This is a genomic window from Bacillus zhangzhouensis (assembly GCF_000715205.1).
GTDB classification, from domain to species: Bacteria; Bacillota; Bacilli; order Bacillales; family Bacillaceae; genus Bacillus; species Bacillus zhangzhouensis.
Genome location: NZ_JOTP01000013.1, coordinates 1 through 57,671, shown reverse-complemented (window position 1 = coordinate 57,671; position 57,671 = coordinate 1). Strand labels below are relative to the sequence as shown.

At 42.5% G+C, this 57,671-nt stretch carries 59 protein-coding genes, 1 pseudogene and 1 other annotated feature (1 of these 61 running past the window's edge); of the genes and pseudogenes, 43 read left to right on the top strand and 17 right to left on the bottom strand.

All coding sequences use genetic code 11. From position 1 onward, the window contains the following. From BA70_RS12110 to BA70_RS12095, 4 genes are all read left to right on the top strand, one after another. On the top strand, positions 1 to 573 hold the 3' portion of the coding sequence (locus BA70_RS12110; protein ID WP_034322537.1) for an alpha/beta hydrolase family protein. The gene continues 330 nt to the left of window position 1, outside the view; the window shows 573 of its 903 coding nt (coding positions 331-903); the start codon falls outside the window, past its left edge; it ends in the stop codon at positions 571 to 573. A 47-nt stretch (positions 574 to 620) separates the two neighbouring features. Next, positions 621 to 1,373, top strand: coding sequence for an NAD-dependent epimerase/dehydratase family protein (locus BA70_RS12105; protein WP_034322534.1), 753 nt, complete (start codon positions 621 to 623; stop codon positions 1,371 to 1,373). A gap of 219 nt (positions 1,374 to 1,592) precedes the next feature. Next, positions 1,593 to 2,453: a carbohydrate ABC transporter permease gene (locus BA70_RS12100; protein ID WP_105928365.1), complete on the top strand. Its 861-nt coding sequence runs from the start codon at positions 1,593 to 1,595 to the stop codon at positions 2,451 to 2,453. Between the two features lie 25 nt (positions 2,454 to 2,478). Continuing rightward, positions 2,479 to 3,975, top strand: a complete 1,497-nt coding sequence (locus tag BA70_RS12095) for an extracellular solute-binding protein (RefSeq protein ID WP_034322529.1) — start codon at positions 2,479 to 2,481, stop codon at positions 3,973 to 3,975. A gap of 42 nt (positions 3,976 to 4,017) precedes the next feature. Here BA70_RS12095 and BA70_RS12090 read toward each other — a convergent pair whose 3' ends face one another. Next, on the bottom strand, positions 4,018 to 4,857 hold the full coding sequence (locus BA70_RS12090; RefSeq protein WP_034322526.1) for an aldo/keto reductase: 840 nt from the start codon (positions 4,855 to 4,857) through the stop codon (positions 4,018 to 4,020). After that, the gene (locus BA70_RS12085; protein ID WP_034322523.1) at positions 4,854 to 6,056 is read right to left on the bottom strand and encodes an MFS transporter; all 1,203 of its coding nucleotides are present in this window, start codon (positions 6,054 to 6,056) and stop codon (positions 4,854 to 4,856) included. Before BA70_RS12085 ends, BA70_RS12090 begins: the two co-directional genes overlap by 4 nt. Positions 6,057 to 6,211: 155 nt before the next feature. Between BA70_RS12085 and BA70_RS12080 the strand changes: the two genes are divergently transcribed. Beyond that, complete coding sequence (locus BA70_RS12080) at positions 6,212 to 6,583, top strand: winged helix-turn-helix transcriptional regulator (protein ID WP_034322520.1); 372 nt, start codon at positions 6,212 to 6,214, stop codon at positions 6,581 to 6,583. Between the two features lie 38 nt (positions 6,584 to 6,621). Here BA70_RS12080 and BA70_RS12075 read toward each other — a convergent pair whose 3' ends face one another. Beyond that, positions 6,622 to 8,922, bottom strand: a complete 2,301-nt coding sequence (locus tag BA70_RS12075; RefSeq protein WP_034322518.1) for a helix-turn-helix domain-containing protein — start codon at positions 8,920 to 8,922, stop codon at positions 6,622 to 6,624. Between the two features lie 231 nt (positions 8,923 to 9,153). Here BA70_RS12075 and BA70_RS12070 point away from each other — a divergent pair, with 231 nt between their 5' ends. From BA70_RS12070 to BA70_RS12040, 7 genes are all read left to right on the top strand, one after another. After that, positions 9,154 to 10,119, top strand: coding sequence for an ABC transporter permease (locus BA70_RS12070; protein ID WP_034322515.1), 966 nt, complete (start codon positions 9,154 to 9,156; stop codon positions 10,117 to 10,119). A gap of 17 nt (positions 10,120 to 10,136) precedes the next feature. Next, positions 10,137 to 11,249, top strand: a complete 1,113-nt coding sequence (locus tag BA70_RS12065; RefSeq protein WP_034322514.1) for a glycoside hydrolase family 88/105 protein — start codon at positions 10,137 to 10,139, stop codon at positions 11,247 to 11,249. Then, positions 11,246 to 11,770 carry a hypothetical protein gene (locus tag BA70_RS12060; RefSeq protein ID WP_034322512.1) on the top strand — a complete coding sequence of 175 codons (525 nt, stop codon included), beginning with the start codon at positions 11,246 to 11,248 and terminating at the stop codon, positions 11,768 to 11,770. Before BA70_RS12065 ends, BA70_RS12060 begins: the two co-directional genes overlap by 4 nt. 17 nt (positions 11,771 to 11,787) lie before the next feature. Further along, positions 11,788 to 13,077, top strand: coding sequence for a Gfo/Idh/MocA family protein (locus tag BA70_RS12055; protein ID WP_034322509.1), 1,290 nt, complete (start codon positions 11,788 to 11,790; stop codon positions 13,075 to 13,077). Between the two features lie 24 nt (positions 13,078 to 13,101). Further along, a complete protein-coding gene (locus BA70_RS12050; protein ID WP_034322506.1) occupies positions 13,102 to 13,785 on the top strand; it encodes a YesL family protein in 684 nt (227 codons plus the stop codon). A gap of 54 nt (positions 13,786 to 13,839) precedes the next feature. Then, complete coding sequence (locus BA70_RS12045) at positions 13,840 to 14,151, top strand: rhodanese-like domain-containing protein (RefSeq protein WP_034322503.1); 312 nt, start codon at positions 13,840 to 13,842, stop codon at positions 14,149 to 14,151. Positions 14,152 to 14,252: 101 nt separating this feature from the next. Then, complete coding sequence (locus BA70_RS12040; RefSeq protein WP_003217582.1) at positions 14,253 to 14,435, top strand: sporulation protein Cse60; 183 nt, start codon at positions 14,253 to 14,255, stop codon at positions 14,433 to 14,435. A 40-nt stretch (positions 14,436 to 14,475) separates the two neighbouring features. On the opposite strand, the gene BA70_RS12035 is transcribed toward BA70_RS12040, so the two are convergent. The 4 genes from BA70_RS12035 to BA70_RS12020 form a co-directional block, all read right to left on the bottom strand. Further along, positions 14,476 to 15,000, bottom strand: coding sequence for a CbrC family protein (locus BA70_RS12035; RefSeq protein WP_034322500.1), 525 nt, complete (start codon positions 14,998 to 15,000; stop codon positions 14,476 to 14,478). Between the two features lie 127 nt (positions 15,001 to 15,127). Further along, positions 15,128 to 16,660, bottom strand: a complete 1,533-nt coding sequence (gene opuD, locus BA70_RS12030; protein ID WP_034322497.1) for a glycine betaine transporter OpuD — start codon at positions 16,658 to 16,660, stop codon at positions 15,128 to 15,130. A 140-nt stretch (positions 16,661 to 16,800) separates the two neighbouring features. Next, positions 16,801 to 16,998: a hypothetical protein gene (locus BA70_RS12025; RefSeq protein ID WP_034322495.1), complete on the bottom strand. Its 198-nt coding sequence runs from the start codon at positions 16,996 to 16,998 to the stop codon at positions 16,801 to 16,803. Continuing rightward, positions 16,995 to 18,266, bottom strand: a complete 1,272-nt coding sequence (locus BA70_RS12020; RefSeq protein ID WP_034322492.1) for a BaiN/RdsA family NAD(P)/FAD-dependent oxidoreductase — start codon at positions 18,264 to 18,266, stop codon at positions 16,995 to 16,997. Before BA70_RS12020 ends, BA70_RS12025 begins: the two co-directional genes overlap by 4 nt. Before the next feature lie 175 nt (positions 18,267 to 18,441). Between BA70_RS12020 and BA70_RS12015 the strand changes: the two genes are divergently transcribed. After that, the gene (locus tag BA70_RS12015) at positions 18,442 to 20,064 is read left to right on the top strand and encodes a putative polysaccharide biosynthesis protein (RefSeq protein ID WP_034322489.1); all 1,623 of its coding nucleotides are present in this window, start codon (positions 18,442 to 18,444) and stop codon (positions 20,062 to 20,064) included. 15 nt (positions 20,065 to 20,079) lie between these two features. Next, positions 20,080 to 20,796, top strand: coding sequence for a pseudouridine synthase (locus tag BA70_RS12010; RefSeq protein ID WP_034322487.1), 717 nt, complete (start codon positions 20,080 to 20,082; stop codon positions 20,794 to 20,796). Positions 20,797 to 20,850: 54 nt separating this feature from the next. On the opposite strand, the gene BA70_RS12005 is transcribed toward BA70_RS12010, so the two are convergent. Beyond that, on the bottom strand, positions 20,851 to 21,072 hold the full coding sequence (locus BA70_RS12005; RefSeq protein ID WP_008356419.1) for a DeoR family transcriptional regulator: 222 nt from the start codon (positions 21,070 to 21,072) through the stop codon (positions 20,851 to 20,853). Between the two features lie 369 nt (positions 21,073 to 21,441). Then, positions 21,442 to 22,740, bottom strand: coding sequence for an NCS2 family permease (locus BA70_RS12000; protein ID WP_034322484.1), 1,299 nt, complete (start codon positions 22,738 to 22,740; stop codon positions 21,442 to 21,444). 94 nt (positions 22,741 to 22,834) lie between these two features. On the opposite strand from BA70_RS12000, the gene pepV reads away from it, so the two are divergent. Continuing rightward, positions 22,835 to 24,235, top strand: coding sequence for a dipeptidase PepV (gene pepV, locus BA70_RS11995; RefSeq protein ID WP_034322482.1), 1,401 nt, complete (start codon positions 22,835 to 22,837; stop codon positions 24,233 to 24,235). A gap of 29 nt (positions 24,236 to 24,264) precedes the next feature. After that, complete coding sequence (locus tag BA70_RS11990; RefSeq protein WP_034322480.1) at positions 24,265 to 24,885, top strand: Type 1 glutamine amidotransferase-like domain-containing protein; 621 nt, start codon at positions 24,265 to 24,267, stop codon at positions 24,883 to 24,885. A 53-nt stretch (positions 24,886 to 24,938) separates the two neighbouring features. Here the strand turns inward: BA70_RS11990 and cysK are convergent, their stop codons facing one another. After that, positions 24,939 to 25,868 carry a cysteine synthase A gene (gene cysK, locus BA70_RS11985; protein ID WP_034322477.1) on the bottom strand — a complete coding sequence of 310 codons (930 nt, stop codon included), beginning with the start codon at positions 25,866 to 25,868 and terminating at the stop codon, positions 24,939 to 24,941. Between the two features lie 94 nt (positions 25,869 to 25,962). On the opposite strand from cysK, the gene thpR reads away from it, so the two are divergent. The 4 genes from thpR (at position 25,963) to BA70_RS11960 (ending at position 29,543) form a co-directional block, all read left to right on the top strand. Continuing rightward, entirely contained in the window at positions 25,963 to 26,514 is a 552-nt protein-coding gene (gene thpR / locus BA70_RS11980) for an RNA 2',3'-cyclic phosphodiesterase (protein WP_034322639.1), read from the top strand. Between the two features lie 29 nt (positions 26,515 to 26,543). Continuing rightward, positions 26,544 to 27,479, top strand: a complete 936-nt coding sequence (locus BA70_RS11975) for a hypothetical protein (protein ID WP_034322474.1) — start codon at positions 26,544 to 26,546, stop codon at positions 27,477 to 27,479. Between the two features lie 48 nt (positions 27,480 to 27,527). Next, positions 27,528 to 28,457, top strand: coding sequence for a YegS/Rv2252/BmrU family lipid kinase (locus BA70_RS11970; RefSeq protein WP_034322471.1), 930 nt, complete (start codon positions 27,528 to 27,530; stop codon positions 28,455 to 28,457). Positions 28,458 to 28,742: 285 nt separating this feature from the next. Then, positions 28,743 to 29,543 carry a phosphotransferase family protein gene (locus BA70_RS11960; protein ID WP_034322638.1) on the top strand — a complete coding sequence of 267 codons (801 nt, stop codon included), beginning with the start codon at positions 28,743 to 28,745 and terminating at the stop codon, positions 29,541 to 29,543. Here the strand turns inward: BA70_RS11960 and BA70_RS11955 are convergent. Further along, positions 29,540 to 29,815, bottom strand: coding sequence for a YtzH-like family protein (locus BA70_RS11955; protein ID WP_034322465.1), 276 nt, complete (start codon positions 29,813 to 29,815; stop codon positions 29,540 to 29,542). The two genes, BA70_RS11960 and BA70_RS11955, sit on opposite strands and share 4 nt — an antisense overlap. Before the next feature lie 188 nt (positions 29,816 to 30,003). Between BA70_RS11955 and trmB the strand changes: the two genes are divergently transcribed. The 3 genes from trmB to BA70_RS11940 all read left to right on the top strand — a co-directional run bounded on the left by trmB (position 30,004) and on the right by BA70_RS11940 (position 33,383). Continuing rightward, positions 30,004 to 30,645, top strand: a complete 642-nt coding sequence (trmB, locus tag BA70_RS11950) for a tRNA (guanosine(46)-N7)-methyltransferase TrmB (protein ID WP_034322462.1) — start codon at positions 30,004 to 30,006, stop codon at positions 30,643 to 30,645. 116 nt (positions 30,646 to 30,761) lie between these two features. Continuing rightward, complete coding sequence (locus tag BA70_RS11945) at positions 30,762 to 31,610, top strand: YtnP family quorum-quenching lactonase (RefSeq protein ID WP_034322460.1); 849 nt, start codon at positions 30,762 to 30,764, stop codon at positions 31,608 to 31,610. A gap of 75 nt (positions 31,611 to 31,685) precedes the next feature. Then, on the top strand, positions 31,686 to 33,383 hold the full coding sequence (locus BA70_RS11940) for an NAD-dependent malic enzyme (RefSeq protein WP_034322458.1): 1,698 nt from the start codon (positions 31,686 to 31,688) through the stop codon (positions 33,381 to 33,383). Positions 33,384 to 33,431: 48 nt separating this feature from the next. Here the strand turns inward: BA70_RS11940 and BA70_RS11935 are convergent, their stop codons facing one another. Beyond that, positions 33,432 to 33,746 (bottom strand): PepSY domain-containing protein, encoded by a 315-nt coding sequence (locus BA70_RS11935; RefSeq protein ID WP_034322455.1) that lies wholly within the window; start codon positions 33,744 to 33,746, stop codon positions 33,432 to 33,434. Between the two features lie 199 nt (positions 33,747 to 33,945). Here BA70_RS11935 and BA70_RS11930 point away from each other — a divergent pair, with 199 nt between their 5' ends. Further along, positions 33,946 to 35,019, top strand: a complete 1,074-nt coding sequence (locus BA70_RS11930; protein WP_034322452.1) for a M42 family metallopeptidase — start codon at positions 33,946 to 33,948, stop codon at positions 35,017 to 35,019. A 365-nt stretch (positions 35,020 to 35,384) separates the two neighbouring features. On the opposite strand, the gene BA70_RS11925 is transcribed toward BA70_RS11930, so the two are convergent. Then, entirely contained in the window at positions 35,385 to 35,831 is a 447-nt protein-coding gene (locus tag BA70_RS11925) for a YtoQ family protein (RefSeq protein WP_034322451.1), read from the bottom strand. A gap of 200 nt (positions 35,832 to 36,031) precedes the next feature. Here BA70_RS11925 and BA70_RS11920 point away from each other — a divergent pair, with 200 nt between their 5' ends. The 12 genes from BA70_RS11920 to BA70_RS11865 all read left to right on the top strand — a co-directional run bounded on the left by BA70_RS11920 (position 36,032) and on the right by BA70_RS11865 (position 47,902). Continuing rightward, positions 36,032 to 37,060 (top strand): PTS sugar transporter subunit IIC, encoded by a 1,029-nt coding sequence (locus BA70_RS11920; RefSeq protein ID WP_034322449.1) that lies wholly within the window; start codon positions 36,032 to 36,034, stop codon positions 37,058 to 37,060. Further along, positions 37,047 to 37,367, top strand: a complete 321-nt coding sequence (locus BA70_RS11915; RefSeq protein WP_034322446.1) for a thioredoxin family protein — start codon at positions 37,047 to 37,049, stop codon at positions 37,365 to 37,367. Before BA70_RS11920 ends, BA70_RS11915 begins: the two co-directional genes overlap by 14 nt. Positions 37,368 to 37,386: 19 nt before the next feature. Further along, complete coding sequence (locus BA70_RS11910; protein WP_034322443.1) at positions 37,387 to 38,196, top strand: DUF1444 domain-containing protein; 810 nt, start codon at positions 37,387 to 37,389, stop codon at positions 38,194 to 38,196. Positions 38,197 to 38,215: 19 nt separating this feature from the next. After that, positions 38,216 to 38,821: a YtpR family tRNA-binding protein gene (gene ytpR, locus BA70_RS11905; protein WP_034322440.1), complete on the top strand. Its 606-nt coding sequence runs from the start codon at positions 38,216 to 38,218 to the stop codon at positions 38,819 to 38,821. Between the two features lie 198 nt (positions 38,822 to 39,019). After that, positions 39,020 to 41,764, top strand: a complete 2,745-nt coding sequence (locus BA70_RS11900) for a DNA translocase FtsK (RefSeq protein WP_034322435.1) — start codon at positions 39,020 to 39,022, stop codon at positions 41,762 to 41,764. 301 nt (positions 41,765 to 42,065) lie between these two features. After that, positions 42,066 to 43,364 carry a UDP-N-acetylmuramate--L-alanine ligase gene (murC, locus tag BA70_RS11895; RefSeq protein WP_034322432.1) on the top strand — a complete coding sequence of 433 codons (1,299 nt, stop codon included), beginning with the start codon at positions 42,066 to 42,068 and terminating at the stop codon, positions 43,362 to 43,364. A gap of 227 nt (positions 43,365 to 43,591) precedes the next feature. Then, on the top strand, positions 43,592 to 44,011 hold the full coding sequence (locus BA70_RS11890) for a DUF948 domain-containing protein (RefSeq protein ID WP_024424855.1): 420 nt from the start codon (positions 43,592 to 43,594) through the stop codon (positions 44,009 to 44,011). A 26-nt stretch (positions 44,012 to 44,037) separates the two neighbouring features. Continuing rightward, positions 44,038 to 44,508: a YtxH domain-containing protein gene (locus BA70_RS11885; protein ID WP_034322429.1), complete on the top strand. Its 471-nt coding sequence runs from the start codon at positions 44,038 to 44,040 to the stop codon at positions 44,506 to 44,508. A 30-nt stretch (positions 44,509 to 44,538) separates the two neighbouring features. Continuing rightward, positions 44,539 to 44,862, top strand: coding sequence for a bacillithiol system redox-active protein YtxJ (gene ytxJ / locus BA70_RS11880; RefSeq protein ID WP_034322426.1), 324 nt, complete (start codon positions 44,539 to 44,541; stop codon positions 44,860 to 44,862). Positions 44,863 to 45,080: 218 nt separating this feature from the next. After that, a complete protein-coding gene (locus BA70_RS11875) occupies positions 45,081 to 46,157 on the top strand; it encodes a bifunctional 3-deoxy-7-phosphoheptulonate synthase/chorismate mutase (protein WP_034322634.1) in 1,077 nt (358 codons plus the stop codon). A gap of 454 nt (positions 46,158 to 46,611) precedes the next feature. Further along, entirely contained in the window at positions 46,612 to 47,616 is a 1,005-nt protein-coding gene (ccpA, locus tag BA70_RS11870) for a catabolite control protein A (RefSeq protein ID WP_034322424.1), read from the top strand. Positions 47,617 to 47,680: 64 nt separating this feature from the next. After that, the gene (locus BA70_RS11865) at positions 47,681 to 47,902 is read left to right on the top strand and encodes a hypothetical protein (protein WP_051691145.1); all 222 of its coding nucleotides are present in this window, start codon (positions 47,681 to 47,683) and stop codon (positions 47,900 to 47,902) included. Positions 47,903 to 47,918: 16 nt separating this feature from the next. On the opposite strand, the gene BA70_RS11860 is transcribed toward BA70_RS11865, so the two are convergent. From BA70_RS11860 to BA70_RS11850, 3 genes are read right to left on the bottom strand one after another with little or no spacing between them, the layout of a single operon-like run. Then, complete coding sequence (locus tag BA70_RS11860; protein ID WP_034322421.1) at positions 47,919 to 49,091, bottom strand: acetoin utilization protein AcuC; 1,173 nt, start codon at positions 49,089 to 49,091, stop codon at positions 47,919 to 47,921. Beyond that, positions 49,088 to 49,729 (bottom strand): CBS and ACT domain-containing protein, encoded by a 642-nt coding sequence (locus BA70_RS11855; protein ID WP_034322418.1) that lies wholly within the window; start codon positions 49,727 to 49,729, stop codon positions 49,088 to 49,090. The genes BA70_RS11860 and BA70_RS11855 overlap by 4 nt, the downstream gene beginning before the upstream one ends. A gap of 40 nt (positions 49,730 to 49,769) precedes the next feature. Further along, a complete protein-coding gene (locus BA70_RS11850; RefSeq protein WP_034322415.1) occupies positions 49,770 to 50,402 on the bottom strand; it encodes a GNAT family N-acetyltransferase in 633 nt (210 codons plus the stop codon). A 155-nt stretch (positions 50,403 to 50,557) separates the two neighbouring features. Here BA70_RS11850 and acsA point away from each other — a divergent pair, with 155 nt between their 5' ends. The 7 genes and pseudogenes from acsA to BA70_RS19990 form a co-directional block, all read left to right on the top strand. Beyond that, positions 50,558 to 52,282 (top strand): acetate--CoA ligase, encoded by a 1,725-nt coding sequence (acsA, locus tag BA70_RS11845; RefSeq protein ID WP_034322413.1) that lies wholly within the window; start codon positions 50,558 to 50,560, stop codon positions 52,280 to 52,282. A 59-nt stretch (positions 52,283 to 52,341) separates the two neighbouring features. Next, positions 52,342 to 52,579: a binding site (T-box leader), on the top strand. Between the two features lie 54 nt (positions 52,580 to 52,633). Then, entirely contained in the window at positions 52,634 to 53,902 is a 1,269-nt protein-coding gene (gene tyrS, locus BA70_RS11840; protein ID WP_034322410.1) for a tyrosine--tRNA ligase, read from the top strand. Positions 53,903 to 54,215: 313 nt separating this feature from the next. Beyond that, on the top strand, positions 54,216 to 54,794 hold the full coding sequence (locus tag BA70_RS11835) for an esterase/lipase family protein (protein ID WP_239646667.1): 579 nt from the start codon (positions 54,216 to 54,218) through the stop codon (positions 54,792 to 54,794). Positions 54,795 to 54,892: 98 nt separating this feature from the next. Next, positions 54,893 to 55,120: a hypothetical protein gene (locus tag BA70_RS11830; protein ID WP_034322406.1), complete on the top strand. Its 228-nt coding sequence runs from the start codon at positions 54,893 to 54,895 to the stop codon at positions 55,118 to 55,120. A 71-nt stretch (positions 55,121 to 55,191) separates the two neighbouring features. Beyond that, complete coding sequence (locus BA70_RS11825) at positions 55,192 to 55,755, top strand: cysteine hydrolase family protein (RefSeq protein ID WP_034322404.1); 564 nt, start codon at positions 55,192 to 55,194, stop codon at positions 55,753 to 55,755. Positions 55,756 to 56,044: 289 nt separating this feature from the next. Further along, complete coding sequence (locus tag BA70_RS19995) at positions 56,045 to 56,575, top strand: hypothetical protein (protein WP_051691144.1); 531 nt, start codon at positions 56,045 to 56,047, stop codon at positions 56,573 to 56,575. Further along, positions 56,569 to 56,760 (top strand): annotated as a pseudogene (locus BA70_RS19990) (S4 domain-containing protein); the annotation flags it as partial. The gene BA70_RS19995 and the pseudogene BA70_RS19990, both read left to right, overlap by 7 nt. Here BA70_RS19990 and BA70_RS20590 read toward each other — a convergent pair. Beyond that, positions 56,734 to 57,513: a hypothetical protein gene (locus BA70_RS20590; RefSeq protein ID WP_239646665.1), complete on the bottom strand. Its 780-nt coding sequence runs from the start codon at positions 57,511 to 57,513 to the stop codon at positions 56,734 to 56,736. The pseudogene BA70_RS19990 and the gene BA70_RS20590 sit on opposite strands and share 27 nt — an antisense overlap. Between the last annotated feature and the right edge of the window lie 158 nt (positions 57,514 to 57,671).

Sequence of the window (57,671 nt, the reverse complement as noted above, 5' to 3'; positions counted from 1 at the left end):
ATTGACCATGCAGGTTTTGGTGAAAGAAGAGGGAGAACGGAAAGTGAAATTTTCAAGGAAATGCTTTTAACAGGAAAAGTGATGTGGGGCATGATGCTGTATGAAAGCATGTGTGCGATCGATTATTTGGTGTCTCGATCCGATGTGCTGCCAGACCGGTTAGCCGTTTTTGGGATGTCAATGGGTGGTCTTCTTTCATGGTGGACGGCTGCGCTTGATGAACGGATCAGTGTGTGTATCGATCTTTGCGCACAGGTAGATCATCATACATTGATTGAAACGAACAATTTAGACCGGCATGGCTTTTACTACTATGTACCGAGCTTAGCCAAGCATTTTACAGCAGCGGATATCCAGGAAATGATTTTTCCAAGACCCCATTTAAGCTTGGTTGGAAAACTCGATCAACTGACTCCCGCTGAAGGTGTTGGACGAATTCAAAAGGTATTGAGTCAAACCTATCAAGCTGCTTCATTGAAAGAACGGTATCAGCTTGTGGGTCTTCATGCAGGTCATTTTGAAACAGCCGCGATGCGTCACGAAGCAACACGATTTTTGAAAAAGTGGCTCTAATCAATAAAAGGCTTGGACATACTACGCCAAAAGGAAGGAGGAGACATATGAAAAAAATCACCATCATTGGCGGGTGCGGTGTGATCGGCCGTCTTTTAACAAAAGGGCTCTCTTCAGAGTACAACATCAACATCATTGATCAAACAAGCTGTGTAGAAAAAGTCATTTTAGCAGATGCAACGAATGAACAGGAATTATATCAGGCGATTCCGCGAGATACAGATGTCATCATTCACCTTCTGAACATGGACATGACGCATGATGTGATGAATGCAGAGGAATTCGCAAAAATGAATGATGTTTTTTGGCGGAGCACTTATCATATGTTTCGTTCAGCGGCTCGGTTAAGCATACGAAAAGTCATTTTTGCAAGCAGCAACCATGTGACCGATCGTTATGAAAAGGATGGTCATTCTTTACTAAGGCGAAATATTACGACTGACGATGTGCCTGCGACAAAAAATGTGTATGGCATTTTAAAATTTGCCTCCGAACAGCTAGGACGTTTATTCCACGATCAAACGGAGATGTCTGTCATCAATTTGCGCATTGGAACCGTTGTGACAGATGAAATGGAGGAATTACACAAGAAAAAAAGAACGAAAAGAACGCTGCTTTCACATGAAGATCTTGTTGGGATCACAAAAGCGGCGATTGAAACGGAAGTTCCCTTTGGGACATATTATGCCGTATCAGAAAACGAAGAAAAGCCTTGGTCCACTGAGAAAACGAAGCAGGAGTTAGGCTATAGACCAGATGTCAATACGACGGAAATTCTTGAAGAAAATGATCAGGCATAGGGCATAATCATGTCATTAGCTCATGATCTTATTCTTTTGTTTCATGAGCATAAAAGCACGACCGGCATGAAGATCTGTTTGGTCTGTCAAGATGATTATAGACGCTTTCTTCCCCCGTTTGTTACATTTTAATCACGATATCGTCACAGGCTGCAGCTTATTTTCAGACGAAATGATAACGCTTACAAAAGAAAGGGCGTGATGAACATAGATCGTTCTATGAAAGGCCGATTGTTCAATTTATTTAATTACTCTTTTCTACTCATGTTCGCATTAATATGTGTGCTCCCGTTCATCCATGTCATTGCCGCCTCTTTTGCAACGGTAGAAGAGGTCATCTCAAAGAAGTTTATTTTGTTTCCGACGACGTTTTCTCTCGAGGCTTATCGCTATATTTTTTCTACAGATATTGTGTATCGCAGCCTCATTGTATCCATTCTCGTGACGCTCGTTGGAACAGCTGTCAGCATGTTTTTGTCCTCACTGATGGCATATGGGCTGTCTCGCCGGGAGTTAAAAGGCCGGAGAACACTCATGTTTCTCGTCGTCTTCACGATGCTGTTTAGCGGAGGGATGATCCCGACGTTTATTGTGGTGAAAACACTTGGGCTGCTTGATACCTATTGGTCACTCATTCTGCCGGTCGCCATCAATGCATTCAATTTGATCATTTTGAAAAACTTCTTTCAAAACATTCCGGCAAGCCTTGAGGAATCAGCTAAAATGGATGGCTGTAACGATTTAGGGATCTTTTTTAAAATTGTGCTTCCTCTTTCTTTACCAGCCATTGCGACCATTTCACTTTTTTATGCCGTGACGTATTGGAATACGTACATGACCGCCATCCTGTATTTAAATGATTCGGTGAAATGGCCGATTCAGGTACTACTAAGGCAGATTGTGATTGTATCGAGCGGAATGCAGGGAGATATGTCGGATATGGGCTCATCGACACCACCGCCAGATCAAACGATTAAAATGGCTGTCATTGTCGTGGCGACCATTCCGGTTCTGCTTGTCTATCCATTTATTCAAAAGCATTTCAACAAAGGGGCATTACTAGGTTCTGTAAAGGGTTAAAAAGATGGAACAACGGAGGGATCTTATGGGGAGAAAGAAATTATGGTTGATAGCGTTTGTTCTGCTGTTTGCAGCAAGTGGCATTCTGTCAGCGTGCTCAAGTAAAGGAGCCAGCTCATCAGATGAGAAGGTTGATTTAGACAAAAAAGTGAAGCTGACTTGGATGGCCATTTTGTATCATCAGCAGCCGCCGAAGGATTCAGTATTAAAAGAGATTGAGAAGCTTACAAATACAGAGCTTGATATTACGTGGGTGCCTGATGCTGTGAAAGAAGACCGTTTAAATTCAGCACTTGCCGCAGGGAATCTCCCGCAAATTGTCACGATCCAAGACATTAAGAATTCGTCTGCTATTAATGCGTTCAGATCAGGCATGTTTTGGGAAATCGGTCCGTATTTAAAGGATTATCCAAATTTAAGTAAGATGAACGAACTGATTAATAAAAACGCCTCTATAGACGGTAAGCTTTATGGAATTTATAGAGAGAGACCACTTTCAAGACAAGGGATTGTCATTCGAAAGGATTGGCTTGAAAATTTAAATTTGGATACACCAAAAACATTAGATGATCTTTATGAAGTAGCCAAAGCATTTACTGAAAAAGATCCGAATCAAAATGGAAAAGCCGATACGATTGGCTTTACGGATCGAAATGATTTGATTTATGGGGCATTTAAGACACTTGGTTCATATGAAGGAATGCCAACAGACTGGAAAGAAGAAAACGGCAAATTCACGCCAGACTTTATGACAAATGAGTATATGAATACAATGAAATACATGAAAAAGCTGCGTGACAATGGCTATATAAACAAAGACTTCCCAGTCACAAGTAAAACACAGCAGCAAGAATTATTCTCACAAGGAAAAGCAGGCATCTATGTTGGAAATATGGTAGATGCGGTGAACCTAAGAGATGATGCGACAGATAAAAACATGGAAGTGGATATTATCAACCGAATCAAAGGCCCAGATGGCAAAGAACGTGTATGGGCATCTGGTGGTCATAATGGCATCTTCGCATTCCCTAAAACAAGCGTGAAATCTGAGGCGGAGTTAAAGCGGATTTTGGCCTTCTTTGATCGCATTGCAGAAGAAGATGTGTATGGTTTAATGACTTACGGTATAGATGGTCAGCATTATAAGAAAGAAGAAGGAAATACATTTGTCCGGGAAGAAAGCCAAGTGAAAAGCTGGCAGACAGATGTACAGCCGCTTGTCAGTCTTGTAGGCATTGATAAACGCTACTTAAAAAATAAAGGGGATGCGGTTCGTACAAAATATGAAGAGCTGGAAGAAGATAATAAGAATATGATTATCGCCAATCCTGCTGAAAGCCTGTATTCAGAAACGGCCTCAGAGCGAGGAAACGAATTGAAGAAAATCATCGATGATGCGACCTATAAGTTCATTCTTGGAGATATAAGCGAAGAGCAATTTAAGAAAGATATCGAGAAGTGGAAATCAAATGGTGGAAATAAAATCATTGAGGAATATGAAGCTTCCTTTAAAAAATCATAAACAGAACACCCCCGCTTAGCAGAAAAAGCGGGGGTGTTTTCATTAAAAGTCGAAGTTATCTGGATCAGGGCCAATACGTTTGTTCTCATTTAAATCAGAAAGACGCTTCATATCCTCATCCGAAAGAACAAAATCGAAAATATCGGCATTTTCTTTTAAACGATGTGCTTTCGTTGATTTTGGGATGGTGATGACACCCTTTTGCACATCCCAGCGCAAGATAATTTGTGCAGGTGTTTTGCTGTATGTGTCTGCGAGCTCCGTAATGAGCGGGTGATGCAGCAGCTCTCCCTGCATAAGTGGTGACCAGGCTTCCATTTGTATACCGCGTGTGTTCAAATACGTATAAAGTGTTTCCTGCGTGAGTTTTGGATGAAATTCCACTTGATTGATAGCTGGTATGATGTGCGCATCTTTTAACAGTTCGTCTAGATGATGCGGCTGGAAGTTGCTCACACCGATGGCTCTCACCTTTCCTTCACGATATAAGGTTTCTAGCGCACGCCAAGCTTCCTTATATTTTCCTTCAACCGGCCAATGGATTAGATACAGATCAAGGTAGTCAAGCTGAAGTTTTTTCAAGCTTTCTTCGTATGCTTGAAGTGTGGATTCATATCCTAAATCGGCATTCCACACTTTTGACGTCACAAAGATGTCTTCGCGGCGAAGTCCAGTTTCTGATAGGCCAAGTTGTATACCTCGCCCAACGCCTTCCTCATTGCCATAAATAGCCGCTGTATCAATACTGCGATAGCCTAATTGAATGGCTGTTTTGACAGCTTCGATTAATTCAGCGCCATCTTCAACCTTGAATACACCAAGACCGAAACCTGGCATGTTGACCCCATTGTTTAATGTTTTTGTACTTTGTAAATGGTTCATATTGAAAACTCCTTTATCGTTTGATTGTGTTCTGTTTGTTCCATTCGAAAACTGATCATTGTGAGAATGGCTGCCATGAGCACCATGATGCCGCCAACCCAGCCTGTATGCACAAGTCCAAGTGTATCTGTCACGATGCCGCCTAAAAATGAGCCGATGGCGATACCGGCATTAAAGGCAGCGATATTCATAGCGGAAGCGACATCGACTGCTCCAGGTGTGTATCTTTCTGCGAAATCAACGACGGCGACTTGCAAACCAGGTACATTCATGAAAGCAAACAGCCCCATTAGCATCACGGTTCCAATCCCTAACACCGTGAATTTGGCAGTGAAGCTAAGGATAAACAAGATGATGCTTTGGATGATAAACATATAGATCAGTGCTTTCATTGGTTGTTTATTCGCAGCTTTTCCGCCAATCACATTTCCAGCTGCGATGGTCATCCCGTATAAAAGCAGCATCAAGGCAACAGTTCCAGGTGCAAGACCTGTCACATACTGAAGAAGAGGAGATAAATACGTGAAGACAACAAAGGTTCCTCCGTATCCTGTCGCTGTAATGACAAATAGAAGCAACATTCTTTTTGTCTTTAATAAGGCCGCTTGATCCTTAAATGATGTTTTCATGCCCTGCTTTAATTGAGATGGAACGAGAAAATAATTGGCAACGAATGCGATCAAACCAATGATGACAATTACACCAAATGATGTCCGCCAGCCGAGCTCATGACCAAGAAATGTACCGAATGGCACCCCGGTCACAGTCGCGACTGTTAAACCAGTGAACATAAATGCAATGGCGCTTGCCCGCTTTTCTTTCACCACAAGGCTTGCAGCAATGGTAGAGCCAATGGACATAAAGACCCCATGGGATAAGGCTGAAATCACTCGTCCGAATAACAGTACTGAAAAAGTCGGGGCAATGGTGGCGAGTGTATTGCCAATTAAAAAGACGAGCATAATGAGCAAAAGCAATGTCTTTCTTTTCATGGTTGAAGTAAGTGAGGTCAGAATAGGTGCGCCAAAGGTTACTCCGAGCGCGTATAAAGAGACGGTCCAGCCCGCTTGACTGACGCTCACTCCAAAGTCTTCTGAGATCATCGGCAAAAGACCGACACTAATGAACTCAGTTGTTCCTATAGCAAAAGCACTAATAGCTAGTGCGAGAAGGGCAAAGTAGTTTTGTTGTTTCTTCATAAATAGGTTCACATCCTTCTTTGATGACATTTTGATAGACGAATCCGATCGGCAAGAGTTATTATCTAACATAGATGACGAAAAAAAAAGTACGTACTTTTTTGTAATATAGGTACTAAAAAGTGCCCATTCAGAACAAATAGGAGTGAGATTCAATGGAAAAGAAAAAGTATAATATCTCTGTGGAGGCGACGCTTGACGTCATTGGCGGAAAGTGGAAGTGCGTCATTTTATGCCATTTGACACATGGGAAAAAACGCACGAGTGAATTAAAGCGACTCATGCCTAATATCACTCAAAAAATGCTCACACAGCAGCTGAGAGAGCTTGAAAGTGACGGGGTGATTAACCGGATTGTGTACGAACAGGTGCCGCCTAAAGTGGAATATGAATTAAGTGAATACGGACAGTCGCTCGAAAGAATTTTGAATGCGTTATGTGATTGGGGAGCAGCTCATATTGAACGTGTGTATGGAGAGCCGCTTTCAGTCCTGGAAGACAGCATCTTAAATGAGCAGTTTAAATAAAAAAGTCCCGCTTCTTGTGAGAGCGGGACTTTTTTGCATTATGTTCCTTTTTTCTGGTCACGGTATTTCCCAGGAGTCGTGCCTTCTAGCTTTTTAAAGGAACGGATGAAATTTTGCGGGTTTTTATATTTTAGCTTTTCCGAAATCTCTTTCACGGACATATCGGTTTCCACAAGCCAGTTTTTGGCGACATGATGCCTGTACGACGAGAGATATTCACTAAAGGAGATATCCATTTCCTTTCTGAAAATACTGCTTAAATAATTTGGGTTGTAATGCAGGCGTGAAGCGATTTCATCCAATGTGAGATCTGAGTCAAATTCTTGATGAATGATATGAATGATTTTCTCTGAGATATTTTTGTATTGTGAGTCCTCACGTGCACCAAGCTGGTCAATAATTGGCCGAATGATCTCATGTTTTAGCCATGCCTCTGTATCTTCAAAGGTTTTAAACTCAAAGATCGTATCATAGAGCATTTTGTTGTCTTCGACCTCAAATAATTCAATGCCCAACAAGTGCATTAGCTCAATCAAGTTGTTTAAAAAACGGGCAAGGGCGATATGGTATTCGTGCGGTCCCGCATTTTTAGAAAAAATGGATTGCAGGAGCACATGTAAATAATGATCAGCCTTTCCTTGATCTCCAGCTTTAATGGCATCAAATAAATCATGCTGCAGCTGTTTTGGGAAATGGGTTTTAAATGTTCTTCCTTGCTGAATATGCTCATATAAGATAATGGACTTTTTCTCTGCTTTGAGTCTGTATTTTAAGGCTTCTTTTCCTTCAATATAAGCATGTTTGGCCATGGTGAGGTCCTTAAACTGGCGGCTAATGCCGATACTGATAGACAAACCAAGCTCTTCCTCGATACGCAGTTGAATGGTTTCAGCTAATTGATTTAAATATTCAGTAAATTCCTCATCTGACTTCGATTGGTTCAGGACAATCGTCGTTTGATGCTGATTGACAACGGTTGGCTGAAGGTGCTCATCTTGTGGAATAATCTGCTCGATCAGTCCATTAATGGCAAACAAAAGCAAGTCAGCATCCTTTTTTTCATACGGTGTTCCTTTCAGCGTATCGATTTGGGTTACAAGCATGGATAAATGCGACCAGTCACGAGGGAATCCTAAACTTTGGAATCGGTTGTTAATCTCTTCTTCCGTCAGCTTTCCAAGGAGCAGGCGTACCATAAAGTATTGCTGTAAGTGAGTCACTTGCTGCTCAATGCGTTCCTCTAAATCATTGTTTTGATCTTTCATTTGTTTAATACTCGACTCAATCAACTCGAACTCATTTTGGAATGGCTGCTTATGCAAAAATGATTCATTGCGTGCAAATGACTCGTATAATAAGCGAATTGGTTTATAAAAGTGTCTGGAACCAAACCATGAAAATAGTAATGAAAGCGCTAACAAAATAAAGCAAATAATAAAGGTGATCCACCCAATTGATTTCGTTTGCTGCTTGAGTTCTGGAATAGATACAAAGGATAGGTACGTCCATTCGTTATAGTCTGATTTTTGAAACGTAATTTGATAGTTCAGTTCATCAATCTTCATGTCAAATTGTCCTGATCGACTTTCAAGTGATAGTACATGCTTGACGAAATCTTGATTTTTCAAGGATTCACCGATCTGTTCTTTGCGATTATGTAGCAGCACTTTTCCTTTTGTATCAATGACAAACATACTGTCAGATTGAGAGAAGTCAGGCATGTTGTCAGCAATCGCGCAGCTCGGAATACTGGCGACGGCGATCCCCTTTTTTTGGACACTATTCATAGGCAGTTGTTTGATTAAGTTCACATTGTACTTGCAAAAGGACGCTTTTCCTTCTTTTGTCGAGACAAGTGGGTTATTCTCTTCAAGTGCCCAGCTGGAGTGACTCGGAATATTGAGGTAAGAGGCTAACGCTTTTTCTTGGTCTCCATTCGTGACATGATAAAGACCGGAATTGTTCATGTACCAATCCTCTATTTTACTGACGAGTGTAATATTGGAGAGATCGGTATCAAAGGTTTGCAGGTAGTTCAGTTCCTGCTGTACTTGATTATAAAGCTGGAATTGGTCTGGATTTAAAGGTTCTGTCAGTGTTTGAAGGAGAGGCGGCGAACTGACATAGTGAGTGAGAGAATGATCAACTGTCTTTAAAATATGCTCAATATTGGATTGCGTTTGTTTGACGCTGTCCAGCTTTTCATTTGAGATATTTTCAAGTGCTGTTTTTTGCGAATGCTGATAAGAAAAAATACCGACAATGATAACAGGAATCGTACTAAGCATGAAAAAAAACGTTACAAGCTTGTAATAAAATTTATACTGCCTTCTTTTCATAAAACCCCCCATTTCAAACGAAACAATCTTTTCCCCTTATTTTATTAATCCAAAAATCTGGTAGGTTTGTCAATAATCATTTTCTGAGATTAGGATCATTTTCTTATGTTTTATGTAACATTTTGAGTAGCTTCCCCTAAGGAAATATGATCTGTTGATATGATTGTAGACGGATTTTTCATCCTTAAGATACAGTTAACACATGCATCAGCATGAGGGGAGGCTTTATTAATGAAAACAGAGGATGTCACTGCCAAGGGTGTGCCTGCGGCAGCTTTAAAAAAAGAAAATAGAAAGCGCTTACTTAATCAATTGCTTAGTCAAAAGTTTTTGTATTTAATGATTTTACCAGGGTTCATTTATTTTATTGTCTTTAAATATGTGCCTATGTGGGGACTCATTATTGCCTTTCAAGATTACCAGCCGTTTCTCGGTATTCTTGGCAGTGAGTGGGTTGGGTTCAAGCACTTTATTCGATTGTTTACAGAACCAACATTTTTCATCTTATTAAAAAATACGCTCATTTTATTTGCCATGAATGTCGTGATTTTCTTTCCGATTCCAATCTTATTAGCACTCCTTTTAAACGAGGTTCGATTGGCATTGTTTAAGAAATTTGTTCAGACGATGATTTATATCCCTCACTTCATGTCATGGGTGATTGTTGTGTCCTTATCTTTTGTTTTGTTAACAGTAGATGGTGGGTTAATTAATGAATTGATTGCTTTCTTTGGAGGTGAAAAGATTAACTTCCTCCTTAGTCAGGATTGGTTTAGACCGATGTACATTTTACAGGTGATCTGGAGAGAAGCAGGGTGGTCAACGATCATTTACCTTGCGGCGATTACGGCCGTGGACCCGCAGCTATATGAAGCAGCGAAAATGGACGGTGCCGGCAGACTGAGACAGATGTGGCATATCACCCTTCCTGCCATTAAAAGTGTCATTGTGGTTCTGCTTATTTTAAAAATCGGTGATACGTTAGAGCTTGGCTTTGAGCACGTCTATCTATTACTCAACGCAACAAACCGGGAAGTAGCGGAGATTTTTGATACGTATGTCTATACAGCTGGACTCAAGCAAGGACAATTCAGCTATAGTACCGCTGTTGGTTTATTTAAAGCAGCCGTTGGACTCATTTTGGTCATGCTGGCGAACCGTTTAGCGAAGAAATTTGGGGAAGAAGGTATTTACTAAAAAGGGAGATGAGAAGAATGACATTATCTACTGAGAAGGTATCACCACTTGAGCATGCAGAGAAATTAGCACAAAGTATTATGAAAGCGCATACACCAATTGAGCTACCGCCAGCTGGAAGATGGCATTATCATCAAGGGGTTTTTCTTTGCGGTGTGATGAAGCTGCACGCGGCAACGGGGAACGAGGCATATTTCGATTATGTGAAAAGCTATGCGGACTCGCTCATTGATGAGTACGGAAATCTGTTATTTCGCAGGGATGAGCTTGATGCGATACAAGCAGGACTCATTTTATTCCCCCTTTATGAAAGAACGGGAGAGAAGCGGTATATGCTGGCAGCGGAGAAGCTGCGCGGACTTTATCGTACGCTCAATCGCACGTCTGAGGGTGGATTTTGGCATAAAGACAATTATGCTTATCAAATGTGGCTCGATGGTCTCTATATGGGAGGTCCTTTTGCATTAAAGTATGCCCAGCTTAAAGGAGAAGAGACGCTTGTGGATATGGTTATCCATCAAGAGCATCTCATGAGAAAGCATACAAAAGATGAAACAACAGGGCTTTATTATCATGCGTGGGATGAACGAAAAGTGATGCCATGGGCAGACCCAAAGACTGGCTGTTCCCCAGAGTTTTGGGCAAGGTCCTTTGGCTGGTATGTCCTTGCATTAGCAGATATGATCGAGGATCTGCCAGAAGAGCATGAGGGGCGAAAGGTGTGGAAGGAAACACTGACAGACATGTTGGAAAGTGTGGCAAAGTATCAGGATGAAGAGACAGGTCTCTGGCATCAAATTATTGATAAAGGAAATTATAGCGACAATTGGCTTGAAAGCTCCGGATCGTGTTTATTCATGTATGCCATGGCAAAAGCCATGAATGAAGGGTATGTGAGTCTCCGTTATGTCGATCATGTGGTCAAAGCATATGAAGGCTTGATCCAGCATAAGACGGAGGAGAAAGAAAACGGCGATTTTACAGTGAACGATATTTGTATCGGAACATCTGCGGGATTTTATGATTACTACGTTGGAAGAGATCGGAGTACAAACGACTTGCACGGGGCAGGCGCTTTTATTATGGCATTAACTGAGTTAGAGAAGCTGTCTGTTTTTCAAAAGGCATGAGAAGGCGTCAAAGAGCTGCGGCATGGCTCATCAGTTTCATCGCTGCCTTTTGTTTGTCAGCCTGTCAGGGGAAAACAAACGGTATCGATGTTCTTATTTTTTCTGACATGTCAAAGGGGATGAAAGATCAATTAATGGAGAAGGCTTTTCAGCCGGATCAAGAGACATACAACGTCCACATCTTCCCAGCGATTCCTGAGAAGCTTCTCGTTGAAATCACTGCAAAAGAGGGAGACGTGATGTTCGTCCCTGAAGAAATGTTTAGAACGTATGATGATCCTGAAAGCTTTCAGTTGCTTGAAGAGATGGGAGTAAATGATGAAGCGGCGGGACCATACACGATAGAGGATCCAAAGACGGGGAAAACGATTGATTATGCGGTTCAAATCAACAAAGGAACGAAAAAGCTAAACGGCTATACATTCCGATTACACCGAGATATGGTCGCTTTTATTCCCGTGTATGCTGAGAAATCCAAAGAGGCGCTGTCTCTCATGAAACAACTTCGTGAAAATCGATAGAAAAAGGGGTGGGGAATGTGAAACGGGTCGTGATTTGTGGGCTCAGTCATCGTGCTTTCAATATGTTTATTAAACCGCTCATAGAGGATTTCAATGAGCATTACAGAATCACAGGGCTTCTAGATATAGATGATCAGCGGTATACAATTTGTCAGCAGCGCTTTCCATCGCTGAGAGGGGTCTCATTTTTTCATGAGGATGCATTTGATCAGATGGTGAAGGAAGCAAAGCCAGACATCGTCATTGTGGCAGGACGAGATGATACGCATGTCACGTATATCATGCAGGCACTTGATCATGATCTTGATGTCATCACTGAAAAACCGATGGTGACAACAGCAAAAGACGCGAAAAAAGTGATGGATAAAGAGGCAGAGAGCAAAGGGAAGGTGACGGTCACCTTTAATTATCGCTACAATCCATTTCATCGGAAGGTGAAAGAGCTCATTTTAGACGGGAAGATCGGAAGGGTCACCTCTGTTGAACTGAGCTGGCTCATTGACACGTATCATGGAGCCAGTTATTTCAAAAGGTGGAATCGCACACGTCAATTCTCTGGAGGTCTGTCTATTCATAAGTCGACCCATCATTTTGATTTGGTCAACTGGTGGATTGATCAAAAGCCGAAGCAAGTATTTGCTTATGGGGCGCTCAACTATTATGGAAGCGAAAGTCCTTGGAATCCCTTACAGGATGAGAAAAATAGGTATTGCGGAACATGCCATGTGAAAGATACATGTCATTATGAAGCAAGGTGGAATCCCCGGGTAGAGCGCTCGAAGGTGGAGGACGATCATATTGAATCAGGTCAGGAGCCAACGCAACAGTACTCAAATTACCGCCCAGATGCCTGTATTTTTGATAAGGAAATTGACATTGAGGATACGTATGTGGCGTCAGTGGCTTATGACCAAGGTGCCCTATTAAGCTATTCGATTCAATTTTCAGCTCCGTATGAAGGGTACCGGCTTGCGATTAACGGGACGAAGGGACGCATTGAAACAAATGAGTTTCATGTACCATCGAGAATTCCTTTTCAATTCCCGGAACAAACGATTTCTTACTATCCGATGTTTGGAGCAAAAGAGACAATTGAAGTCGTGAAGCAGCCAGGCGGACATGGCGGCGGAGATCCGTTGCTGCTAGCAGATTTATTTTTAGGAAAAGATCCGTTGATCCACTATGACATTTCGGCAGGAGCAGAGGCTGGTGCTTATTCGATTGCAATTGGGGAAGGTATGTGGCGCTCTGTCGCAGAAAAACGCCCAATCGAAATAGAAGAATTGTTTCAAAAAGAGACGGTGTAACGAGAAAGAGAGGAGGGAAAAGAGATGGATCATGATGGATCAATGAGTAGAATGCTGCGGATGTGTGAGTGGGTGATGCGGCTCGCCTATACCAATTTGCTATGGCTTTTGTTCACATTACTGGGGCTTGGGGTCTTTGGATTTATGCCTGCGACAACTGCGTTATTTTCCGTGATGAGAAAGTGGATACAAGGGCACGAACAAGTCAAAGTATTCTGCACCTTTTGGAAGGTATACCGCGAGGAGTTTGTACGCTCTAATCTGATTGGCGTGGTGCTGCTCATGATTGGGACGATTATTTATGTAGACCTTGCTTATATTTATCCAACGAGCTGGTTTTTACATATGCTTCGCTTTGCCATTTATATCTTTGGTTTTCTGTTTATTGTCAGCTTGTTTTATATTTTTCCGCTGCTTGCTCATTACGATTGGAAAAAGCGTCTCTATCTGAAATTCTCTCTTCTGCTTGGTCTTTCGTATTTGCAATATACGCTCTCTATGCTCGTTTTCTCGGCCGTCCTGTTTGTCCTATTTGCTTATTTGCCGGGGATCGTGCCGTTTTTTAGCGTGAGTATTCTCGCATATGGACACATGTGGCTAGCCTATCAAGTCTTTAAAAAGGTAGAGTTTGAAAGTGAGCAGCAGGCAGTAGATGTGCAGAAACGATTGCCATCTTTCCTTCAATCGAAGCGGGTGAATACGCAGTGATGTGAATGATTTGCTATAATGGTGTCACCGTGAACAAAAGGAGAGATGAGAGTCGTGTCAGTAAAAGAAATTTCAATAGAAGAATTAAAGCAAAAACTTGAGCAAGAAGAAGCCATTCAGCTAGTCGACGTACGTGAGGATGAAGAGGTAGCAGAAGGCATGATCCCAGAAGCAGTCCATATTCGAATGGGAGATATCCCTGAGAAACTAGATGCGTTCGATAAAACGCAGGAATATTATATCATTTGTCGTTCTGGTAAACGTAGTGAAAATGTCTGCTATTACCTAGAAGACCAAGGCTATCAAGCGACCAATGTGGTTGGTGGGATGCTTGCATGGACAGGAGAAACAAAACCGAAGCTGTAAAAAGGAGTCCTTTCATCGATGAGATGGAAGGCTTTTTTTGTTCATATGCCCGTCTCTATGTGCATAAAGATAGAGTAGCGAGAGAAGGGAGAGTGGCATATGTGCTAAAGGTAGCTGTATTTGATGAAGAACACGAAAAAGATTTACAGAGCGAAATCAATCTATTTTTAAAAGGAATGGATGACGACCAAATCATTGACATCAAGTACAATGTAGCAGTGATCTGTGAGCAAGGAGGAGAACAACTCTACTGTTTTTCTGCGCTTATTTTATATAAAAAATAACCAGCATTAAAAAAGGACCTGATTGAAGGGTCCTTTTTGATTAACTAGCGTCAATATATAAACGATGCTTCTTGCAGTGAACACATTGAAAGAGATAGCCTTGTAAGTCTCCTCCGTTAACGAGCCATTGCTTAAGGTTCTCTTTCGTTAATCCTCCACCACTACAAATGTCTTCGATGTCCTCAGAGAGCTCTTCCTCTAAATGCTCAATCTCTTTCCATCCAACATATTGGACAATCGCGCAAAAATCACCGCAATGGCTTAACCAATATTCCTGCTGCCATCCGCAATAACCAGGCGTTCTGAAGATGAGTTCATCTACATATTCTTGTTGATTGACGTCATCACAACTCACATCGTCTTGAAACGATCCATTGTATTTTTTAGCGGCTGATCCATCTTTAATGCACCAAGGGCAGATTCCTTCTATATCTTCAACGGAATAAAATGGACCGTGATACACATATTCGCTTTCTTTTTCACAAACAGGACATGTCGTATGCTCTTTTTTGATCACGTTTAATGAAATTGGGTCTGGGTTGTACTTGAACGTAGGTAACGTCATATAAACCTCCATTATGTAGAAAAGTGAATGATTCATCACTATTTTATAGGGATCCGCAAGGTCATGACAATCTTAAATGATCTATATAGAAAAAAGCCGTTCGAATAACGGCTTTTTCTTCTTACGATTATGCTTTTTTTACTCTTGGACTTCGTGGTTTATTCACTTTGTTTGCTTGTTTGATTGTCCTTCGTTCATCATTTAATGATCTATACAGCGATACGATCATCAAAATGATGACAACGGAGAACGGCAAAGCTGCGAGTTTTGCTGTATTTTGCAAGGCTTCAAGTCCGCCTGAAAATAAAAGCACTGCAGCAACAGCTGATTGGATGATGCCCCAGCTGACTTTGACACTGCCAGAAGGGTTTAATGATCCGTAGGTTGTCTGCATTCCAAGCACAAATGTGGCTGAATCAGCGGAAGTGATAAAGAATACCGCAATTAAAATGAGTGCTAGAATTGATGTAACCATCGCCAGTGGATATTCATTTAGTACACCAAAGAGCATCGTTTCAGTGGAAAGACCTGCAACATCAACAATATTCTTTTGCTGTAAGTCCATGGCAGATACACCAAAAATGGAGAACCAAAGGAATACAAGGATAGAAGGAGCGACTAAGACACCAACTAAAAACTCCCGAATTGTCCGTCCGCGTGACACTCTTGCGATAAAGATTCCGACAAATGGTGCCCAAGAGATCCACCATGCCCAATAAAAGATCGTCCATCCATTAATCCATTCTCTCTTTTCAGGATCATTTGGAGATAACCGAAAGCTCATTTGAACGATGTTGGATAAGTATTGTCCAATCGAGTCAGTAAATGAATTTAAAATAAAAACAGTTGGACCTGCCAAAAGTAAGAAAAACATCAGAACAGCTGCTAATACCATGTTGATATTACTTAAATACTTAATCCCTTTTCCAATACCGCTTAGTGCAGATGCAAGGAAGAGCACCGTCACAATCGCAATAATGATCAATTGTGTGCTAAAAGCATTCGGAATTTGAAATAGGTAATTTAATCCACCATTGATTTGTGCTGCGCCTAATCCTAAGCTTGTTGCAACCCCAACTACTGTTGCAAATACAGCAATACAATCGATGGTTTTTCCGATCCATCCGTGAATTCTATCTCCTAAAACCGGCTGCAACGTCGCACTGATTAAGCCGGGTGCATCTTTTCTAAATTTAAAGTAAGCGATGCAAAGTGCAACAATGGCATAAATAGCCCATGCATGAAGCCCCCAGTGGAAAAAAGTATAACGAAGAGAATCGCGGAAGGCCTGTGCGGTTTCAGTCTCACCTGTTGGTGACTGAATGGCATAGTGGCTGATCGGTTCAGCTGCTCCGTAAAAAACAAGACCAATTCCCATACCGGCACTAAATAGCATAGCAAACCAAGAAAATAGACCAAATTCAGGCTCTTCGCCTGGCTTTCCTAGTGTAATTTTACCGATTGGGCTAAAAATAAAGAATAGACAAAAGCCGACTAGCAGTGATACCACTAATAAGTAATACCAGCCAAAGTCATTTGTAATGTATGTTTGAATTTGATCCGTCACATTTTGCAGTGTTTCTGGAGAAAAGGCTCCCCATAGAACGGCAACAAATGTGATCGCAATCACAATCCAAAATACACTTGATACGTTTTTCACACCATCTCACTCTCCTGTTGTTCTACACGTTTAAGCAGAGGATTTTGTTTAATATCCCCGCTCTCAACTATTTTCAAACAAAAAGAGGCGAGTTTCTCACTCGTCCTCCATTTTACCGTAACATGTTTTCCTTCCATTTATCAACCATCGATATGTGAAGATGATTTTTCCTCAATTCGTTTGCGAAGACGGTAGACATATTCTTTTAAACAAACTGCGAAAATGGTAAATGCCAAAACAATGGCGACTTTTAACGGGGTAATCGACAGCTTCATGAAAACAGCGGCTGTCAAACTAATAACGACCGCAAGTACGATTGGAAGTGCGCGTCTGATCATTGATCTCTCTCCTTTACTTCTAGTGCAGCATTCATGCCAGCAAGTCTGCCTGTCACAAGTGCTGACGTGATATTGTAGCCGCCTGTGTAACCGTGGATGTCTAAAATTTCTCCGCAGAAATAAAGACCGGCCATTTTTTTAGATGCCATTTTTTTCGGTTCAATCTCTTTGACAGAAACGCCGCCTCCTGTGACAAACGCTTTGTCTAAGGATAACGTACCATTTGCATGAACGATGAAATGTTTACAATCATGGGCAAACGTGCGCAGTTTCTCCTTGGCGAGACCAGAAAATGTGTCTTGCGGATCAATGCCATTACGTTCTAAAAGGAACAATAAATAGCGTTCCTGCATCCAAGACTTCAATACGTTTTTAATCGCTTTTTTTGGTTCGTCCTTTAGGTCACGATGAAGCTTTTGAAACAGTTCCTCGTCATGAAGCTTCGGATATAAGTCAATTTGCAGGCGGACTGTTGGCTGTTTTTTCAGCTCTTTGACAACAAATCCGCTGCATCTAAGAACAGCTGGGCCTGATAAACCAAAGTGAGTGAAGATCATATCCATGACATGTGTGACAACTGGTTTTCCTTTTTTATTTAGAACACTTACGGCCACACTTCTTAAAGAAAGCCCTTGAAGTACTTTTTCTTTAATAAATGGCTCATCTGATGTAACCGGTACTTCTGTTGGGAAGAGTTCTGTAATGGTATGACCAGCGGCTTCTGCCCATGCATAGCCATCGCCAGTCGAGCCGGTATGCGGCACACTTTTCCCGCCAACGGCGATGACGACGGCCTCACTTGAAATTTTTTCATCATTATTTGTAACAATTCCAGCTACTTGTCCGTCTTGATACAGAACAGTTTTAATCTTTTCATTCGTTCGAATGGTGACATTCAGAGCGCGAAGTCTGTCTAAAAGGGCATCCACAACGGATTGCGCTTTGTTTGAGACAGGGAACATGCGTCCATGGTCTTCTTCTTTTAGTTCAATGCCTAGGTTTTCAAAAAATCTAATTATATCCTCGTTATTGAACTCAGAAAATGCACTATATAGAAAACGGCCGTTTCCGGGAATATGCTTGATGATTTCTTCTACTGGAAGGCGATTGGTGACGTTACAGCGTCCACCGCCAGAAATGGCCAACTTTCTGCCAAGTTTGTTTCCTTTGTCAATTAACAGAACAGATGCACCGTGCTCTGCTGATGCAATCGCGGCCATCAGTCCAGAAGGTCCACCGCCAATGACAATGACATCATAATGTTTCATGTTACATTCCTCTTTCTACTTTCAGTCATTTCTCTATTATAACGAAGATCGGGAAAGGCTGAAATATGAATTGATTGGTTTTGTGACTTCTGCATTGGAATTGTTACCTGTACGATGAAATGATGTGGTAAAATAGTTGAGTTGAATATTCATTAGAAAAATGGTGGTTAAGCGCATGTCTAATAAACTGCTTCGTGGTACGTTGGTTTTAACGATTGGGACGTATCTCTCTCGTATTCTTGGTATGATTTACTTAATTCCATTTAGCGCAATGGTTGGAGCTACTGGTGGTGCGCTATTCCAATATGGATACAATCAGTATACGATCTTTTTAAGTATTGCTACGCTTGGTTTTCCAACAGCGGTATCAAAATTTGTCTCCAAATATAATTCAATCGGCGATTATGAAACAACTAGAAAAATGTTCAGGGCGGGTATGTCGGTCATGCTTGTCACCGGTATTATCGCCTTTTCTCTTTTATATTTGAGCGCACCAATTTTTGCCAAGATTCAGCTTGGCGGATCGAATGAAACAGGCGGTTTGACCGTCGACCAAGTGGTATATGTGATTCGGATGGTGAGTTTAGGTCTTTTGGTTGTACCAATTATGAGTCTTGTGCGAGGGTTCTTCCAAGGACACTCCATGATGGGACCGACAGCTGTTTCCCAAGTCATCGAACAACTTGTCAGAATCATCTTCCTATTAACAGCGACGTTTATTATTTTAAAGGTGCTTGACGGCGGGCTTGTTATTGCTGTCGGATATGCAACATTTGCCGCGCTTATCGGCGCATTTGGCGGATTATTTACGCTTTATTTATATTGGCTGAAGCGGAAAGACCGTCTCCTGTCCATGCAGCCTAATATAGGTGCTCACTCTGAGTTGACTTATAAGCAAATGTTTACAGAGCTGTTTAGTTATGCAGCACCGTATGTGTTTGTTGGACTTGCGATTCCAATTTATTCTTATATCGATACAAATACAATTAATAGAGCCATGATTGCATCAGGACATCAGGATATTAGTACAGCGGTCCTGTCCATTGTGACGTTATATTTACCGAAGCTAGTCATGATCCCTGTGTCACTTGCAACAGCGTTTGGCTTAACATTGATTCCGACGATTACGGAATCATTTACAGCACGTAATTACAAGCTGCTCAATCGGCAAATTGATCAAACGATGCAGGTCATTTTATTCTTCGTACTGCCTGCTTCATTTGGAATCTCTGCTTTGGCAGGACCGGTTTATTGGTTTTTCTATCCGTCTGTTCATCCTGAGATTGGGATCTCTATTTTGTTCTGGTATGCGCCTGTTGCGTTATTGTTTTCTTTATTCACCATTAACGCAGCGATTTTGCAGGGGATTAACAAACAAAAATTTGCCATTGTCAGTCTTTTGTTAGGGATCATCATTAAAACGGTCCTAAATATCCCGCTGATTAGCTTGCTGCAAGGAAATGGTTCTGTGCTTGCAACTGCACTGGGCTACAGTGCGTCGATCTTGTATATGTTCATCATGATTAAGCGCCATGCAGGCTATTCGTTCCGTAGGATTTTCAAACGTTTTATTCTCATAAGTATTTTAACAGCGATCATGGCTGTTGTAGCTTTCGTGACAAGCCAGCTCGTGAATCAATTGATTTCTTATGAAGGCGGAATTGTACAAGCTGGTATCGTGATTTTGATTTCGATGATCACTGGCGGCGGTGTGTATATGTTCTTATCTTACAAGGTTGGATTACTAGAGCGTATACTTGGCAACCGTTTGCCGACATTTTTAAGAAAAAAGAGTTAAGAAGGGTGGATATTCATGAGGCTTGATAAATTGCTTGCCAATAGTGGCTTTGGTTCAAGAAAAGATGTGAAGAAGCTGGTTAAGGCCCGGGCTGTCACAGTGAATGGGGAAGTGGCGAAGCAGGTAAAAGATCATGTTGATCCATCAAATGATGAAGTGCTCGTACACGGAGAGCGTGTAGAGTATAAAGAATTTATTTATTTAATGATGAACAAGCCAGATGGCGTCATTTCGGCAACGGAGGATATGCGTGATGAAACGGTTGTCGATTTACTCGAGCCGGAGGATATCGCAAGGGAGCCATTCCCTGTGGGGAGACTTGATAAGGATACAGTCGGTCTTCTCCTCCTCACAAATGATGGGCAGCTTGCTCATCAATTACTTTCTCCGAAAAAGCATGTCCCGAAAACGTATGAAGTTCATCTGAAATACCCTTTAGGAGATCAAGACATAGAGCGTCTCGAGCAGGGAGTTGTCATTTTAGATGATTATCATACAAAGCCGGCAAAGGTTGAGGTAGTTGCGAATGAAGACGAAGATACACGCATTCGTTTAACGATTACTGAAGGGAAATACCATCAAGTGAAGCTGATGGCGCAAGCGGTAGGCAATGAAGTGATCTTTTTAAAACGGTTGTCGATGGGACCTGTCTTATTAGATGAAGATCTAGCCCTCGGGGAGTACCGTGAGTTGACGGATGAAGAATTAGACAGCTTAATGAATCGTGAATAGAAAAAGAACCGGCATATCGCCGGTTCTTTTGTTATATGGAAAGTCATTATACGCTTAAGATGATATTTTTACTTTTTTTCTCGTTGTTTCCCATTTGCCCCTGCTTGGACTATGAACAAGATCGTTATAGGCAAGCACGTTTAAGTCTCTTTGAATGGTTCTAGGTGTGATCCCGAATTCATCAACCAGCTCTTGTGTCGTCACAAGACCTTTCTCTTGAATGAACATATAGACTGATTTAATTCGAGTCATCATACGGTTTGTTGAAGGTTTCAAAAAACCACTCCCTATCAATAAGATCGGATGGACTTGACTAACCACAACTTACTACACTAAAACTGCGAAATGAGGACATGCAACAATGGTAAATGTTCGTGTTTCTTATTATTTTACTCTATTATACACGATATTATGCATCTAGTTCCACCAAAAAGTCAACTTTACGTGTTTTTTAATTTGTCTTCATGAAATAAAATATGTTATATAACATGAATTGAATGCGGTTACAACCCAATAAACATATGGGGTATGACGAAGGATGTCTCTTTAGAAAAACAAAAATAAACAAAGGAAATTTACAAAATAAAAAAATGATATTTACAAAAAGACACATTTCTCATTTGAAATGTGCCTTTTTTGTTTCTGTTATCCTTCTAAGAAAAAGAGCTGAATGAAAAATAAGACGGCAAAGATGAGAACAAGGACATGCACTTCTTTCCATTTCCCTTTCGCCAATTTCACAAGTGGATATGAAATAAATCCGAGTGATATCCCTGTAGAGATACTAGATGTCAGCGGCATGGAGAGAATAACAAGAAAAGCAGGAAATGCTTCGTCAAGCTCGTTCCAGCGAATGCGTGACACTGAGTTCATCATTAAACAGCCGACAATGATTAAAACAGGTGATGTGATGGAAGGTAAGGAAGAAATGGCTTGAACGAGTGGGCCAAAAAACAATGCCACAATAAATAGTGCAGCGACCGTTAAAGAAGTCAGTCCAGTTCTTCCTCCCGCAGCAACCCCTGAAGATGATTCAATATAAGCGGTGGTTGGGCTTGTTCCAAACATAGAGCCAACCGTCGTTGCAGCAGAGTCAGCGAGCAGGGCTCTACGCACTTTTGGTAGCTGGCCATTTTTCATTAATCCTGCTTGTTCCGCCACCCCGATCATCGTTCCCGTTGTATCAAAAATCGTGACAAGTAAGAATGAGAAGACAACTGCATATAAATGGTGAGAGAACACGTCACCAAAGGCAGCGATTGGATTTGTAATCAGCATCCCTTCAGGCAGTGCTGGGACGTCCATCAGCATTTTGGGAAAATGAAGCTGACCTGTCGCGAGCGCAATGAGTGTGGTCGCTAACATGCCAATAAACAGGGCTCCATTTACTTGAAGAACCATTAAAATAACTGAAATCATTAAACCAACGAGCGTTAAAATGACAACTGGTGAGTTTAAGTTGCCAAGCTTCACAAGATTCTCCGGGTCAGCTGCAATGATGCCAGACTGCCGGAGACCGATGAACGCAATGAAAAGCCCGATTCCTGCTGTGATCCCGTACTTTAAATTATCTGGAATCGCTTGAATCAGTTGTTTTCTAAGGGATGTTAACGATAAAATAATAAAGAGTATACCAGCAACAAATACCGCACTGAACGCCGTTTGATAGCTGATGCCGCCACCGCCGACAACTGTAAAGGTGAAATAAACATTCAGTCCCATGCCTGGTGCAATGGCAATCGGATAGTTTGCAAATAGCGCCATCCAGAGCGTACCGACGACAGCAGCGATAATTGTTGCAGTAAAGACTTGGTCAAAAGGAATGCCTGCTTTTGAAAGAATTCCAGGGTTGACGGCTACAATATATACCATAGTAAAGAATGTCGTCATACCAGCGATTAATTCTTTCTTTATGTTGGTTTGGTTTTCTTTTAACTGAAACATAAAATCCTCCATTTACGAACATTATTACAAAACAATTAATATAATATTCGTTTTAAGGGTGGATTGCAACCTTTTTTCAAGGAGGAATAGAAAAATGAACTGGGAAGCTGAAGTTATACGAAAAAAAGAAGATCTGATTAAGGATACACAATCTTTTTTGCAAATTGAAAGTGTCCTTGATGAAGAAGGTGGGAAAGAAGGGAAGCCGTTCGGTGAAAAAGTGGATGAGGCCCTTCAGTATATGCTGAAAAAAGGGGAAGACGAAGGCTTCACAGTAAAGAATGTCGATGGCTATGCAGGTCATATTGAATATGGACAAGGCGAAGACATTATAGGTGTGCTATGCCATGTAGACGTTGTGCCTGCTGGTGACGGCTGGACAACCCCGCCATTTTCAGCGGATATCAGAGAAAATAGAATCTTTGCAAGAGGGGCCATTGATGATAAAGGCCCAACCATGGCCGCTTTCTACGCGCTTAAGATTTTAAAAGATACGGGCATTCAATTATCGAAAAAAATTCGAATGATCATTGGAACAGATGAAGAAAGCGATTGGCGCTGTGTGGAACATTATTTCAAGCACGAAGCGATGCCACAAATTGGCTTTGCGCCAGATGCCGATTTTCCGATTATTCATGCTGAAAAAGGAATTATTGATGCCATTGTGTCATTTACATATCAACAAACAGAGGACAATAAGCGCTATACACTCAAGCAATTCACATCAGGGATGAGGCTCAATATGGTGCCAGATGAGGCAATTGCCACTGTGACAGCTGCACAGGAACATGACGCAGAAGCGTTAAAAGCCGCTTTTGAAGCCTATCTCGCTGAAAATCAATTATCCGGTGAGGCAAAGAACACAGCGGATGGACTGCATTTCACATTAAAAGGTGTATCAGTCCATGCAATGGAGCCGGCGCATGGCATCAATGCGGGCATTCATATGGCGAATTTCCTATGTGAGCATGAATTAGATGAACAAGGGCTTGCCTTTACATCACAAATAAAGTCTTTATTTGATCAAGACACACGAGGACAAAAGCTAGGAATTGCTTGTAATGATGACATTAGCGGCGACTTAACCTTGAATGTTGGAACGATCCGCTATACGCAAAACGAGGAAGCGAAACTTGGCTTAAACGTCCGTTATCCCGTGACAGCAGACGGCAAGGACGTCAAAAAAGGGATTGAAAGCATCAAAGGGGCGTCCATTGAGAAATTTGATGACAGCCCTCCGCATCACGTCGCAAAAGATCATCCACTTGTGAAAACATTGCAGCGGGTATATGAGGAACAAACTGGAGACCCAGCAACTCTGATTGCTATTGGGGGAGGAACATATGCGAGATCTTTAGAAGCAGGAGTTGCCTTTGGCCCTCTATTCCCTGGCAGACCAGATTGCGCCCATCAAAAGGATGAATATATCGAAATCGATGACTTACTAAGAGCAACAGCTCTATATGCACAAGCTATGTATGAATTGGCAAAATAGAAAAAAGTAAAGAGAAGAGGGGATTCACAGTGAAAAAAATGTTCTTATGCTCTTCATTCAAAGACAGCTATTCTCTCTTGTCTGACTTTGCGGGTGAATCATTAAAAGGAAAAAGCGTGACGTTTATTCCAACAGCTAGTGCTGTGGAAGAAGTAAAGCACTATGTGGAGGCAGCAAAAGAGGCCTTTCATGAATTAGATATGCATATAGAGACTGTTCAAATGGCTGAGCAGACTGCCCAAGAGATCACACATATGATCGAACGAAATGATGTCATCTACGTATCAGGAGGCAATACTTTTTATTTGTTGCAGGAATTAAGAAAGCATCGCCTCGATCACGTCTTGAAGGAAGAAATCAACAAAGGCAAGTTGTACATTGGAGAATCAGCAGGGAGTATCATCATGGCGCCAAGCATTGAATATATTTCACTGATGGATGATCAGGAGAAGGCGCCGGAGCTGCCAGCATTTCAAGGGATCAATGAAATCAGCAACTATCCGGTACCACATATGCACCATACCTATTTAGGTGAAGCCGCGCAGCAAATGATCGAGCAGTATCAGCATACGCTCGCTTTATGTCCGCTCACTGATGAACAGGTTTTACTCGTTACAGGTGAGCAGGCTGAGGTGAAGTCGGTCAAATAGACGTGACCGTGAAACGAAGAAAAAGGAACAGGGACTCATCCCCTGTTCCTTTTTTAATCTTGAAAAACATCACTTGATAAATATCGTTCTCCCGTATCTGCTGTCATACAGATGACGATAGAATCCTTAGGCATTTGTTTGGCTGTTTCAATGGCAGCATAGCAAGCTGCGCCAGATGATGGACCAACTAAAATTCCTTCAAGACGGGCAAGCTGCCGTGTGATGTGGTACGCATCTTCATCGCTCACTTGCACAATCTCATCATAGACATGCTCATTTAAAATAGTTGGGATAAATCCTGGACTTGTGCCAACGAGCTTATGTTTGCCAGGTTTCCCGCCAGATAAGACTGGAGATCCCTTCGGTTCTGCCACACGTATGGTCAAGCCGGGGAATGCCTTTTTTAATTCCTCACCAGTGCCTGTAATGGTTCCACCCGTTCCAGCTGTTGCGACAAAGGCAGCAAGAGGATGTCCAAGTTGCTTCACAGCTTCCATGATTTCTATAGCTGTTGTTCCTCTATGAGCATCGGGATTCGCCCCATTGTCAAATTGCATGGGAATAAAGCTATGAGGAATTTGAGCAGCCAGTTCTTCTGCCTTGCGAATACAGCCTGGCATTTTTTCTTCTCCTGGGGTTAAGACGACCTGTGCACCGTATGCCTTTAAAATATTGATTCTTTCCTTTGTCATCGTATCAGGCATGACAAGTATAGCTTTGTAGCCTCTTGCTGCGGCGTTCATTGCTAAACCAATCCCTGTATTTCCGCTCGTTGGTTCAATAATGGTCGCCCCTTTTGTGAGCTTCCCCTGTTTTTCTGCCTCGACGATCATATTGTAAGCAGCACGATCCTTCACACTTCCACTAGGATTAAATGATTCAAGCTTTAAATAAACAGCCGCCGCATTGTCTGGCTGAAGACGCTGTAATTTTACAAGTGGTGTATCGCCAATTAGTTCACCAATATTTTGTGCAACCTTCATCATGTGACACCCTTTCTTCTCATTCCGCATTTCTTTAGTTATACTATCATCAATGGGGATTCGTAAAGTTTGTTAAAAAAGGAAAGGTGATATGATGTCAGAAAGTCGTCATTATTTTATCGGGATTCACATCCCTGAACAACTTGCGCATCAAATCAAAACAGACATCGATCAAAGGAGTGGACTGTCATTTCAAAAATGGACAGCACCTAGTGATTATCATGTAACCCTTGTATTTTTAGGCGCCATTCCAAAAGAGCGTTTGGAAAAGATCATTCAGCTGCTTGAAAACCTTTCAAATGAAGCACCTGCATTTCCGCTAGAGCTGAATGAGTTAGGGCAGTTTGGTACGAAGGAGCGTCCGAGAGTCTTTTTTGCAAAGCCGAGTGAGAGCAAGCCGCTCATGCACGTAAGAGAAAAGGTGAAAGAATCCGTATTGTCAGCAGGTCATCCTGTGGAAAAGAGACCCTTTCATCCGCATATGACGATTGCGCGCAAATGGAATGCGGATCAGCCTTATGAAGAACAAGCGCCTTTACGTAAAGAGCCCTATATGATGGAGGTTTCTAGTATTGCTTTATTTGAAATACGTCCGAAAGAAACCCCGCGTTATCACGCAATCAAACAATTTACACTACATAAATAAATGATTCTAGAAGTTGGAGTGAGCAGCAGATGGCGCAAATTATCAAAATCCAAGATTATATATCACGATATGAACAAGACCCTCATCACTACATCAATCAATTTATTCGATTGAAAAAACAAAGATGGGACGAGTTGAAAAAGGCTTCTAAAGAGCAGGCGCAACATCAGTTTGCACAAATCTCTGAACAAATGCCTGAACAAGTGGAAGAAAAGAGAAAGAAATTCTCCTTAAAGAGAAAGCAAAAAGAAGCCGATATGAAAAAGGAACGGGACCTGAGTCTTTTTAACGAGCCAACTGATATAGAGCAAGGTGTCTTCAGAAACGTCCCTACCGAAGAAACGAAGCTGATTCACTTTTTTAAGGATCATCTATATGATGTTCAAATAAAATGGGCCAGCTCGACGCTATCTCACATTTCAACCGTATCCCATCACATTCGGTATGATGAAAAGCTGCGTATGCTTGCAAGACAGCTTCCAGATTCTTATTTTGTGATGTACAAGCCGGTGCTGCTCATTCAAAAAGCTGAGATGGAATTATGCCCCGTGCTCATTACGCCGCTGGAAGTGATCTGTTTATCCTTCTTAGAGGCAGAGCCAGACAGCGTATACATCGGATCAAAGGAACGTTTTTGGGAAAAACGGGCGACGGGGAAAGCAGTCCAGTCCGTCTTGAACCCTTGCTCAAGCCTTCTGCGCTCTGGAACCGTGGTGTCAAAGATTTTACAGCAAAGTGGTGTGGACCTTCCTGTGAAAAAGATCCTGATCAGCCGAACCTCTTATATTGACTTACCTGAAGTGCCATACGGCATGGAGGTTGTCGATAAGAAAAAGGCTGAGGAATGGTTTGAAAAGCAGCGGAAAAATACGGCGCCGACAAAGCATCAGCAATTTAAGGCGACCAAGGCATTGCTTGCTCATGGTGAATCAGACAGTAAAAGAAGGCAGGAATGGCTCGATTAAAGGCATGATGGAAGGTCGCGTAAAATGAGACCTGAGTGGAGCTAATATATGAATGAATGGTACTTTATCGTCAATCCAGCAGCAGGACATGGAAAAGGACTCCGCATTTGGAGGAGCATAGAGAAAGAATTACAAAAGGTAGAGATCTCATACCGGTCGTTTCTCACTCAGCATGAAGGCCATGCAGAAGTATTGGCGAGACAGATTAGCGCTATGCAAGATGACAGATTAAAGCGCCTGATCATCATTGGCGGTGACGGCACCATTCATGAAGTACTGAATGGCTTAAAAGAAATTGATCATGTGCAGCTGAGTTTTGTCCCCGCTGGCCACTGGAATGACGCAGCGAAGGGGCTCGGCATCCATCGTCATGATGTGTTAAAAGAAGTGAGAAAGCAAAAGAGAATGCTCACCAAAACATTTTCTCTCGGTTCCTTTCAGGATCATGCAGAAAGCCCGCAATCTGTTCTCTTTCTCAATCATATTGGTGCTGGGTTTGACGCGCATGTCTTGAGGAAAACGGTGCATTTCAGAGGAAAAAAGTGGCTGAAGCGACTCAAACTTGGGTTTATCATCTACCCGCTGTCATTTCTCCATTCTTTATGGTCATTTAAGCCGTTCGATCTTGCTCTTTTTATTGAAAAGGAGAAGAAAGTCTTTCGCCAAGTGTGGTTTGTGATCGTATGCAATCATCCGTATTATGGCGGAGGGCTGGAAGCAGCGCCAGAAGCAAGTGCGAGGCAGCCAGGCTTTCAAACGATCGTAGTCACGGATTTGAATCCATTCAAAGTCCTCTTGTTTCTAAGTGCGATGGTGTTTCGAAAGCACCTGACGATGAAGGGAGTCACCCTGTTTCAGCATGAGGAAGCATACTTGGAGGCAGATGAAAAAATCTTATTTCACGCAGACGGTGAAGTGATCGGCGCAACCCCTGTCTTTGTGAAGGCTAGTGAACGAACCTTAAAATTACGTGCTTAAATGACTGCCGGCGTATGCGCCAGCAAAAGAATCATGAAAAAAGCCTTCCTTTTCATAAGGTTCTTGTCCTGATTTTTTAGTTTTGCTTGACGAGTATAAGAAGGTAGCGATAAAATCTATAGGACGGCTATTGTTTAGCATCTCATTCTCAATAGCTGTCCTTTTTGTTTTTATGATCATATAAATAAAAAAAGAAACAGCCAATTGACCTTCAATCGGCTGAATTTTGTCGACTAAAAAAGCATGATTTAAAATATTTTAAGAAATGATGGGTTGAAAATTGATATGAACTGGTTGGGACAAATATTAGGTAGCGAATGGCACATCTCTCCCGCTGGAGGCGCTACGGGAGATGCGTACTTCGCAACACACAATGACCAAAAGCTATTTTTAAAACGCAATACGTCACCGTTTCTTGCGGTTTTGTCAGCTGAAGGCATTGTGCCGAAGCTTGTCTGGACAAAACGGATGGAAAATGGGGATGTCATTACTGCGCAGCACTGGCTGAGCGGCAGGGAGCTGAAGCCAAAGGACATGAATGACCGTCCTGTTGCGGAGCAGCTCAGAAAAATTCATACATCTAAAGAGTTGCTCGATATGCTGAAACGATTAGAAAAGCACTCGCTTGACCCAGAATCCATTCTGATGCATCTCAAGCAGTCCATCTTAAAAGAGCAGATTGAATCACATGACATCTCGCGTGCTATCCAGTATTTAGAGAAGCATGTGGGGGCAGTCCATTTCGAGGATAAGGTCGTATGCCATTGTGACCTCAATCATAATAATTGGCTGCTGACAGATGAAAACCAGCTCTTTTTGATCGATTGGGATGGGGCAATGATTGCAGACCCTGCAATTGATCTTGGACCGCTTTTATATCATTATGTTGATGAAGAGAACTGGGAAAGCTGGCTCTCTATGTACGGCGCCCCGCTGACGGACAATTTGCGGAAACGCATGGCGTGGTACGTGCTCGCTGAAACCGTATCGTTTGTCGTTTGGCATAAAAGAAAAGGAAATGAAAAGGCGCAAAAAGAAGTGCAAGCGGAGCTAAACGCACTGCTAAAACGGTTAAACATCCATTAAGACAGTGGAATGTTTTCGACCCACTCAGACAGATGAGATTGATGCTCCTCGATATGTGCATCAATTGAGCTGACAGAGGTGCCCTTTTGGCTGTAATCATAAATATCTGTTAACAGCTGTCGAACATCAGCATCAAGATCCTCTTTCGCCAGCATTAATTGAATCACGCGTCCCACCTGTTCATATTCTGCAACAGTACCACAGCAATCCAGCTGGTGATCGGTTAAGATATCTTTGATTAATTGAAGCTGATGTTGGCGGTTTAATCCCATACATATGCTCCTTTCTTGCGTGTCGTTTATGTGGTTAAACTGTGCATCTAGCGCCCAATTTATACATGCGGCAGACCAGCTCAAATAGAGGCTGGTCTTTTTCATATGTGCATATGAGATGCTGTCTTGCGGGTCTTTATGTTTCATGGTATCTTGATAAAATGTAAAGAAAATAGAGGTGTATCAAATTGAGAATGCGACATAAACCATGGGCGGATGATTACTTAGCTGAAAATGCTCATATTGCTCTAGCAAACCCTGAACAGTATAAAGGGAAATGGCATGAGCTGTTTGGAAATGATCATCCAATCCATATTGAAGTTGGGACAGGAAAAGGGAGCTTTATTGCTGGAATGGGCAAGCTTCATCCTGATATCAACTATATTGGCATTGAATTATTTAAAAGTGTCATTGTGACAGCAGTAGATAAAATCAAAGAGACAGATGTTGATAACGTGAAGCTTTTGAACATCAACGCTGAGACACTGACAGATGTGTTTGCGGAAAATGAAATTGATCGAGTATATTTAAATTTCTCTGATCCGTGGCCTAAAGCAAGACACGAAAAGCGCAGATTGACCTTTAAAGCCTTTTTAGAGCGATATGAACATATTCTCCGTCCAGGCGGTGAATTACATTTCAAAACAGATAACCGCGGGTTATTTGAATATTCCTTAAAAAGCTTTTCTGCTTACGGACTCCTTTTAACGTATGTAAGCCTTGATTTACATGAGGATGATCTAGAAGGAAATGTGATGACCGAATATGAAGAGAAATTCTCTTCTATGGGACAACCCATCTATCGATCAGAAGTGAAATTCCCAGAATAACCTATGAATAAAGCTGGCTGCATTGGATCATTGCAGTCAGCTTTTTTTAATGAAAAGATTGGTGCATGCGATTTTTGGCTGTATTTGCTACGATAGAAAAAGGAGGGATGACAGCAATGGAGACAATGAAAATAGGCGAAATGGAACTGTTCTGGTTAAACGGGGGAGATACTCACATGGACGGCGGTGCGATGTTCGGTGTGGTGCCAAAGCCGTTATGGTCAAAAAAATATCCAGTAAACGATCGCAATCAAATTGAATTACGGTGTGATCCAATGCTTATCCGGTGGAATGGTCTTCATCTATTAGTGGATTCCGGCATCGGATCAGGGAAGCTGACGGATAAACAAAAACGCAATTACGGCGTGACAGAGGAGACCAAAATGGAAGAATCGCTTGCGGCTCTCGGTCTACGCCCATCAGACATTGATTACGTATTAATGACTCATCTGCACTTCGATCATGCCAGCGGGTTAACAAAACGTGAGGGCGATCAGCTCGTGTCTGTTTTTCAACAGGCAAAAATCATCACATCCAAAATCGAATGGGATGAAATGAGAGCGCCGAACATTCGCTCAAGAAATACATATTGGAAAGAAAACTGGGAGCCTGTAGCAGATCAAGTGGTCACATTTGAAGAAAGCATCGAAGTGACAAAAGGCATCGAGCTGCATCACACAGGCGGTCATAGCAATGGACACAGCATCTTAACGCTCACAAGTCAGGGAGAAACAGCGATTCATTTAGCTGATATCATGCCAACACACGCTCATAAAAATCCACTCTGGGTGCTGGCATATGACGATTATCCGATGACCTCGATTCCTGCTAAACAAAAGTGGCAAGCATTCGCAGAAGAACAAAATGCATGGTACTTGTTTTATCATGATGCCATTTACCGCGCTGTGAAGTGGGATGAAGACGGGCAAATCACACATGAAGTCAAAAGAGAAACAGGAAGATAAAAAGATCATCTGTATGTTTTTTTCGCCTTTCACACAAAATAACGACAAAATGAACTTGTGAAAGGAAGAGTGCAGGTGAACCAATTTTATCGTGTACAGGGTGATGTCATCGAGACACCATTAAGAGGGATGGAAGTCATGTCTGTCCCTTATCTAAACAAAGGCGTTGCATTTACAAAGGAAGAACGGGAAGAGCTTGGTTTAAAGGGATTTCTCCCGCCTAAGGTTTTAACGTTAGAAGACCAAGCAAAGCGTGCATATGAGCAGTTCAAAGCACAGCCAGATGAGCTTGGGAAAAATGTCTATTTAACATCTCTTCATGACAGAAACGAAGTGCTCTTTTATAAATTATTAAATGAACATTTGGCTGAAATGCTTCCGATCGTATACACCCCGACCGTAGGAACGGCCATTCAGCGTTATAGCCATGAGTATAGAAAGCCCAGAGGACTTTATTTATCCATTGATGACCTAGAAGGCATGGAAGAGATTTTCGCTTCCTACGGTGTAGATGAATCGATTGATTTAATCGTGGCCACGGATGCAGAGGGCATTTTAGGCATCGGAGACTGGGGCGTTGGCGGAATAGCGATTTCAGTTGGGAAATTGGCTGTCTATACAGCGGCAGCAGGTATTGACCCAAGCCGCGTGCTGGCAGTAGTGCTTGATGCCGGGACGAATCAAGAAAGTCTCTTGAATGATCCGCTTTATGTCGGAAATCAGCACTCTCGCGTTCGAGGCGAACGCTACGATCAGTTCATTGATCAATATGTAGAGCTTGCCCGTGCCACCTTTCCAAATGCGCTCCTTCACTGGGAAGACTTTGGTACAAAGAATGCCCGCGCCATTTTAGAAAAATATAAGGACCGTATTTGTACATTTAATGATGATATTCAAGGAACTGGAGCAGTTTCGCTTGCTGCGGTTTTGGCATGTGTAAAAGCATCGAAGGTCCCGCTGAAGGATCATCGAATTGTCATCTTTGGAGCGGGTACGGCAGGTATTGGCATAGCAGAGCAAATCCGTGATGCCATCGTAAGAGACGGTGTCAAAGAAGAGGAATCTTATGATCATTTCTGGTGTATTGATAAAACGGGATTACTGACAGATGATTCGGCCGACATTCAGCCATTCCAAAAGCCGTATGCAAGACGTTCTGACGAAGTAAAGGATTATGCCCGTAATGGTCCAAAGCATTCCATTGATTTGTTAGAGGTCGTCAAGCAGGCAAAACCAACCATTTTAATTGGTACCTCGACAGTAGGAGGGGCATTTACAGAGGAAATTGTGAAAGAAATGGCGTCACACGTCGAGCGCCCAGCGATTTTACCGATGTCTAATCCGACACCTCTTTCAGAAGCAAAGCCGGAGGATCTGATCGAGTGGACAGAAGGACGTGCGCTTGTGACAACGGGAAGTCCATTTGATCCCGTGGAATACAATGGGGTCACATATGAAATTGGGCAGGCAAATAATGCCCTTGTTTTTCCAGGTCTTGGTCTTGGAACGATTGTGTCTAAAGCCCGTCTGATGACAAATAGCATGTTTGTTGCGAGTGCTGAAGCCATTGCCAGCATGGTCAATGTCGGAAAACCTGGTGCGGCGATGCTGCCAAGTGTCGATCAGCTTCGAACGGTTTCAGCCACAGTGGCTGTCCGTGTGGCGCAAGCGGCGATTGACGAAGGGATTGCCGAAGAATCGCCAGATGATCTCATACAGACTGTGCAAGACGCCATGTGGCACCCTGTATACAAAAAAATCAAAGCCATATAAAATAAAAAAGAAGCTTCGCAAGGACACGCCTTTGCGAAGCTTTCTTTATCAAGCAACAGAATCAATGACATCAACGATCATGCCTGTTTTTGCATCAATCATGACTTCGTACTGTTCAAGCTCGCCAAAGGCAGAGCGTGTAATGCCAGATTTGTACACATCAACCGTTTCACCATTTACGGTATACGGCTCTGGTACCGTATAGATCCAAGAGCCATCGATCGGACCGCGCTGTTTAAAAGCAGATTTCACAATTTTTAACGCTTTTTCAGACGAGATATACGTAGGGAAAAATACTTTCTTTGCAATCATTGCAGCGGCTACGCCAATACTCGCACCAATCAGAACATGTTTTAACTTCAACGTGCTGCACCTCCGTATTGCTGTTTTTTCCATTATACAAAACTTGTCCATTGATGTTAAGAAATCCGAATACTTGAGAGCATATTCAAAATTTCTGGACAGATACTTGGAAAACCGAAAGAATTCTTATAGTATAAAGTGAGTGTTATTTTTATAGGAATATATATGGTCATTACATAGAAACGAGGTAAATCGTAGAATGAACGAAGAAACATTGTCGCTTTTCCGAAATTTAACAGAATTACAAGGAACTCCAGGTAATGAGCACCATGTGCGTGCTTTTATGAAAAAGGAACTTGAGAAATATTCCGATGAACTCATTCAGGATCGTCTTGGCGGAGTGTTTGGCGTACGTAAGGGTCCAGAAAAGGCACCAAACATCATGGTGGCTGGTCATATGGATGAAGTGGGCTTCATGGTATCATCGATTACGAAAAACGGGATGATTCGTTTTCAAACACTTGGTGGCTGGTGGAGTCAAGTCATGCTGGCTCAGCGTGTGGATGTTCATACCGATCATGGGCCAATTCCTGGTGTCGTGTCTAGTACACCTCCTCACCTTCTGACACCAGAACAAAAAAGCAAACCTGTGAAGCCGTCAGATATGCTGATTGATATTGGTGCAGATAGCGAAGAAGAGGCAAAAGAGCTTGGCATTCGCCCAGGACAGCAAATCGTCCCTGCAACGGTCTTTACCCCAATGGCGAATCCAAAAAAGATCTTAGCAAAGGCTTGGGATAACCGCTATGGCTGCGGACTTGCAATTGAATTATTAAAAGAATTAAAAGACGAAACCCTTTCATGTCAGCTGTATTCAGGTGCAACAGTTCAGGAAGAAGTAGGGCTTAGAGGTGCAGAAGTAGCAGCCAATATGATTCAGCCGGACCTATTCTTTGCTTTAGATGCGAGTCCTGCAAATGATGTAACGGGTGACAAAACACAATTCGGCCAGCTTGGAAAAGGTGCACTTCTTCGTATTTTTGATCGAACGATGATTACGCACCGTGGCATGAGAGACTTTGTGCTCGATACGGCTGAAACAAATAACATTCCATACCAATACTTCGTATCACCAGGTGGTACTGATGCTGGACGTGTTCATATTTCGAATAAAGGTGTGCCGTCTGCAGTTATTGGCGTTTGTGCGCGCTATATTCATACAAGTCATTCTGTCTTACATGTGGATGATTACGCTGCGGCAAAAGAGCTAATTGTTCGTCTTGTTAAAAGCTGTGATCAAAGCACGGTGGATTCTATTTATCAACAGGTGTAAACGTCATAGAAAAGGCTGCCTCTTCAATGAGGGCAGCCTTCAGCGTGTAGACAAACCCTCGCATTCTTTGTCAGTCCTGCGTGCCGATGCTCAAGAATGTCAAATTCGCTCCGCTCCGGTACTCGTCCTTCCTAGACTGCACAGGTTTTCTATCACGCTGAAAAGGAGACAAAGGGCTAAAAGAAAGGTCAGTTTAGCCCTTTGTCAACAGTGTAAAGGCTGCCTCTTCAATGAGGGCAGCCTTCAGCGTGTAGACAAACCCTAGCATTCTTTGTCAGTCCTGCGTGCCGATGCTCAATAAAGGTCATTTTAGCCCTTTGTCAACAGTGTAAAGGCTGCCTCTTCAATGAAGGCAGCCTTCTTTCTTATTGCTGTTCAAACACGTAAGATAACGCCTTGATCGCTTGATTCACTGTTTCCACAGTGATATTTGCTTTGTTTGATAGTTCCTTTAATGGATGGTGTAGTTCCTTTGGACGGATCAAAATAAGAGGTTTTCCTTTGGCGATGGCAGAAGATGCATCCATTGCAGTGTTCCACTGTTTATATTTCTCTCCGAAGCGTGCAATGACAACATCTGCTTTATTCAATAAAATCTCGGTGCGGAAATTGTTCAAATCAGAAGCAGCATCGTCTTTTAAAATGGCATTTGGTTGCTCGCCTAAAATGTCTTCACCAATGTTGTCCGAGCGGTCATGATTCTCCATTGGACCAACAAATGTCACAGGTAACTTCAAAGATTGGCTTTTCTCCTTGATTTCATCACGCCACTGGCTATGAATTTCTCCAGCTAAATAGACGATTAATTGCATAACGATCTCCTCCTTGTGCACAAACTTAGTAAAGGTTTGCCCTGTTTCTTTTCATGTTACACAAGAAGTGCTTGATAAAGCAAAAAAAATATGATTATGATATTCATGGTAGAGACTATTTTTCATCGTAAGAATACTACATATAATGGGAAGGACAGGCCTCTTCGTCTTTCCTATGAGAAAGCGGGAAGACGACGTTGATGACTTATTTGAAAAGAAAGGGTATTTCCCTTTCGCCAAAGGTGTATTTCATTGATGCACTCTCTTATATGGCTTTAGGTCTATTTGCAACATTAGTGGTAGGGCTTATCTTAAAAACAGCAGGCGGCCTGTTATCACTTCCACTCATTATCAAAATGGGAACACTCGCCATGGGGCTTATGGGACCAGCGATCGGCGTAGCGGTTGCGTATCGCTTAAATGCATCTCCTCTGATCATTTTTGCAAGTGTGGTCTCAGGTGCCGCAGGAGCAGAGCTTGGAGGACCTGCTGGAAGCTTTGTGGCAGCATTAATTGGTGTAGAATTAGCTAAACTTGTTAGTGGAGAGACAAGAATTGATATTATCCTAACGCCGCTTGTCACCATTATGACGGGCTTTTTCACCGCCGCTTTGATCGGGCCTGGGATTGAAGGTATGATGACAGGTCTAGGCAGGCTCATCATGTGGGGAACAGACCAAAGTCCGCTGATCATGGGTATGCTAGTGGCGACCATTGTTGGACTTGCCCTCAGCTCACCGATCTCTAGTGCTGCGCTTGCGCTGATGCTTGATTTAAGCGGGACAGCGGCGGGTGCTGCAACGATCGGCTGCTGCGCTCAAATGGTTGGCTTTGCCGCTGCAGGCTTTAGAGAAAATCGCTTTGGCGGTCTTGCGGCTGTCGGCATTGGGACGTCAAAACTGCAGCTGCCGAATATTGTGAAAAACCCCCTCATCCTTATTCCGCCGACGATTGCGGGCCTTATTCTTGCGCCAATTGGTATTATTGGCTTTGGGATGGTCAATAATGCGGCAGGAGCAGGTATGGGCACGAGCGGTCTTGTTGGACAACTGATGACGCTGACAGTCATGGGGTTTCATCCATCCGTACTACTCGCGATTGCTCTCTTGCATATTGTTGGTCCGGCAGTGATTAGTTTGGTAGTATCAGAATGGATGAGAAAGAAAGGCTATATACAATTCGGAGATTTAACCATACAAACTGGAGGAATGAAACATGAAAAAAATTGAATCAAACGAAGAATTACAAAAAGTAATTCAACAAGACTTAACGGTATTACTATTCTCAGCTGACTGGTGCCCTGACTGTACATTTATTGAACCATTCTTACCAGAGCTTGAAGCAAACTACCCAGAATTTGAATACTTCTATGTCGATAGAGATCAGTTCATTGACACTTGTGCAGAGTGGGAAATTTACGGCATTCCAAGCTTTTTAGTCTTTAAAAACGGACAAGAGATCAACCGATTTGTCAGCAAAGATCGTAAGACAAAGGAAGAGATTGAAGCATTTTTAACAGATTCTCTTTCTAAATAACGAAAGGAGAGTCTTAACTATGGCAAAAATGACATCAAGACAGCTTGCCAATCAATTGAAAAGCCGTCTGACGAGTGACAGCTGGTCACACCAGTTTGACCGGGAAAAAGATACGCTACGTATCGAAGATAAACAAACAGGTAAGGGCATCACGCTTGAGCTTCCACCAATTATTGCGAAGTGGGAAGTAAAGCCTGATGAAACACTGGATGAGATCGTTTACTATGTGAAAGAGGCGCTAAGCGCGATGAAAGGCGAAGCGCAGCACATATCTGGTAAAGAAAAGCAAATCTATCCGGTTATTCGTTCAACTTCCTTTCCTGAGACATCAAGTGACGAGATTCCGCTTGTTTTTGATGAGCATACAGCTGAAACAAGAATCTACTATGCGCTTGACCTTGGAAGTACCTACAGATTAATTGATGAAAAGATGCTTCAAAAGGAAAATTGGACAAAAGAGCGAATCAGGGAAACCGCAAGCTTTAACGTCCGCTCACTTGAAACCGTGGTGAAAATGGATGAAGTCGCAGGCAATCGTTTTTATTTCTTCCGTGCGAACGACGGATATGATGCAAGCAGACTTTTAAATGAATCGATTTTACAAGAATACGCGCAAAAAATAGAGGGGCAGATGGCCATATCTGTTCCCCATCAAGATGTATTCATCATTGCAGATATTCGCAATGATTCAGGCTACGATATTTTAGGGCAAATGTCGATGAGCTTCTTCGCTAGCGGGACGGTTCCAATTACTGCATTGTCATTTTTATATGATGAGGGCAAGCTCGAACCAATCTTTATTCTTGCGAAAAGCAGACCAAAACAGTAGTAGAAGGGAATTTTGAAGAATGAATGCTTTTTATAATGCAGAAGGTGTAGGCGACACACTTCTTATTTCATTGAAAGATGTGACAAGAGAAGAAGTAGGTCATGAAACGTTTGGAGATGTCGTAAGAATCTTCAATCAAGAGACAAAAGAAACAACAGGCTTTAATATCTTCAACGCATCCACTTACATGAAAATTGAAGAAAACGGATCTGTACCGCTTTCTGAAACGCTTGTTCAAGATATCAATGAAATTTTAAACCGCAATGGTGTCAGTGAAACGTTGACTGTCGATCTATCACCAAAATTTGTTGTCGGCTATGTGAAGGAAAAGGAAAAGCATCCTAATGCAGATAAATTAAACATTTGCCAAGTAGATGTTGGCGAAGAAACATTACAAATCGTGTGCGGTGCACCAAACGTCGATCAAGGTCAATATGTCGTTGTTGCCAAGGTCGGTGCAGTGATGCCAAGCGGTTTGATCATCAAAGATGCTGAACTAAGAGGTGTGCCATCAAGCGGAATGATTTGTTCAGCAAAAGAATTAGATCTTCCGGATGCGCCTGCTGAAAAAGGGATCCTTGTTCTAGAAGGAAGCCACCAGGCTGGCGAACCCTTTGAAGCTTAACCTCCCATAAACGGGCACTGATGAGCGAAGAATGTGTTATACGAAAAGTCACTAAGTACGTACTTAGTGACTTTTTTTCATCTACATACAGCCTGAACAGCAAAAGCGGCACTTTTCTCGCTTTTCTGCATGAAAAAGCAGTGGTATACTAAAAATCGCCCAAGAAAACGTAAGGGGAGTTAAAGTGAGTGATAAACGATGAGTTGGATAGATAAATTTTTTAGTGTGTTTTTAGGAGATGAAAAGAAAGAAGAAGCTGAGAGACCGCATGAAGGTCCGGCTGCGCCAAAGCAGGCAGCTTTTGAACAGCATAAAGAATATAAAAAAATGGAAGATACGAAAGTCTATTATGAATATCCGAAAGGCAACTTCCGCTTTCCTCTTGTTCCAGATGAACCCGCTCGTGACGGCGTGAAGCAGAGGCACACGAGACCCAGTCAGCCAAAGGCAAAGCAGACGACCTATCAGCCAAAACAAACGTTGCAGCCTGATATAAATAAAAAACCATTCAAAACAGAGCAAATCCCTTCGCCGATCTATGGCTATCATCAGGATATGCGTCCAAAACGAAAAGAAGGCAAAGAAGAAGCACCCTCTGTTCAAATGAAGGCCACAGAAGAAACAGCACAGCGTGTTACTTTGTTATCAGAAGAGGCAGAGCGTGAACGGAATGTGAGACAGCAAATGAACATCCCGTCTATAAGGAAAGAAAATCGCATGGCAGAAGCTGCTTCAGCTCCTGCAGAAGAGACAGCGGATATGCAAACAGGTGCGACGCCTCTTACATTGCAAGAGGAACTCGCCTATCAGGATCACGTTCAGTCGACGATGGAGCGCTTAAATGACGAATCTTTTATCCAAGCAGAGGAAAGGGATCAAGCCTTTTCACAGCCAGAAGACCATCACGAAGCTGTTTTACATAAGCAGCAAGCCTCAACATACCAAGACGAGCCGGTAGAGCCTGAGCCGGAACAGGTCGTCTCAGGCGATCAAGAAGAAAGAAAAGACGAGCCGACCGATCAGCTTGAAGACCATGCTGAGGAAATAGAAACATTGACATTCGAAACAGCTGAAGACTCACAACCAGCAATTGAAATGGAAATAGATAGCCAAGTAGAAGAAGTGGCGGTGACAGAAGCCATCACACCAGAAGCCAGGGAAGAAGCAGAGACTGATTCCATAGAAGAAAGACAAGCAGACGTGCTAGCAGCAGAATTTGAAGAAGCAGAAGCTGAGCCAGTGATCAAACATGACCTACAAGACGATCAATCTACGGAAGAGCCTGAAATCGTAGATGAGCAAGTCATGCCAGCAGAATCAGTAACAGATGAACGGACTGTCTCTGAGTCAGCAGAAACCTTCATGGATCAGAAAGAGCAGCGGGAACAAACGCTTGAAGTGAAGCGACAAGAACCAAAACAGACAACTCCGCAGCCAAAGCGTTCAAGCGGTCAAACCTCAACGGTTCCTTTTAACGTCATGATGTTAAAAAGTGACCAGCGCGTGCAAGGACAGAAGAAAACGTCTGATGCACAAGGATATGTTTTTCCAAGCTTAGCCCTTCTAGATGTACCTCCGGCTCAAAAAGAAGAGGACGGGGCATGGGTGAAAGAGCGGGCAGAGCTGCTCAATGCAACGCTTAAAAATTTCAATGTAAGAGCAAATGTAGTCCATGTCACGCAGGGCCCTTCTGTCACAAGATTTGAAGTACATCCTGAACCAGGCGTCAAAGTGAACAAAATCACGAACCTGTCAGATGATATTAAACTCAGTTTGTCCGCAAAGGATATTCGAATCGAAGCACCGATCCCAGGAAAGAACACGATCGGAATCGAAGTGCCGAACCTGCACAGTAAAATGGTGTTCTTAAGAGAAATGATCAGAAGCAGTGCATTTAGAGACAATCCATCTCCTTTAACGGCAGCGCTCGGATTAGATATCTCAGGTCAGCCCGTCGTGGTTGATTTGCAAAAAATGCCGCACGGCTTAATTGCTGGAGCAACAGGTTCGGGAAAAAGTGTCTGCATTAATACCATTTTAGTAAGCTTGATGTTTAAAGCCTCACCAGATGAAGTGAAAATGCTCTTAATCGACCCTAAAATGGTTGAATTAGCGCCGTATAATCACATTCCACATCTCGTGAGTCCTGTTATTACTGATGCCAAGACAGCGACAGCTGCCCTGAAATGGGTAGTCGATGAAATGGAAAGACGCTATGAACTGTTTGCTCACTCTGGTGTGAGAGAAATTAAACGATTCAATGAACTTGTGAAAGAAAAACAAATGGGTGAAAAACTTCCGTATCTCGTCGTTGTCATCGATGAGCTGGCTGATTTAATGATGGTCGCACCAAATGAAGTCGAAGAAAGCATTTGCCGGATTGCACAAAAAGCAAGAGCGTGTGGTATTCATTTACTGATTGCGACTCAAAGACCATCCGTTGATGTCATCACAGGTCTCATTAAAGCCAATATCCCAACAAGAATTGCTTTCTCTGTTTCAAGCCAGGTAGATTCTAGAACCATTATTGACATGGCAGGTGCAGAAAAGCTTCTCGGAAAAGGAGACATGCTCTTCTTAGAAAATGGCTCCGGCAAGCCGACAAGGCTGCAAGGGAACTTTGTATCAGACCGCGAGATCGATCAAGTGGTGGCACATGTGAGGAAACAACGCAAGCCTGTGTTTCTTTTCGAACAGGAGGAATTAATGCTTCAAGGCTCTGCGATTACAGACGAAGACGAATTGTTTATGGATGCCTGCCGATTTGCAATCGAGCAAAATAGTGCAAGTACATCCAGCCTGCAAAGAAGATTTAGAATTGGCTACAATCGTGCAGCCAGATTGATCGACATGATGGAACGTGAAGGCATGATCTCTGGGGCGAAAGGCAGTAAGCCAAGAGAAGTCCTCATGACACTCAGTGATCTAGAACAATTGATCTAAACAAACCACTTCATTTTTTTGATAAACATGGTATGATAGCACATAGGTGCAATTTTGTAATTGGACACTTTTTGCGTGCCTGTCTGAACGCTTTTTATGTAAAATGAGCTGAAACAGGTGTTAGAAATGGGAAAGTTGTCGGATACTAATCATAGTTAATATTGATTAGAATAGGAAGATCGGAAAAAATCTTTATTTGGAGCTGCGATCTGTGATCTGCTAGAGACGAAAATCACAAGTTGCAAATTGAAATGAGCGTCATATACTGTAAGTCAGATAGACGTTTGTTGGAGGTACAATTATGACTGTTTATCATTTTGTTGGAATAAAAGGGACAGGTATGAGTCCACTGGCCCAAATTCTTCATGATACTGGGTATACTGTCCAAGGATCGGATATCGAAAAGCATATCTTTACACAAAAAGCATTAGAAGAACGAAACATTAAAATTCTTCCATTTGACCCAGATAATATTCAGCCGGGGATGACGGTCATTGCAGGAAATGCATTTCCTGATACACACCCTGAGATTGAACGTGCTCTTTCTGAAGGGATTCCTGTGATTCGTTACCATAAATTCCTTGGAGAATACATGGATTCATTCACAAACGTTGCGATTACTGGTGCTCATGGTAAAACATCTACAACAGGACTGCTTGCTCATGTGATGCAATCAGCAAAGCCAACTTCGTACTTAATCGGTGATGGATCTGGAATGGGGAAAGAAAACAGCGAGTATTTTGTATTTGAAGCATGCGAATACCGCAGACATTTCCTCAGCTATCATCCAGACTATGCGATCATGACCAATATTGATTTTGATCACCCTGATTATTTCTCGGACATTGATGACGTGTTTGATGCGTTTCAAAACATGGCGCTTCAAGTGAAAAAAGCCATTATCGCTTGCGGAGACGATGAGCATCTGCTCAAGATTCAAGCGAAAGTACCTGTTGTGTACTACGGATTCAATGAAGAAAATGATTTCCAAGCTCGTAATGTTGTGAAAAATACGGAAGGCACCACATTTGATGTATTTGTACGCAATACGTTTTATGATACCTTCTACATTCCTGCATATGGAAATCATAATGTCCTCAACTCGTTAGCAGTGATTGCTTTATGTCATTATGAAGCCATTGATGTCGATTTGATCAAAGGTGCATTAACAACATTTGGCGGTGTGAAACGACGCTTTAATGAAAAAGTAGTAGGTGAACAAGTCTTAATTGACGATTATGCACATCACCCAACTGAAATTGAGGTCACCATTGAAGCGGCACGTCAAAAATATCCAGACCGTGATATTGTCGCTGTTTTCCAGCCGCATACCTTCACACGGACACAGCAATTCTTAACTGAATTCGCTGATAGTCTCAAGAAAGCTGATTATGTGTATCTTTGTGATATCTTTGGTTCAGCTCGTGAAAACATTGGAAAATTAAGCATCGAAGATTTACGCGGAAAAATTCCGCAAGCCCAGTTGATTGATGAAGAAGAGACATCTGTGTTGAAAGCGCACGAGGATGCAATTTTGATCTTTATGGGAGCCGGAGACATTCAAAAATATTTACGTGCTTATGAGAAAGTTGCTGTATAAATGTAAATGATCGTAAAAGTGCCGTTTTCAATCGGCACTTTTTTATGTTGAATAAAATGTGACAAAGGGGCTAAATGTGTCAAGAACTGCTGCTTTTTTTCATTCGCTGTGGACAGGAATTAGCCAATAAGTGTAGAATTATTAATCAATCGGTCATTCTAGCGATGTTTGAATGATACAACGAGAGGGTATTGAATTGAATATGCCCGCAACAAAGGAGGTATCAGATGATTATTATTCTATATCTAAGCGTTGCACTAATCGCAATTGCTTTCCTCATTCTTGTCATCTATTTGTCTAAAACATTAAAATCCTTACAGCTGACATTAAAGAATGTCGCATCAACTTTAGAAGGTCTTGAAGGACAGATGCAAGGTATCACCACAGAGACAGCACAGTTGCTACATAAGACGAATCAGCTTGCTGAAGATATTCAAGACAAATCGGCAAAACTCAACACAGTTGTGGATGCGGTGCAGGGAATTGGAGGCTCGATCAACCAATTTAATACAAGCATAAAGCAGGCAGCTGGAGCAGTTTCTTCTTCCGTTGAAAGAAACCAAGAAAAAGTCACGGATGTTGTAAGCTGGAGTAATGCAGCACTTGAAATTTATAAAAAATGGAAACAACGTAAACACCAAAAATAAACCATTTTCGCATAGGAGGAATAATCATGAGCAAAGACGGAATCAATAGCAAAGACTTTTTGATCGGAACACTTATTGGTGGCATAGTTGGTGCAACAACAGCATTATTCTTAGCACCGAAGTCAGGGAAAGAGCTTCGCGATGATTTGAACAACCAAGCGAATGCTTTAAAAGACAAAACAGATCGACTCACAACAGATGCAAAGGAAAAGGGCACTGAATATGTGACGATTGCGAAAGATAAGACGTCTGAATTGTCTCAGCTGGTGGCAGAGCAGTCAAACCAGATTTTAGACAAAGTGAAAGACATAAAAGAGCGTGCAGCTGGAAAAGCTAATCAAGTGAAAAGTGAAGTAGAAGATGCTGCAGCTGATCTTGCGAGCGAAGCTTCAGATGTAGCAGACGAAGCAAAAGTAAGAGCACAAGAAGCAAAATCAGAAATTGAAGACGGCATCAAAGATGTCAAAGAAAAAGTAGAACAATCTACTAAAGGCTAAATCGCTGCTTAAGTTAGGAAGGAGCACATCATGTCAAAGCAACTCATCGAAACAGAAGAACAGTTTGATCAACTAATGAATCAAGACGGAACCTTTGTCTTTTTTAAGCACAGTTTGACATGTCCAATCAGCCAAGCTGCTTTTCAAGAGTTTGAAGCATTTGCGTCTGCACATAAAGACGTGCCTACTTATTTCTTGCAAATTCAAAACACAAGAGAGCTTTCATCCTATGTGGCTGAAAAGTCGGAAGTAAAGCACGAAAGTCCCCAGGCATTCGTCTTTAGCGGTGGAAAAGTAAAATGGCATGCATCTCACTCAAGCATTACAAAAGAAGCGCTTGAACATAATATGTAGAAAAAGCGTCAGCAACTGCTGGCGTTTTTTTTTATAAAAAAAGGTTTACTCGAACCAAAAGTATGCTATAATCTTACACATAATACTTTATCACTTAAAAGCGTTTGGGTAATAAAGAATTTTTTCGTGACAATTCCGAAATCTTTGTTTATAATAAACCCTATCCTGAGAGAATGAAAAAATAAAAAGCGAGAGCAGGCAGAGGAAGGATGACAAAAATGAGCAACAATGAACTAGAACAATTGAGACAGCAAGCAGATGAACTAAATCTTCAAATCTTAAAACTGATCAATGAAAGAGGAAACATTGTAAAAGAAATTGGTAAGGCAAAAGAAGCGCAAGGTGTCAACCGTTATGATCCTGTCAGAGAGCGCACAATGCTAAACCAAATTCTTGAAGAAAATGATGGCCCATTTGAAAATTCAACGGTTCAACATATTTTCAAAGAAATTTTCAAAGCAGGTCTAGAGCTTCAAGAAGATGACCACAGCAAAGCACTTCTAGTTTCTCGTAAGAAAAAACCTGAAAATACAATCGTGAATATCAATGGAGAAGCAATCGGTGATGGAAAACAGCGTTTCATCGTTGGACCATGTGCCGTTGAAAGCTACGAGCAAGTAGCAGAAGTAGCAGCAGCAGCGAAACAGCAAGGGATTAAACTTCTTCGTGGTGGGGCATTTAAGCCTCGCACAAGTCCTTACGACTTCCAAGGACTTGGCGTAGACGGTCTAAAGATTCTAAAGCGTGTAGCTGATGAATACGGTCTTGCTGTCATTAGTGAAATCGTAAACCCTGCTCATATTGAAGAAGCGATCGAGCATATTGATGTGATTCAAATTGGTGCACGTAACATGCAAAACTTCGAGCTCTTAAAAGAAGCCGGATCTGTGAAGAAACCAGTTCTTTTAAAACGCGGTCTAGCAGCGACCATTTCCGAATTCATCAATGCAGCTGAATACATCATCGCACAAGGAAATGACCAAATCATCCTTTGCGAGCGCGGGATCCGCACATACGAAACAGCGACAAGAAACACATTAGATATCTCTGCTGTGCCAATCTTAAAACAAGAGACTCATTTACCAGTATTCGTTGATGTGACGCACTCAACTGGACGTAGAGATCTTCTTCTTCCAACAGCTAAAGCAGCTCTTGCCATTGGAGCGGACGGTGTTATGGCAGAAGTGCATCCAGACCCATCTGTTGCGTTATCTGATTCAGCGCAGCAAATGGACATTCCTCAATTCGAAAAATGGTTAGAGGCCTTAAGACCACTTGTAAACATTCACGCATAACACAATAGGCAGAAAAGCCGCCGGATAACAGCCCGGCGGCTTTTTTTATGGAAAAAACACAATAGAATTGGGAATGAAAGGTAGGGAACACATTGCAAGCTTAAAAGAGGCTTGTTCACAATGTTTTCATTTTTAAAATTCAACAGAATCTGCTAAGATCATTGTCATAACTGACGTTCACGATGACTTTTGATGAAATATGATTCAATTTACAGGTAACAAGCTCATTAAAGTTTGTTTAATTTAGTTATAAAAAGAAAGGGAACGTTTTCATATGAAGAAAAAACGTGTATAATTTCATAAAAGAATGTCATTTTGATGTAGATTGAAAAATTATGTGTCTCTTTTCATCGTTTTAATGACAAATAGGATATTATTTTTCCTCGTATCTGATATGTCTCTACCTAATTGGTGAATGCTATAGATATGAAGTGTATTTGAAGGAGTGATTTATGTGAATAATGTTACAATATATGATGTAGCAAGAGAAGCAAATGTAAGTATGGCAACGGTATCACGCGTGGTGAATGGAAATCCGAACGTAAAACCAACAACAAGAAAAAAGGTGCTTGAAGCGATTGATCGTCTTGGCTACCGTCCAAACGCAGTGGCACGAGGCCTTGCAAGTAAAAAAACAACGACGGTTGGGGTTATCATCCCTGATATTTCTAGTATCTTCTATTCAGAGCTTGCACGCGGGATTGAAGATATCGCTACGATGTACAAGTACAACATCATTTTGAGCAACTCAGATCAAAATACAGATAAAGAGCTGCACTTGTTAAATACGATGCTAGGCAAACAAGTGGATGGGATTGTCTTTATGGGCGGCAACATCACAGATGTACTTGTCGAAGAATTTAAGCGCTCTCCTGTACCAATTGTACTTGCAGCATCAGTTGAAGAGCAGGCACAAACACCATCTGTGAACATTAACTATGAGCAGGCCATTTATGATTCAGTCCAATTATTAATTGAAAAAGGCCATAAACGAATTGCGTTCGTATCTGGTCCAATGTCAGAACCAATTAACTCTGTGAGAAAGCTTGCTGGTTATAAGCGTGCACTAGAAGAAGCGGGCATTGCTTTTGATGATGTTCTCGTTGCTGAAGGTGATTACTCCTATGACTCAGGAATTGAAGCCCTTGCCAATCTGCTTGAGCAATCAGACAAGCCGACGGCTGTCATTGCAGCAACAGACGAGATGGCTCTAGGTGTCATTCACGGCGCACAGGACAGAGGTGTATCAATTCCTGAAGACTTAGAGGTCATTGGCTTTGATAACACAAGACTTTCCCTCATGGTACGTCCTCAGCTGACAACGGTTGTTCAGCCGACATATGATATTGGCGCTGTTGCTATGAGACTGCTGACAAAGCTAATGAACAAAGAACAAGTGGACGATCAAATTGTGGAACTGCCACACCGAATTGAAGAAAGACAATCAACAAAATCATAGGATAAAAAGAAAGCAGGCTCACGTCATCAGTGAATGCCTGCTTCCTTTATATGGAGGTGCTTTGTTGAAACCTTTTGTTGTTAGCTACACTTGTTTGATCATGATATCCTGTCTCACTTCATGTCAAAAGCCATTTAACGGAGAATATATTGAGTACGGTGAGGTATTGGGTGGTAGTGGCACAATCAAGTTGCTAGAGCAGCATGAGATCCCTTACCGAGTGAGAGAGGGAGTCCTTTATATTCCAGAAGATGCTGTTGAACAGGCCGTCTCATGTTGTTCATAAACAAAAAAGACCATCATCAGGTCTTTTTTTGTGCATTTTTCTTTTCTCTTCTAACAGGCATGAGTGCTTTTTCAACTGTTTGTGCATTTTTTTCTGTGATTTCTGCTTTTCTTGGGATCGGTGGATATAAATCGTCAGGGTCGAACCATGTGGATGGGAGGGTGACAGGCGATTGCTTATTCCATGCCCGAATCCAGTCCTGAGGAAGGTCAGCTGGCGGTGTGATGCCTTTCATCTCAAGCCAAATGCGGCTCCACGCTCTTGGGACAACGCGCCAAATATCATATCCACCTCCGCCAACAGCGATCCATTTGCCGTCACAATATTGATGCGCAAGCTCATGGGCAAGTCTAGGAATTTCCTCATATATTTTCATGGTGGCGGATAAATGGGTTAACGGATCATAGTAGTGTGCATCCGCCCCATTTTGCGTCAAAATCACGTCTGGTTTAAAAAAAGCAGCAATCTCAGTCACTGCTGTTCGGTATGCTTCGAGGAACGATTCGTCTTCTGTAAATGCATCGAGCGGAATATTATACGCATAGCCATAGCCTTTATCATGTCCTCTTTCCTGTACTTGTCCAGTTCCAGGGAACAAGTAGCGCCCCGTTTCATGAATGGAGACAGTACATACCTCTGGATCGTCATAGAAGCTAAACTGTACACCATCTCCGTGATGAGCATCCGTATCAATATATAAAATCCTTGCGCCATATGTCTTTTGAATATATTGAATGGCTACAGAGCTGTCATTATAAATACAAAAGCCAGATGCACGTCCTTTAAATCCGTGGTGAAGCCCGCCGCCAAGGTTGAGTGCATGCTGCGAATGGCCCATCATCACTTGATCAACCGCTGTTAATGTTCCGCCAACAAGAAGAGAAGCCGCCTCATGCATCCCTGCAAACATCGGTGTATCCTCAGTGCCAAGGCCATAACGTTCACCTTCTGCTGTAGACAGCTTTCCTTCACTTGCCCGCTGCACAGCTTGAATATAATCTATCGTATGGACGAGCTTTAATTCCTCCAGCGTAGCCATACGCGGTGCGACGATCTCATCATCCGTTAACGCCTTCATTTTTTGAAGAAGATCATATGTTAAGTAGACACGAAGCTGATTGAAGGGATGATCTTGATGAAACTGGTACGTTTGAAAAGATGGTGAAAAAACAAAGGTCGCTTCCTTCATTTAACCGTCTGCTCCATAGGCCAGATCACCTTGTAGCCTTTTGCACGAATCAGCTTCGTCACATGATCTGCATGAATGGTTTGAAGGCGGAATACGAGCACCTTAGAGGCTTCATTTGCATGCGGGTACACAAGCACACTCAGCATTTGAATATGCTGCTCCTTTAAAATAGCCGTAATGTCTGCAAGCCCTTCTGTCATCTGCTCCACTTCAACCTCTAAGTGTGACCCAGGCTGATCTGCACCTGTCAGTCTGACAAACGTACGAAGTAAATCTGTCTTCGTGATAATGCCTACAAGCTTACCGCGTCTCACTATTGGAAGGCAGCCAATTCCATGCTCAAAAAAGACACTTGAAATCTCCTCAACGAAATCAAGCGGATGGGCGGTAATCGTCTCTAACACCATGATCTCTTCTACTGGCCGCTGAATAAAAAGCTGCCTTTTTTCTGTTTCGAAAATACTTGGACTGGCATTTTTAATATCCCGATCTGTCACCATCCCAATGACAGAATCTTGATCAGATACGATGGGAATATGCCGAATGTGATGTGCACTCATTTTATGAATGGCTTCTTCGATCGTATCGGTTTTTCGCAGCGTGATCACATCACGCTCCATAATTTGTTCAATCATCATTGTTTACCAATCCCCTTTGCCAAAAAAAACGAATTGAACGTTAATACATAAAGCGTTGATGGAAACGAAGGCGATCAAAACGCTCGATCGAATCAGGACTCACGTTTTTTCCGATTCTCGCCATTAAACAATTGGCTGGATGTGAGCTGATCTCAGGCTCGTCTGTTGCAAACCAAACAAGACCACCTGCGTTCATCATTTTCTCCATCATTTTGCGGTACTCCCAAACGTTTTTCTTTGTCCCCTTTAAATCCCAATGCCAGTAATATTCAGTTGTAATAATGATGTAGTTCTCCATTTGCTCATCCATCATGCTCACATCAAGTAAATGCTTGCCGAGCGAGCATCCTCTAAATGGAGGAGCGACTTCAATGGCGCCAAGCTCAATTAAATTGTCCATATTGCCTTCTGACCAGCGCTCAAGCGGATCAGGATACAAATACGTGACATAGCCTACGACAAGCTCATCCACTCTTGTAATGATAATACGCCCTTCTGGAAGATCTGCTATTTCAACAAGTGCTTGTTTCTGTTCCTCAGGCGTGCGAAATGCCGTTAGTCCTTCATGAAACGTATAGTTCGCAAGCTCTGACGCAGGTACCGGTCCTTCAATCAGGATAGAACCTGTTTCTCGTTCAATTGTTTTTGAATAATAAGTTTTAGGATGCTCCACGTATCCACCGCCTCAAATTCTAGTGAGTCGTCTCTATTTTAGCTTAAATCTTGCAAAAATTAAAACGGTTTCACAATAAGTTTTTTAAAAATTGAGAAAAAAAGTCATCTATACTATAATGGTCATTGTAAACGTATGCAAAGGGGGACTGTTTGATGAAAGTGGAAACGCTACCATCAGTAAAAGGGGACTATCATTTAAATGATTATGAGCAGGCATACAAAGAATTTTCATGGGAGGAAGCGAGAAAAAACTTCTCCTGGTATGAAACAGGAAAAATAAATGCAGCCTATGAAGCAATTGACAGACATGCGGACTCGTTTCGTAAGAACAAGGTGGCGCTTCATTACAAAGATTCACAGCGGGATGAAAAGTATACGTTCAGGGATATGAAAATCAACACAAACAAAGCGGGAAATCTATTCAGAGAAAAGGCGCATGTGCAAAAAGGGGATCGTGTCTTTATCTTTATGCCAAGATCACCTGAGCTCTATTTTCTTTTGCTTGGTGCTGTCAAAATTGGTGCGATCGTTGGCCCGTTATTTGAGGCATTTATGGAAGGTGCCGTCAAAGATCGTTTAGAAAATAGTGAGGCAAAAGTCATTGTGACGACGCCTGACCTGCTTGAGCGCATTCCATTTGCAGAGCTTCCAAAGCTTGAATCAGTCGTCATTGTCGGCGGAGAAAAGGAAGACATCGATGACGTGCGGACAATTCACTATAAAGAGGCATTTGAGGAGGCAGCAAAGGAACTTGACATTGAATGGATGGATGAAAAAGACGGCTTCCTGCTCCATTACACGTCAGGGTCAACTGGTACGCCAAAAGGTGTGCTGCACGTCCATGGCGCGATGGTGCAGCAAGATCAGACCGGTAAATGGGTGCTTGACCTGAAAGAAGACGACGTCTACTGGTGCACAGCTGATCCAGGCTGGGTAACAGGGACAGTGTACGGTATTTTTTCACCGTGGTTAAATGGGGCGACGAATGTCATTTTAGGCGGTCGGTTTAATCCTGATACGTGGTATGAAACCATTGAATCACTAGGAGTGTCCGTTTGGTACAGTGCGCCGACAGCCTTCAGAATGCTGATGGGGGCAGGGGACGACCTCATTCAAAAATATGACCTCAGCTCGCTCCGTCATGTCTTAAGTGTAGGAGAGCCTCTCAATCCTGAAGTGATCCGCTGGGGAGACGCTGTATTTGGCAAACGAATTCACGACACTTGGTGGATGACGGAAACTGGTGCACAGCTGATTTGTAATTATCCATGCATGGACATCAAACCAGGCTCGATGGGGAAACCAATTCCAGGCGTAGAAGCCGCGATTGTGGATAATGCGGGAAATGAACTTCCGCCATACCGGATGGGCAACCTTGCCATCAAAAAAGGCTGGCCGTCCATGATGCATACGATCTGGAACAATCCTGAAAAATATGAATCTTACTTTATGCCGGGAGATTGGTATGTTTCAGGAGATTCAGCATATATGGACGAAGACGGATACTTTTGGTTCCAGGGACGTGTCGATGATGTCATCATGACGTCAGGAGAGCGGGTCGGTCCATTTGAGGTGGAAAGTAAACTGGTAGAACATCCGGCTATTGCAGAGGCTGGTGTTATTGGAAAGCCAGATCCGGTGCGTGGTGAAATTATTAAAGCATTCATTGCTCTCAGGAGCGGATACGAGCCGACGGATGAACTGAAAGAAGAGATTCGTACGTTTGTGAAAAAAGGACTTGCTGCACATGCGGCACCAAGAGAAATCGAGTTTAAAGACAAACTGCCAAAAACGCGAAGTGGAAAAATTATGAGACGTGTGCTAAAGGCGTGGGAGCTGAATTTACCGGCTGGCGACCTTTCGACAATGGAAGATTAATTTTTTCCGTCAGTTGACTTGATATCAAAAGTATGTTAAAAATGACATTAGTTGAATATGAAAAGGTTTTGACTGAGATTCAGTAGAATGATCTTTCCCTGTCCAAGAGAGCTGACGGCTGGTGCGAGTCAGTACAAAGAGATATTCGAATTACCCTCACGAACCGCTTTTACGAAAAGGAGCATGAAGGCTGCCTGATTAGTGAAAGAACGGATCTGTCCGTTATCAGTGTAAGTGAAAAGACGTAATATTTTGTCTTTTAAGCAGGGTGGTACCGCGATATATATCGTCCCTTCGTTCATTCGAAGGGGCGTTTTTATGTTGAATTGTAAAAAAAAGGAGATTTCGGATATGAGTCAATTGATGGAAGATTTATCGTTCAGAGGATTAATTCAGCAGCAAACAGATGAAGAAGGTTTAACAAAATTATTAGCAGAAGAAAAAATCAAGCTATACTCCGGCTTCGATCCAACAGCTGACAGCTTGCACATTGGTCATTTATTGCCGATTTTAACATTACGCAGATTCCAAGAAGCAGGCCATCACCCAATTGCACTTGTTGGCGGCGCGACTGGACTAATCGGAGACCCAAGCTTCAAAAAAGCAGAACGTTCTCTAAACCCAGCAGAAATCGTGGAACAGTGGTCAGAGAAAATCAAAGGCCAGCTGTCTCAGTTTCTTGATTTTGAAGAAGGCGAAAACCCTGCCGTCATCGTGAATAACTACGACTGGATCAGCCAAATGAATGTCATCACGTTCCTTCGTGATATTGGAAAGAACTTCGGTGTGAACTTCATGCTGGCAAAAGATATCGTCAGCTCACGTATCGAAACAGGGATTTCGTACACAGAATTCAGCTACGTCATTCTGCAATCTTTAGACTTCTTAAACCTTTACAGAAATGAAAACTGTAAGCTGCAAATCGGCGGAAGCGATCAGTGGGGAAATATCACGTCTGGACTTGAGTTGATCCGTAAGTCTGAAGCAGAAGGCGCAAAAGCATTCGGTCTCACGATGCCGCTTGTCACAAAAGCAGACGGCACGAAGTTTGGTAAAACAGAAGGCGGCGCAATCTGGTTAGATAAAGAAAAAACGTCCCCATATGAATTCTACCAATTCTGGATTAACACAGATGACCGTGACGTCGTTGAATACTTAAAATACTTTACGTTCTTATCAAAAGAAGAGATTGCATCTTACGAAGAAAAAGTACAAACAGCACCTGAAAAACGTGAAGCACAGCGCCGTTTAGCAGAGGAAGTTACAACGCTTGTACATGGCCGTAAATCACTAGAACAGGCTGTGAACATATCAAATGCGCTATTCAAGGGCGAGATCAAATCACTTTCAGCTGAAGAAGTCAAAGTAGGCTTTAAGGATGTTCCATCAATGGAGAAAAGCAGCACAGAAGAATTAACACTTGTCGATGTACTTGTTGAATCAAAGCTGTCTCCATCAAAGCGTCAAGCGCGTGAAGATATTACAAATGGTGCAGTCTACATCAACGGAGAGAGACAAACCGATAAAGATTATATCCTTTCAGCTGAAGACCGAATTGAAAACCAATTTACGGTTTTAAGAAGAGGGAAAAAGAAATACTTCCTTGTGAATTACAAGTAAGAATGATGTGCAGCCGGCTGCGAGAACCGGCTGCATTTTTTATGGCAGGAGGCAATGCACTAATATGTCTAACAGACTGCTAGATAGGATTGTGCCTAGTCTTTTGGCATAGGCTGGTGCAAAAGTCAAAGGTGCTTTTTCATTATTTATTGATTGTAAAATGATTGGACAAACAGTGCCTTGTTCACTTTTATGTCATATTTTTCTTGTTTAAAATAGAGTCGAACAAGATAAATAAGGGGGAATGAAAGTGAAGCTTTTCATAAAAAGAAGTTTACAGATTCTTGTTGCATTTGCATTGGTGGTTGGTTCAATGGTTTTCATCCAGCCGAAAGAGGTCAAGGCGGCTGAGCATAATCCGGTCGTGATGGTACATGGAATGGGCGGTGCCTCTTATAACTTTGCGGCGATCAAAAGATACTTGGTGTCGCAAGGCTGGGATCGAAACCAATTATATGCAATTGATTTCATAGACAAAACAGGCAATAACCTCAATAATGGACCGCGTCTATCTAGATATGTCAAAGATGTGCTAGCTAAAACGGGTGCCAAAAAAGTAGATATTGTGGCGCATAGTATGGGCGGAGCCAACACGTTATACTTTATTAAGAACCTAGACGGCGGAGATAAAATTGAAAATGTCGTCACACTAGGTGGAGCGAACGGACTCGTTTCACTCAGAGCATTACCAGGCACCGATCCAAATCAAAAAATTCTTTACACATCTGTCTATAGCTCAGCCGATCTCATCGTCGTCAACAGTCTCTCTCGCTTAATAGGCGCAAGAAATGTCCTCATCCACGGAGTTGGACATATCGGTCTATTAGCCTCAAGCCAAGTCAATGGCTATATTAAAGAAGGGCTAAACGGCGGAGGACAGAATACGAATTAAAGGAAAAATGAAAAAAGACAGCGACTTGTGCTGTCTTTTTTGATGTTATTAGAGAGAGTGTGACGAATAGATCATGAGAGAGGTTTTGAGGGAGGAACGTGAAAGCAAAAACGCAAAAGCTCAAGCTATATCTCTTAGGCTATTTTCTCTATTTTCCGTGCTCATTTCTCATCATCTATTTCATCTGGATGAATATCGTCAAATCAGTTCAAATGGGAGAGGTGATGTCTAACTGTACCTCGATCATCGGTATCTATTACATTTTTGCTAGTGTATGGTTTGTCTTGTTGATGCAAAAACAAGCAAAACATCATGAAGAGAAATAAAAGCATGTACAAATCGATCACCATTCCTTACACTACATGTAGTGGATAAGAATTTTCGGAGGTGGGCGTTTGTGCAGAAGAATCAAAAGGCTTTAATCATTGTGGATGTCCAGAAGGCGTTCGAGCATGAAAAATGGGGAGAACGAAATAACCTTGATGCAGAGAAGAATATCAGTCGTCTATTGACGTTTTGGAGAGAGAAAGGCTGGACAGTGATTCATATCCAGCATACATCTGAACAGCCACACTCCTTATTTCATCCTACGCACGAAGGTCATCAAATCAAAGACATGGTAAAGCCGCTAGATAAAGAAACTGTGATAAAAAAGAAAGTAAATAGCAGCTTTATTGGCACCAATTTAGAGGAACATTTAAGATCGAACCGTATTGAAACTGTCGTGATCACAGGTTTGACAACACCTCACTGCGTGTCAACGACAACAAGAATGAGCGGGAATCTAGGCTTTAACACGTATCTCATCTCAGACGCAACCGCTGCCTTTGGACTAACAGATCAAAACGATACATACTATGACCCGGGCACGATTCATCGTCTCTCACTCGCTACATTGCATGGTGAATTTGCTACTGTCATGACAACAGAGCAATTGATTAGTGATTTGATGGAAAAATAAAAGATCATACTTGAGAGAAACATGTAACCAAAAATCCTCTAGAATTCTAGGGGATTTTTTTATGATAGATTATATGGATTTGAACAGTTTATTGAGACTTGCTAGTTATCATGAAAAAATAGACAAATTTAGCGCAAAATTCAATCAAGTTTTCACAACCAAAAGGCTTTTGTCAGAGTCTAGCAAATTATGTTTGTTCTACGCTTATCTTTATTCTTTGGATATTTAACTTATTTGCACTTATTTATAGATGTAACATATGAATAATGATAAAGGAGATGAACAACTGATGGGTTGTGATAAGTATAAAAAGTGCCCTAAATGTAAACAGAAACTATCAAAATCAAACTGCTGCATCATTTGTGAAACAAAAGTAATTGTAGGACGACGGGGGTTACGGGGATTACGAGGGGTTCGAGGAGCCACAGGAGCGACCGGTGCAACAGGAGCCACAGGCACGGGCGCAGGAGCGACCGGTGCAACAGGAGCAACGGGAGCCACAGGAGCAACGGGAGCCGCAGGAGCGACCGGTCCAACAGGAGCAACGGGAGCAACAGGAGATACGGGAGCGACAGGGGCCACAGGAGCAACCGGAGCAACCGGTCCAACAGGAGATACGGGAGCAACAGGAGCAACAGGGGCCACAGGAGCAACCGGAGCAACCGGTCCAACAGGAGCAACAGGAGCGACTGGAGCGACTGGCCCAACGGGTGCAACAGGAGATACGGGAGCGACAGGGGCCACAGGAGCAACCGGAGCAACCGGTCCAACAGGAGCAACAGGAGCGACTGGCCTAACGGGAGCCACAGGAGCAAATTAACACTTGTCGATGTACTTGTTGAATCAAAGCTGTCTCCATCAAAGCGTCAAGCGCGTGAAGATATTACAAATGGTGCAGTCTACATCAACGGAGAGAGACAAACCGATAAAGATTATATCCTTTCAGCTGAAGACCGAATTGAAAACCAATTTACGGTTTTAAGAAGAGGGAACAACAGGAGATACGGGAGCAACAGGAGCCACAGGAGCAACAGGGGCTACAGGAGCAACCGGAGCAACCGGTCCAACAGGAGCAACAGGAGATACGGGAGCCACAGGTGCAACAGGAGCAACCGGAGCAACCGGAGCCACAGGAGATACGGGAGCGACAGGAGCCACAGGAGCGACAGGAGCGACCGGTCCAACAGGAGCAACAGGAGATACGGGAGCCACAGGTGCAACAGGAGCAACCGGAGCAACCGGTCCAACAGGAGATACGGGAGCAACAGGAGCAACAGGAGCGACATGAGCGACTGGTCCAACGGGTGCAACCGGACCAACGGGAGCCACAGGTGCAACAGGAGCAACCGGAGCAACCGGAGCCACAGGAGATACGGGAGCCACAGGAGCAACAGGAGCCACAGGAGCGACTGGTCCAACGGGTGCAACCGGAGCAACGGGAGCCACAGGTGCAACAGGAGCAACCGGAGCAACAGGAGCGACAGGAGCAACCGGTCCAACAGGTGCAACAGGAGATACGGGAGCAACAGGAGCAACAGGCGCGACAGGAGCGACCGGTCCAACAGGTGCAACAGGAGATACGGGAGCCACAGGTGCAACAGGAGCAACCGGAGCAACCGGAGCAACAGGAGCGACAGGAGCGACCGGTCCAACAGGTGCAACAGGAGATACGGGAGCGACCTGTCTAACTGTACCTCGATCATCGGTATCTATTACATTTTTGCTAGTGTATGGTTTGTCTTGTTGATGCAAAAACAAGCAAAACATCATGAAGAGAAATAAAAGCATGTACAAATCGATCACCATTCCTTACACTACATGTAGTGGATAAGAATTTTCGGAGGTGGGCGTTTGTGCAGAAGAATCAAAAGGCTTTAATCATTGTGGATGTATAGAAGGCCTTAGAGACTCAAAAA

Coding starts and splice junctions, on each gene's coding strand:
- BA70_RS11945 (WP_034322460.1), top strand. CDS start 30,762: ATGGAGACAATGAAAATAGGCGAAATGGAACTGTTCTGGTTAAACGGG.
- cysK (WP_034322477.1), bottom strand. CDS start 25,868: ATGAAGGTTGCACAAAATATTGGTGAACTAATTGGCGATACACCACTT.
- BA70_RS11920 (WP_034322449.1), top strand. CDS start 36,032: ATGACTTATTTGAAAAGAAAGGGTATTTCCCTTTCGCCAAAGGTGTAT.
- BA70_RS11885 (WP_034322429.1), top strand. CDS start 44,038: ATGAGCAAAGACGGAATCAATAGCAAAGACTTTTTGATCGGAACACTT.
- tyrS (WP_034322410.1), top strand. CDS start 52,634: ATGAGTCAATTGATGGAAGATTTATCGTTCAGAGGATTAATTCAGCAG.
- BA70_RS11925 (WP_034322451.1), bottom strand. CDS start 35,831: ATGCAATTAATCGTCTATTTAGCTGGAGAAATTCATAGCCAGTGGCGT.
- BA70_RS11855 (WP_034322418.1), bottom strand. CDS start 49,729: ATGATGATTGAACAAATTATGGAGCGTGATGTGATCACGCTGCGAAAA.
- BA70_RS12070 (WP_034322515.1), top strand. CDS start 9,154: ATGAAAACAGAGGATGTCACTGCCAAGGGTGTGCCTGCGGCAGCTTTA.
- BA70_RS12105 (WP_034322534.1), top strand. CDS start 621: ATGAAAAAAATCACCATCATTGGCGGGTGCGGTGTGATCGGCCGTCTT.
- BA70_RS19995 (WP_051691144.1), top strand. CDS start 56,045: ATGGGTTGTGATAAGTATAAAAAGTGCCCTAAATGTAAACAGAAACTA.
- BA70_RS11970 (WP_034322471.1), top strand. CDS start 27,528: ATGAATGAATGGTACTTTATCGTCAATCCAGCAGCAGGACATGGAAAA.
- BA70_RS11930 (WP_034322452.1), top strand. CDS start 33,946: ATGAACGAAGAAACATTGTCGCTTTTCCGAAATTTAACAGAATTACAA.
- BA70_RS11975 (WP_034322474.1), top strand. CDS start 26,544: ATGGCGCAAATTATCAAAATCCAAGATTATATATCACGATATGAACAA.
- pepV (WP_034322482.1), top strand. CDS start 22,835: ATGAACTGGGAAGCTGAAGTTATACGAAAAAAAGAAGATCTGATTAAG.
- BA70_RS12100 (WP_105928365.1), top strand. CDS start 1,593: ATGAAAGGCCGATTGTTCAATTTATTTAATTACTCTTTTCTACTCATG.
- BA70_RS12015 (WP_034322489.1), top strand. CDS start 18,442: ATGTCTAATAAACTGCTTCGTGGTACGTTGGTTTTAACGATTGGGACG.
- BA70_RS12075 (WP_034322518.1), bottom strand. CDS start 8,922: ATGAAAAGAAGGCAGTATAAATTTTATTACAAGCTTGTAACGTTTTTT.
- acsA (WP_034322413.1), top strand. CDS start 50,558: ATGAAAGTGGAAACGCTACCATCAGTAAAAGGGGACTATCATTTAAAT.
- BA70_RS12085 (WP_034322523.1), bottom strand. CDS start 6,056: ATGAAGAAACAACAAAACTACTTTGCCCTTCTCGCACTAGCTATTAGT.
- ytxJ (WP_034322426.1), top strand. CDS start 44,539: ATGTCAAAGCAACTCATCGAAACAGAAGAACAGTTTGATCAACTAATG.
- BA70_RS11860 (WP_034322421.1), bottom strand. CDS start 49,091: ATGAAGGAAGCGACCTTTGTTTTTTCACCATCTTTTCAAACGTACCAG.
- BA70_RS12010 (WP_034322487.1), top strand. CDS start 20,080: ATGAGGCTTGATAAATTGCTTGCCAATAGTGGCTTTGGTTCAAGAAAA.
- BA70_RS12000 (WP_034322484.1), bottom strand. CDS start 22,740: ATGTTTCAGTTAAAAGAAAACCAAACCAACATAAAGAAAGAATTAATC.
- murC (WP_034322432.1), top strand. CDS start 42,066: ATGACTGTTTATCATTTTGTTGGAATAAAAGGGACAGGTATGAGTCCA.
- thpR (WP_034322639.1), top strand. CDS start 25,963: ATGTCAGAAAGTCGTCATTATTTTATCGGGATTCACATCCCTGAACAA.
- BA70_RS12035 (WP_034322500.1), bottom strand. CDS start 15,000: ATGACGTTACCTACGTTCAAGTACAACCCAGACCCAATTTCATTAAAC.
- BA70_RS11955 (WP_034322465.1), bottom strand. CDS start 29,815: ATGGGATTAAACCGCCAACATCAGCTTCAATTAATCAAAGATATCTTA.
- ytpR (WP_034322440.1), top strand. CDS start 38,216: ATGAATGCTTTTTATAATGCAGAAGGTGTAGGCGACACACTTCTTATT.
- BA70_RS11835 (WP_239646667.1), top strand. CDS start 54,216: ATGGTTTTCATCCAGCCGAAAGAGGTCAAGGCGGCTGAGCATAATCCG.
- BA70_RS11910 (WP_034322443.1), top strand. CDS start 37,387: ATGGCAAAAATGACATCAAGACAGCTTGCCAATCAATTGAAAAGCCGT.
- BA70_RS12050 (WP_034322506.1), top strand. CDS start 13,102: ATGGATCATGATGGATCAATGAGTAGAATGCTGCGGATGTGTGAGTGG.
- BA70_RS12080 (WP_034322520.1), top strand. CDS start 6,212: ATGGAAAAGAAAAAGTATAATATCTCTGTGGAGGCGACGCTTGACGTC.
- BA70_RS12090 (WP_034322526.1), bottom strand. CDS start 4,857: ATGAACCATTTACAAAGTACAAAAACATTAAACAATGGGGTCAACATG.
- BA70_RS12065 (WP_034322514.1), top strand. CDS start 10,137: ATGACATTATCTACTGAGAAGGTATCACCACTTGAGCATGCAGAGAAA.
- BA70_RS12025 (WP_034322495.1), bottom strand. CDS start 16,998: ATGATCAGACGCGCACTTCCAATCGTACTTGCGGTCGTTATTAGTTTG.
- BA70_RS12095 (WP_034322529.1), top strand. CDS start 2,479: ATGGGGAGAAAGAAATTATGGTTGATAGCGTTTGTTCTGCTGTTTGCA.
- BA70_RS12060 (WP_034322512.1), top strand. CDS start 11,246: ATGAGAAGGCGTCAAAGAGCTGCGGCATGGCTCATCAGTTTCATCGCT.
- BA70_RS12020 (WP_034322492.1), bottom strand. CDS start 18,266: ATGAAACATTATGATGTCATTGTCATTGGCGGTGGACCTTCTGGACTG.
- BA70_RS11890 (WP_024424855.1), top strand. CDS start 43,592: ATGATTATTATTCTATATCTAAGCGTTGCACTAATCGCAATTGCTTTC.
- BA70_RS11915 (WP_034322446.1), top strand. CDS start 37,047: ATGAAAAAAATTGAATCAAACGAAGAATTACAAAAAGTAATTCAACAA.
- BA70_RS11900 (WP_034322435.1), top strand. CDS start 39,020: ATGAGTTGGATAGATAAATTTTTTAGTGTGTTTTTAGGAGATGAAAAG.
- BA70_RS11960 (WP_034322638.1), top strand. CDS start 28,743: ATGAACTGGTTGGGACAAATATTAGGTAGCGAATGGCACATCTCTCCC.
- BA70_RS11875 (WP_034322634.1), top strand. CDS start 45,081: ATGAGCAACAATGAACTAGAACAATTGAGACAGCAAGCAGATGAACTA.